The following is a 48,823-nucleotide window of genomic DNA, read 5'->3' as shown; positions in this document are numbered from 1 at the left end:
GCCTACATGGAAGCGGAGAACGTCACAGCCATCGTCAAATACAGTACCTACCACAAGGAGAACACGCGCGCTTGGCGAGCGGACATCAGCAAGCTCGACAACTGGACTTACCTGCCGGAGGAAGACAGTTGGGTCTGCCCGGCAGATCATGCGGCGCAAAAGTCAAATCTAATGAACCTTTTGAGTCAGCCTCTTCTGTTATTGCTGTATGGAACGATTATTTTGCTGCACTCCAGCCGATATGGACGCCTTCGCGGTCCTCGCGGACTGGATAGGTGCGAACCTGGCCGCGGTCCGGCGCTTGAACTTCACCCGTCGGCAGGTGAATCTTCCAGTCGTGCAGCGGCTCATAGAGGTACTCTCCGCTGACAATGCCTTCTGTCAGAGGGCCGCCCTTCTGGTGAGGGCTGGTGTTATCTACAGCGAACAGCCTTCCATCTGCCAGACGGAATACAGCTGCCTCCTTCGATCCCGCCCGTACTGTCTTGCCGACCAGTGAAGGGAATTCATCCGCCCCTCCGATTCGGCTCTCGACGATTACATTGCCAGCCGCCTGGGCACTCAGCTCAGCGCCGTCGACTTCCAGCTCAATGTTCTCATAGAATGTCTTGCGCAGGCTGCCTGTCTCGCGCATGACCTTCCATGGGTCGGCTGCCATTGCCAGCGCTTCTTCCACCCGCACAACAAGCGCCTTCCGGTTCTCCATATTATTCACGATGGCTTCAGCCACAGTCTCCAGGCCGATACGCTCTACCCAATCCGACGTACGCTCCGCATAATTAGCCGTCTCCCGGTAGTATTGGATGAAGGCTGCCGATATCTCCATCAGCTCTTCGTCCGTCTTAACCTTGCACAGCAGGTCGGCTTCGCGCATCTTGATGCCGCCATTGCCGCCGACATAGATTTCCCAGCCGCCGTCGTTACCGACAATTCCAAGATCCTTCACACCCGGCTCCGCACAGTTCCGCGGGCAGCCGTTTACAGCCATCTTGAACTTCGCCGGCATATCCAGACGCTCAAATTTCTTCTCCATCTCAATGCCCATCCCAATTGAATCCTGTGTGCCAAAGCGGCAGAAACGAGAGCCTACGCATGTCTTGACTGTCCGGATTGACTTGGCATAGGCGTAACCTGAAGGCATGCCGAGATCCTCCCAGATCTGCGGCAGGTCTTCCTTCTTGACGCCAAGCAGGTCGATACGCTGGCCGCCTGTCACCTTCACCATGCCGACATGGTATTTATCTGCTGCATCCGCAATGCGCCGCAGTTCATCCGGCGAAGTAACCCCGCCATACATTCTTGGAACAACGGAGAACGTGCCGTCCTTCTGGATATTTCCATGCAGCCGTTCGTTAACAAAGCGCGAATCGCGTGCTTCTTCATATTCAACGGGATAGATCATTCCGAGATAGTAGTTCACCGCCGGGCGGCATTTCGAGCAGCCCCCAGGATTGCTCCAGCCAAGCACATTCATAACCTCACGCACATGCCGGAGTCCCTTGTCGCGAATAGCTGCTACAATATCCTCACGATCCATTGTCGTACAGCCGCAGATCCCGGCTGGCTTAGCAGCAGCTGAATCGAACGAATCTCCGAGCACATGGGACAGAATCTGCTCAACCAGCGGCTTGCATCCGCCGCATGACCGGGTCGCCCCAGTCGCAGCCTTGATTTCATCCACGCTCGTCATGCCCTGGTCCTTGATGCAGCCTACAATCGTTCCCTTAGTCACACCATTACAGCCGCAGACAATTTCATCGTCTTCCATTACAGCCGCCAGGTTGGCAGGCTGGCTTCCGCCGCAGCATCCGCCGCCGCCCATTAATGCAGCATGAATATCGGCCGTGAGCTCAGCCTCTTCTCTGACCCACTTTTGAAGGCGCGAGGATTCAGTTACATCCCCGAATAGGATGCCGCCAACGATCTTGTCGTCCCGAAGCAGCAGCTTCTTGTAGACCCGCTTCCAGTCATCCCGTATGCTGACGACCCGAAGGTCAGGCGCATCCTGGAATTCACCTGCAGAAAATACGTCCACACCGGAAATCTTGAGCTTGGTCGATGTAACCGATCCTTCATAGGGGCCAGTCTCTACCTGCGCCAAACACTTCGCCAGAACCTGACCCTGCTCAAACAGCGGAGCGACCAGTCCATAGCAAACTCCGCGGTGCTCGCAGCATTCGCCTACCGCATAGACATCCGGCGCGCTTGTCAGCATATAATCATCCACGACAATACCGCGGTTGACGCCGATTCCGCTGGCTGCTGCTACTTCTGTATTCGGCTTGATACCGACAGCCATGACAACAAAATCCGTCTCCAGCTCTGTACCATCAGCGAATTGAAGCGATTGGACACGGCCGTTCTCGCCTCGTATACCCGTTGTCTGAGCCCCCATCTTGAATTTAAGCCCCTGACGCTCCAGCTCGTCTTTCAGCATGCCCGAAGCCGCCGGGTCCAGCTGGCGCTCCATCAAGTCATTCATCAGATGGACTACCGTTACATCCATGCCAAGGTTGTTCAGTCCCTTGGCAGCCTCCAGACCGAGCAGCCCTCCGCCGATTACGGCAGCCTTGCCGTATTGTCCGGCCGCTTCCTTCATCATTTCACAATCCTTGATATCCCGGAAGCCGACCACGCCTTCCAGGTCAGCTCCAGGTACAGGCAGGATGAACGGCTTAGAGCCCGTCGCCAGAATCAGTTTGTCATACATTTCCTTCCGGCCATCTGCGGTGTATACCTCTTTAAGCTGTGTATCCACCCTGATCACTGTCGTATCCGTATAGAGCCTAATCCCGTTATCCTTATACCAGTTCCAGTCATTCAGCATAATCTCGTCAATGTTCTTACTGCCCTCGAGTACATAAGAGAGCATAATCCGGTTATAGTTCGGATAAGGCTCACTGCCAAAGACCGTAATGTCATAACGCTCCGGCGCAAGCTTAAGGATATGTTCGACTGTTTGAATGCCCGCCATGCCGTTGCCGACGAGTACCAGCTTCATCTTGTTATTATTCATTCTCATGTCCGGTTCCTCCTTGTTTGCTTAGCATATCCTCAGTATAAAGAAGCGGGGATATACGCGATGTGATAAATCACACACGTCTCCCCGCCTCTAGCTAGCAAACTCTACAGCCGTAACAAACCGGACAATAACTCACCCCTCAGCCCGGCAGCAATCACCCGCTTAGTGATTACCTGCAGGTATGGCAGCAGATACGGGCTCCCCAGTCTCGGCTGCTTGCTCTTGTTTCTTCGCCTTTATATGCCTGGATTTCACTGGAGAAATAAGCCAGTAGATGGTTCCTACAAAAAAAGCTCCGCCGACAATATTACCCAAGGTAACGGGTATCATATTATGGAACCAGCCAGCAATTGTTATCGTATCCGGATGAGGCAGCAATAGCGCCAGGCTCAGGACCGTCATGTTGGCGACGCTGTGCTCATATCCTGATGCAATAAAGGCGAACAGCATCCAGAAGATCAGGATCAGTTTGGCTGTATCCTCCTTCGCCCGCATGGACGTCCACAGCGACAGACAGACTAGCCAATTACATAATACACCCCGGAAGAACGCTTCGTAATAACTGAGGTTCATCTTCATTGCTGCTGCCGCAAACAGCAGGTTATCCTGCCCCACGTGAGCAAACAGTCCGGTGCCTGCTATTAGCAGGCAAAAGAACAGCGCGCCAACCAGGTTTCCCAAATAGCAATATAGCCAGTTGCGCAGCGTATCCTTCCAGGTCGTCTTCCCCGACAACAGAGCAATCGCAAAATACATATTATTGCCGGTGAAGAGCTCCGCACCCGCGAATACGACCAGTGTCAGCGCGATCCCGAAGGACATCCCCATCAGCATTGGCGTTAATGGTGATCCGGCTGCCGCTAGCGGTGCACCGATCGTAAAGATTAATATAATTCCAAACCCCACGTATACTGCTGCCAGACCTGCCGCCAGCAAATACCTCGCCCTGCTGGAGTCCAGCAGCTCCTTCTTGTCAACAGCCTTCTCGATCGCCGCTTGCACGGTTTCCTTAAACATATTGAACACTCTCCCCATATCAGTCACCGACAGCTTGCCTGCCTGCCGCCGTATTGAGTCCGCTTGAACGGTGCCCAAAGCCTGCGGATGCGGGAGTCGCTGGAGATGAGCTGCTAGCATAGGGACAGTATAGAATAACCGGATGAAGAGTTATGTGAACAAAATCACTACATGAACCCTAAAAATTGAATAAACGTTTACTTTAAGGACTAAAGGAGCGGGCAGAAAAAAAGAGCAGTTCGGCGGGTGCTCAGGCCGTAACATGCTCTATTGTTCAGCTTCTTAAATCTAAACGCTCTTCTTCGTCCAGCGGTTGGCATATGCTGAAGCACCATAGGACTCCGGTTTTACCCTTGCCGCATAAAGTCCCATAGCCTCCACCCGTTCGACCATTTCCTTCACATACTGTGACGTCTTGTTAATGGTCGGGTGTGTTCCCGCATCAATATCAATAAACAGCTCCAGCAATGCGCCCTTGTACAGATACGGGAGAAGCATTTCCTCCATCTCCTCCAGTATTCCGCCCATGAAGCATGCGGCAATTTCCTGTGAGAGGGAGGTCTCGACAGCCAGCTTCTCACGAATGGAACGCAGCTCGCGCGGTACTACCACCTGGCGGTAGCAGGCCCATGCTCCCTTGCCCATCCGGCGTATGATGATACCGGTAACGAACTTGGTATGACCGCGAAATACTTGACTATCCGTGCCGATCACAAAGTGGTATTCACCTTGCGGATCCTTGGCCATATAGGCTAAAATCCGCTCCTTAACCTGCTCTAGCGTCATCCCGCTTTCAGAAACATTCTGAAACACAAGCTCGTCAGACCTTACAGCCTTTATTTTCCGCTTCATCATCATCACCTGCACACATTTTCTTGTAAAACGTGCAATAAGGCGGCTGCGATAACTGCTGCATTTACCAGGATTTACATCCCGTCTGTTTTGTCTTATGCTTGATTTACTGGCACCAATAATTTCCAAACCTAATTTTGGCTTACCAACAGTGTGGCCAAAGCCCGGCGCATTATGCGCGCACCAGACAATTAACATATCATTATTGGCTTAACCCCGCTTAACCGGTGCCGGAGGATAACCGATATTTAAGCAGGCAGGTGGAGAGATGGAATGGCTTAATGACTATGAGGAAGAACTGACACGGGTATTTGCCCGCGTGAAGGAAGTGGCGGCCGGCTTTCCCGCACCGCTCGACCGGGAGAGTTTGGCTTATCTGAGCCACTTTGACCCCCGCATGGAGCACAGCAGCAAGAACTACATCTGTTACTTACTACCATTCTGGCTAATGGGACAAGCTGATGTCAAGCCCGCCGTCTGCCGGGACCTCGCCGCCGCCAACGTCATGGCCATGCTTCACTTCTTCATTATAGACGATGCAATGGATACGGATAACAGCCAGCGCTGGCTGTATTTACCGATAGGGCAGCTGTTTTACGAGGCATTCATGGACTGTTACAGACAGCATTTTCCGGCCGCTTCCCCACTCTGGAAGCTTTACAAAAACTATATAAGAGATTGGGCGGAGCATGTCGTTGCGGAACGGATCAGCGGAACCTCAACCGGCGATTTGGCTTCCATTGCCCGGAAGGCCGGGCCGCTCAAGCTGTCCTCCTCGGCGATACTGCTGCTTGGCGGATCAGGTAACCTAATCCCCGACTTCTCCGAAGCGGTTGATCTTGTCCTTACTACTCTTCAGCTGGCAGACGATTGGGCAGACTGGAGGGATGATTTAAATGTGGAGAGTAATAATGCACTGCTTGCGCTGATCCGGGAGAAACTTCAACTAGGGGAGGAAGAACGATTAACCGAAGAAGCTGTCAAGCATGCTGTTTATGTCGATCATGCTCTTAAGCCCTATGTTTCACTGGCATTAACCAACCGGGTACGTCTTGCCCAAATAGACAATGTTCCTGAGCATCTGACCGCTTTTCACGACTATGTTTGCAGCCGGCTTGAAGACGATGTCAAGCAGATAGAGTCCAGCCGCATGATGCTCGAGCAGGGAGGCTTATCCTATTGGTTATCAAAACTAGTAAAATAATGGTAGATAGGTTTAAATATTGATGTTATACTAATATTGTAATTATAACAATTTTGTGGAAGGGGTATGTATATGACAGCTGCAGCTATCCAATCGGAGATTATCCAAAAGGCATGGTCTGACCCAAGCTTTAAACAGAAGCTTCTGACTGACCCGGTCGCGGCAGTAAAAGAAGCCTTCGGCATCCAGCTGCCTGAATCCGTGAAAATCACGGCCGTCGAAGAGTCGGCGGATAACGTGTATCTTGTTATTCCGCCAAGCCCTGCGAAGCTGAATGATGGTAAGTCAGGCGCCAACGCCGTCTGGTAAGGATCCCCTGTCAACAGCCGGAAACTTAACAATTGCTTCCGTTCCGGCCCCTTTCTTACTCTTAAATTCGATTGTTCCATTCATAACCTCAATGATGCGGAAGGTAACCATAAGACCAAGCCCGGTCCCCTTCGTCTTCGTTGAAAAGTAGGGCTCTCCAAGCTTGGAGAGCTCTTGCTCATCCATCCCCTCGCCGTTGTCCCGGATATGGACTACCACCTTTTCCTTGGCTTCATACGCCCATACCTCTACACAACCGTTGCCGTTCAAGGCTTCAACACTGTTCTTCATCATGTTGATGAATGCCTGCTTGAACTTGGAGGAGTTGCCCATAATAAGGAGATCTTCGGGGATATCCACAACGAGCGATCCTCCCATCTGAGTAGCAAGCGGCGATAAGATGCCCTCAATTTGTTTGATTTCCTTGGCAACATTCAGCACATCCAGCTCATCGAGCTCCGGCTTGGCGAAGGTCAGGAAGTCGGTAATGATGCCTGAAGCCCGGTCCAGCTCATCGATAGCCATCTGCATGTAAACACGATTCTGATTATCCGTCCTCTCAGACAACAGCTGAAGGAAGCCCCTTGTAACCTGCAGCGGGTTTCGCACCTCATGGGCGACAGATGCCGCAAGCTCACTAATAATCTGCATCTTCTCGGTACGCTGCAGCTTGTGATTGAACAGCTCCAGCTCCTTGGAATAAGCAAGCAGCTTATCGTGATCGGCAGCGATTCGGCGCGCAAGCAGTACCACCAGCGTACCGATCAGGCAGATGACTCCAATTTTCCATAGAAACAGCTCATAATGGGTGGAACGGGCGTAAAAGATCGCAAGGTCCGCTATACTTGCAACCGCTACCATTGCAATACCCACAGACAAAATAACGGCGTCCTTGTTGCCTTTTGCAGCATTCATCAATGCGAGAGCCGTCAGCAGAACAAACTGGAGTATCATTGCTATTCCCATAATGGTGACCGTAAAGAAATAATAAGTGTGGTAAAAACGGTCCTCCGTCAGCACATTCACCACAAGAAAAATGATGCTGAACAGGGAATAGGCCATTTGGAACATCCAAAATTTACGGATTACCGGATACTTGCCTTCAAACACACGGTCAAAGAAGTATGTCACCGAAGGAAGCAGCACGAACAGTGATACATCAAACAGCAGCAGGATCGAGTGTCCGTACTGTCCGAATAACATGTAGGTGATCGGTGAGTAGACGACGAGCAGGACGCCAGTCGAAAGCGCGACAAGGCACAGGGATATCCAGATATCACGCTGCCGCCGCGTCAAGAACCCGGAGCATACAAGCATGATGCTTGCGATGAAAACAACCGATCCGCCAAGCAGCAGATCAGGCAGATCCCGTTTGACATAGCTCTCGGAGAGAGCTGTCAAATCACCTACGCGAATCTCCGATTGAATACCGATCCGGTCGCTCATCGTGGTCAAATCGATCAGATACTCCCTGTCCTCCGGACCTTTGTCCAGCGGGAGCAGGAGCTTGTTATTATCAAACATGAAGGTCCGATTGCTCTCATAAACAAGCCGGTTATTGTTATAAACCTCAATACTGTGACCATACAGCTTATCAATAAGTAATCCGGGCCGCTCCAGATTAGTCGGGGGCACTTCAAAACGGATCCATGCGCGGTTAACCCCGTCAGGCTTGGTCGTTATCGGATTGTTGGCGGTCACTTGAATCCATTCTCCGCCCTGCATGGAAGCGGGCAGCGCAGGGACAGGTTCATTATCCGTGATCCACTTCAGCTGCCACTTGGCAACAACCGGGCCCGGCGGCTTCTTCTCCGCTAGCAGAAAAGAAGGGACCGACAGAGCGGCTACGATAAGAATAAAGAGTAGAAAAGCCAGACCCGTCAGCTTGGGCACGATGAGATAGAACCCCCTTGTTCATGAGAGCCATCAAGCGGCATCATGTTAGTAGTCTCTGTATGTCTTTCGACGAATGCGTGTTTTCTCCTCCAAGAAAATTACTTGTTTATGGAAAAAATAATCATTATTTCATTTCGTGACGCATTAATCTGAATTCCGCCATCTGCTCATACTTAGTTCCAGGCCTGCCCCAATTGCAGTACGGATCAATCGATATGCCGCCGCGCGGTGTAAAAACACCTTGAACCTCAATATAACGCGGGTTCATAAGCCGGATCAGATCATCCATAATAATATTCATGCAATCCTCGTGAAAATCGCCGTGATTACGGAAGCTGAACAGATAAAGCTTCAATGATTTGCTCTCCACCATCTTCACATCCGGTATATAGCGAATCGTGATGGTCGCAAAATCCGGCTGTCCCGTCTTGGGACACAGGCTCGTAAATTCCGGACAGTTAAAAGTTACCCAATAGTCACGACCCTGATGCTTGTTATCGAAAGCCTCCAGAACCGAAGGCGTATAATCGTACAAATAGCTGGTCCCCTGGTTTCCTAGCAGAGTTACACCGTCCAGCTCATGATCTTCTCTTCCTGCCATTCTGATATCCTCCTGATCTAGTATGCTTATTTGCGAGTATCTTGTGTTCTAGACGCCCCGTTTATTTCCCCAAATCCATGCATGAAGCTGTGGCAGTACGCGGGCCCGGTTCAATTCCGGACGCTCCATGACCTGTCCGACAAGATGCTCATACCTGCCTGCCAGGTGAACAAGGAGCAGGGAGGCATCCGCTTCGTCCAATCGGTCATTGCCAGCCTGTACGAACAGCTGCACATCCGGATAGCGCTGCTGAACCTGCACAGCATAGTCCAAATCGCGCTCATCAAATATAACCACTTTCAAACTGAAGGCCGACCCGGCTGCGGACAAACGGCTGATAATGGAATCCAGCATCTCCCAATCTGTCTTCATTCCGGAGCTCGGCGGCTTCGGTGAAAGCGTCAATTCATCAATCTCGGTAAACCAGTCCTGCCAGCGGCTTCCCTGGGTTTCCAAGGCTACCTGCTTGCCCCTGCTGTGCAGCAGGCTAATTAGCTCACCAAGACCGGCTAGCAGAGCAGGGTTGCCTCCCGACAAGGTTACGTGGCCGAACCGGTCCTCGCCCCCGGCAGTTTCACACAGCTCTTCATAGATAATATCCGCCTCTAGAAGCCGGATATCAGCTTTAGCCGTGCCGTCCCAAGTGAAGGCGGAGTCGCACCAGGAGCAGGCGTAATCGCAGCCTGCTGTCCGGATGAACATGGTCTTCTGCCCGATGACCATCCCCTCTCCCTGTACTGTAGGCCCGAAGATCTCCAGCACGGGCAACCGGACGGAGTCCGTCTTGCGGCTGTGGACTAAGGCCTCTGCCTTCTGCAGCTGTCCGCCAGTCATAGACTGCCTGCTTTCGGCCGGTAAACGACATAGCTGGTCGGTGTTTCACGCAAAAACACCTGCACGCAGCGCGGCCTGTTCGGCTGGGTATCCAGCTGCCGCTGCACAAGCTCAGCCACTGTCTTCGCGACCACCTCAGTTGTCGGGAAGCGTGACGGAACCGTATCGTCAAACTGCTCGCTGTCTTCGTTAAGCAGGGTATGGTCGAAACGGTCGTGAATCAGCTTCTTGAGCAGGGAGAAATTCACCAGAAAACCGGTGTCATCCAGCTCATCGCCAGCTACCGTAATGTTGACAAAATACGTATGGCCATGTACCTGGCGGCATTTGCCCGCCGCTTCCGCCGGAACATAATGCGCAGCTGCAAAATGAAAATCCTTGTTCAGTTCAAACTGGTAGGGGTGATTGACTTGCGGGTACATTTGCTGCATCATGACCGCACACCGCCTTCCCGTTCAAGAAGGTATTCCTCTAAGCCTGCAGCACGAAGCTTGCAAGCCGGGCATTCTCCGCAGCCATTCGCCACAATGCCGTTGTAGCAGGTCAGCGTTCGTGTACGCACAAAATCAAAAGCACCGAGCCGGTCCGCAAGGGCCCAGGTTTCTTTTTTGTCCAGCCACATGAGAGGCGTCTCTATTACAAATGGATAATCCATCGCCAAATTAAGGGTCACAGATAGGGACTTGATAAAGTTATCCCGGCAGTCGGGGTAGCCGCTGAAGTCAGTCTCACATACACCCGTCACGATATGCCGGGCGCCAATCTGCTTGGCCAGTACGGCGGCAAAGGAAAGGAACAGCAGGTTGCGCCCTTCCACAAACGTGGAGGGAAGCCCGTTGTCCATCGTCTCAATGGGGATATCGCGCGTAAGCGCGCTAGGTGCCAGCTGGTTAAGCAGGGACATATCCAGCACATGGTGCGGAATATCCAGCTCTTCAGCAATGGAGGCGGCGCAGTCCAGCTCTGCGGCATGGCGCTGGCCGTATTGGAAGGTAATGGCTTCTACATGGGCATAGCGCTGCTTAGCCCAGAACAGACAGGTCGTGCTGTCTTGACCGCCGCTAAACACGACGACCGCTTTATCCTTATTCATGATGTCATCTCCTAAAGATGGATAAATAAGCATCGCCAATATTGAGGATGCCGTTCATCCGTAGTTTTTTATAGAGGGAGTTCGCGAACCTCTCCTGAGCGCAGGTCCAGGAGACCAGAGCTCAGAATCTCTTTAGTTGCACACCGTACTATAGCACAGAAACCGCCGCCTTGGAACCATCAGTTACGGCTATCTGTACAAAAAAATACTGCAGGGGGCTGTAAGCCGCCTGCAACACCAATTAAGGATCATTACACTCGCTATAATCAGACTATTTTCATAAAACTGCATTTTACAGCAAACACTTTACCAGTAGTTGATCATCGGCGTATGCCGAAGGAGGAACAGACATGAAGGAAATGGGCAAAGAAATCGACAGGCTCTCTAACGAGCTCACCCGGCAGCGCTGGGAATTTTGGCATATGTACACTTTGTTCTCTTGGCAGTGGTGGTCGCTAGTCGCCCTGTGCCTGCTTTGTGTGGTTGCCCTTGTCCTGCTGTTGAAACGGGATAAGCTTGTTCAGGCAGCCGCTTATTACGGTGTGATCTATCTGATCAACAAGAATGTGGATGACTGGGCGACAGCCATGGACTGGTACGACTACCGGATGCAGCTCGAACCGATCATCCCTACCATGCTGCCTGCAAATCTGTTTGCTATTCCCACAATATTAACTTTATTATATTACCGGCTGCCAGGCTGGAAAGGATTTGCGCTTGCGCTCGCAGCAGCCTCAGCCGTCATTTCTTACATTATGCTGCCGTTCATGGAATGGGCTCAGATTTACGTAACCGGGAAATGGAATGCTCACTCATCTTTCATCAGCCTGTTCATCATGGGCTCACTCGCCAAATGGGTCGTGGATATGCTGCAGAAACTGCAAGACCGGCCGCAAGGCCGGGTCAGGCCGTAACCCCTACACATAGGTCAGACTTGCTCAAAATATTTCGCACTTTCAACCATTGGTGTACAGTCGGTATGATCGCCCGAAAGGCCGATCTCAAATATGAAGTCGCTGTCCTGCACGTAAGGCTTCACCATCTGCCAATTGATCCGGCCCTGCCCGAGCGGGAGCGCATCATGCGACTGGCCCATGCTGTCCACCAGATGATAATACTGCGCATACGGCTTCGTCCGCTTCAGAACTTCCTCCAGCTTGCCGTTATCGCCCTTGAAAGCGATGAAGGTATGGCTGACATCAACGTTCACCGGCAGCTTAAGAGGGACAACCACCTCTTCAATCAGATAAGGGTTCGCATAGCTGAACAGCCCTTCTATGGAATCCTCCCAGAGGAAATATCCGGAGGCAAAGGATTCAACAGCCGCAATTCTATCGCGCATGCGCGCTGTCAGCTCCCGGTCCACTCTGGCGCAGCTTTCGGTGCCCGAGTAGTTCCCGTGGATGACACAGCGCACCTCCTCACGCCGGCAGATCTCCGCCAGCTGTTTCGAAGAGTCCATATAGAAGCGCTCCATCACCGGATCGGTGCTCATAATGTCCAGGAACCGGCCCGCGTATTTCGGCGGATGATGTAAATATACACGGCAGCCCTGCTGCTTGACGAGCCGGATCCGTTCATGTATAAGCTCTGGACTCTCCAGGTCGTCAGCGCTCAAGTAAAATTCAATGATGGACGGATTATACTGCAGCCTGTCCTCAATACTCTTCATCTCTAGATTTGCTTTCAAGCGGATCAGGTTCATCTCTATCACCCCACCGCCCAGTATACCACATGCGCGCTGGGGTGCACGCTAAGGTTCCGTGAAGACGGCTGTACAACCCGCAGATTATAGGGCTTGAGAATTTGCTGACTGGTCTTGCCATGCAGCGGCGGATTAAAGTATGCTACTCAAGGTGCGCTGACACAGACAGAAGCGGCACGCTTCGCATGACCGGCGCTACTTTTGGCAATGTTATAGCAGGGGGTGGGTAATTTTGGAGATGGGAAATGAAAAACCCGAGCTTATACCGGTTCCTATTTGGCGCTGCAAGAACAAGGAATGCAAGAGCTGGGTAAGAGCTGAGCTGGCCTCCTCTGCCAATCCGGAGTGTCCAATCTGCAAGGGTCCTATGGGCCGCAGCATGAAGCATCTGCCCAAGCTCGTGAAGAAGCACAAGGCTCCGCGGAAGAAGAAGGAAGAGTCGATGTGGTAATAATAAAGCAGCAGTGGCGCTCACCATAACAGGTGGGCGCCACTGCTGTTTATTCGGACTAGCCGCAAGGCGTTTCCTTAATCAACGGAGCATGATTTGCCGTTAATATAGTATGCGTCGGGCTGATACACTTTAAAGGCTATCTCAAGCTCCGCAACCCCTGCCAGCCTGGCATGTCTGCTGATTGCTTCAGCAAACCGGTCCCTTACATCACGGCCGCGGTCGAACCATGCCACTTCTATAAAAGGAAAGGTATCGACCCTCTTGCCGCCCATAACACTTGCGGTCTCGATGCAATCCACTGTAAAATTATCGGTTCCGCATTCGCATAGGATTGCAAGCTCTTCAACGAGCGGCAGGCTGATCGCAGCCATTAACGACGAAGGGATGCCTCTCACGGTTAACTGCGGCATCTGAACACCTCCCGGCTTTTTTCTACATTATACCACACTTTTCCAGCCCGCCTGATCCTGCCGCTTGTCTCGTATCACAGCATTGGAACAGTCCTGTTATTGCCCGTAGTCCAGCATAGATACGATGAGAGCCACCGCCTCAGCGCGGGTTGTTTGAGCCTTTGGTGCAAACCGGCCGTTCCCGCGTCCGTTCATCAGCCCCGCCTCAGCCGCGGCTGCAACAGCCGGTCCTGCCCATTCTGGTATGTCTGAAGCATCGGCGAATGATGGGGCAGCTTTCTCCGGCAGGCTCAGCTTCAGGGCGCGTGTTACGATGACTGCCATCTCGCTTCGCGTGACTGGACGTCCGGCCCGGAATGTCTGGTCCGCATAACCGGACAAGAGACCTGCTTCAACCGCAGCCTGAACACTTTCTCTCGCCCAAGCCGGGATTGCTGCTGTATCCCGGAACACGTCCGTTGTACCGGAGCCTGCCGGCAGTCCAAGAGCTTTGGCTGCCATGACGGCAAATTCCGCTCTTGTAATTAAGCCTTGCGGACGGAAGCTCTCATCCGGGTAGCCGGTCACCCATCCCTCCATCAGCGCGCGGGTTATGCTCCTCTCAGCCCAATGTCCCGATATATCTTTTGGAACCACCGGCTGCGGCGCCGGACTCGGCTGCGGCTGCGGCTCTGGCTGCGGCTCTGGCTGCGGCTCTGGCTGCGGCTGCGGCTCTGGCTGCGGCTCTGGCTGCGGCTCTGGCTGCGGCTGCGGCTCTGGCTGCGGCTGCGGCTCTGGCTGCGGCTGCGGCTGCGGCTCTGGCTGCGGCTGCGGCTCTGGCTGCGGAGCAGCTTCTTTCTTTTCCAATACAAATTCATCCACCACGCGGCCGGCGACCGTTCTCGTGATGAACTTCAGCGTCCTGCCCTTCACCTCCACAGCTGCGTACATCTGTGTCTGTTCAGTATCGGTTACCTTCTGCCAAGGCTGCACGGTCAACCCGTAATACTTGGGGCCTGTCTGCCCCGGGATAACGTAGGTGGTGCCAGCGCCTTCTTCCGCTGGCTTCCCCCCCTTCATAGCATGCGTCCGCAGATAGATATGATCATGACCGTTCAGGACCAGATCAACACCATACTTATCAAAGACCGGAACCCATTGCTCCCTGATGGAGGCTGTGTCGTACATGCTGCCGTAAGGCCCGCGGTGGAACACCACCACCTTCCACAGCTTGTCCGCAGCGGCCAGGTCCCTGCGCAGCCATTCGGCTTGCTCTTCATAATCGTATTCACTGTTCAATACAGTAACATGTATATTGTTATAATCGTACGAGAAGTTCGTGCCCTTCAGGCTGTCAATCCCTCCGTCCGGATGGTTGAAGTGCGCCAGAAAATCGCCATTCTTCTTCGTGCCAGTGACCTCATGATTGCCGACAACCGATACCAGTGCAGTATTCCTGAGCTCCCCGGCTGCCGATTCAAACCACCAATTCCACTCCTGCTCCTTGAAGCCGTTGTCCACCATGTCGCCAAGATGAATCATAAAGTCAGGATCCGGGTAAGCCTCAAAAGCTTGGGCAGCCGTGTTCCCCCACAACCGGTAACCGGCTTGGTCTGCCGCCTGGGAATCACCGAAGACCAGGAAGGTTGTCTCGTCCGAGTCAGCCGGAGCGGTACGGAAAATTCCCTCTTCGCTCCATACGCTCTCTCCATCACCAGCCCTGTACCGGTAAAGCGTACCGGGTTCAAGCCCTGTGACCGCCGCTTTATGCACGCGGATTACACCGGCATCAAGCGTATTATGTGTATAACTGTTTCCTTCTGTCCGGATCACGGACGGGCCTTCGAAAGGCTCCTCACCGTACACCACCTCGATAACCGTCTTATCCGTATGCGGATGCGTGTTCCAGTTGAATTGTCTTGATGACCTCGGGTCCTGTCCCATTGCTATCGTCACATTATATGGCTTCACCGCTCCGCCAAGCTTCAGGACCTCGAACGCTTGAACCGGGCTGTACTGCATGCCCTTGTTCGCTTGAATCCGATGCTTCTTCACCTCGGCTGTCAGCCTGTCGGTCTTCAGCCTGCCCTCGGCATCCGTCCGCAGCGAGCCGTCGCCAACCTCTATTCCATCTGCCAGCAGTACAGCATCAGCTACAGGCTGGCCCTGCGTATCCGTTACGGTGAAGGTTGTCGGGAAGCCCTGGCCGATCTGGTCATCCCAAGCCAGCTGAAGCTCGTGCCCGATGGCAGACTTCAGCGGCAGGCCTGTAAACCCGGCCGGGCTGCCGGAGCCAGCCAGATGAGTGGAGCCCGACCGGAACGCAATCGTATGGCTGCCGGCTGCATCCGGCCTCACCCGGTACGAGATTTGCGCAAGGCGGTCTTCCTCCGTAAGTGCAGCCGTATCCAGCCCGTCAAAGGTCAGGCGGACAACACCTGTTGCTGGATCAAGCACCGTTTGCAGCTGATGCTCCTCTATCTTGCCGCCCCTAATTACCGAAAGCCCCTCAACGACAGACGGATCAAACCCAAACTCCAGATGGCCGCCCCGCAGCTCATCCGGCTGCCTGGTACCGATATCCACTGTATAGGTCCGACCGACGAACACGTTTTCCGGCGTCGTATAAGTAAGCTTCGCCGAACCGGTATCCACCGCGAACATCCAGGTCTGTATGGTCTGGTTCCCGTCATGGTCCCTGACTGCCAGCTTCACGGTATGGACCCCCTCCTGGAGCGGGTCTGCAGGCACGTAAGTTATTCGTCCCTCAGGCGGATAAAGGCCATGCTGAACCTGCATCCCGTCCACATACATCCGAATTGTGGACGGATCAATCAGCGTAGTGCCCGGATGCTTCACCGGATCATATCCGTCATCCTCGGCATATACCGTAATAGTCGGCTTTGTGTTCGTAATCACCGCGTTGTCGGCAGGGCTGAAGCCTTTCAATACGGGAGGCGTTCTGTCTTCATCCAGCGGGCCGTATACGGCCCTTATCTGATCAATGTAGATTACGCCTGCGGTCTTATTGTTGTTGCTGGTCTCCATATAACGGACAGGCATATCCATCGACAGCGGGGCCGTCTTTCCAGCCGGAACATCCGCTTCAATATAGCGCCAGCCTGTCCAGTCAACACCCGTCGTGGAATCTGTAAAATTGATTGGGAATGCCGCTCCGCTGCCATCGCGCATCTGGGCGCGCAGCCAGTGTTTCTTACCGTCGCCATATACCCACATGCCGATTTTGGCCGGATAACCCGGCACCTGGATGCGGGTATCCGTTCCCCTGGCCTGCAGGTAAGCACCCGAAGTGCCCGTTTTACCCGTAAAATCATAAGAAAGCTTAAGGGCTGCCTTACCATATCGGACAAAGTCCGGATTGGTCTCCGCCTCAATCGTTACGGTGTTCGCCGCTGCACTGCCAGCCACGAAGCGGTCGAGTCCGCTCTCGAAATCCTCCAGCAAGACTGGCGGCAGCCCGACATGGACGGTCATCGACGCCTCGACATCACGGTAGCTGACATGAATGCTTCCGCTTACCCCTGATTCCTCTGTTGCCCGAAAAAACCCCTGCCCGTCAATGGTGCCAATGGGTCCCTCTACCCGCCATTGCAGACTTCCGCCATCCGCCTGAATAATCTGTCCACCGCGCAGAGCCTGGGCAGACAGAGCTGCAGTCTCACCGGATGTGAAGGTGCGCACCTGATCCGGGAGTGCCAGCCCTGTGAGCGTGTCCACAACCTCAATCTCTGCAGCCCCGCTTTCCAGTCCGTAGACCGAAGCTGTTACCGACCCGGCTCCTGCCGAAAGCCCTGCCCTGAACAGGCCGCCTGCATCAATCGTTCCGATGGAAGGCTCTGCATACCATTCCGGCGACCCGTTGAACGCGGCAGGATGTCCGCCTTCATCGACAGCCGCAGCTTTAAGCTGAAGGCTGGAGCCTGCGAGTACGCGCTCCATCCCAGGCTGCACAACCAGCTTGGCGGCGGGACCTTCCGGCACCTTGTTAACGAGCAGAAGTCCATTGCCGGTCGCCCGTTCTCCGCCATCCGAGCCGCGGTTCAGCATATGAAATGCAGGCTCTCCCGGCAGCTTGGCAGCGAAGGTCGAGGAGCCGCCCCCATCAAGGTTCATGGCATTTACAACGCCTATATCCGCCAGAATGCGGGCCAGCTCGGCTGTCTCCACACCTTCGCTGTATCCCGGCGCCCGCCCGTCAATGACGAACAGGACAATAGAGCCGTCCGCCTTGGTACCGATCGCAGTCCGGGGATGAACGCCCGCCGGACCGACCCCCGTTTGCAAGACACCGTCCTTAATTAACGGGCCTTGACCGCCGATCGCCACCTTGACTTCGCTCCACTCTCCTTCGAGGGAAAAGCTGGCCTGTACCTCATCGCCTACCTGAAGACCCTCCAGCAGCATCCGTGCGCTCCCCGAGGCCGACAGCACAGCCCTTCCATCCGCAAGCGGAGTATCGCCTTGTCCCTTACGAAGCTCAGCCACGGTCATCCTCAGGGTCTGGCCGCTCTTCACCTCGCCGTCCATAATATCCAGCACAACCTCGTCACCTGTCTGGCCCGACTTGGTCGATGTGTGATAATCAGATGTATACAGGACGATTTCGTTATCTCCGCGGAAGCGGTTAATATGAGTTAACTCGCTCGTGATGCCGCCGATCGTAATGGTTTTGCTAAGCTTCGGAACGCCGTATATGGAGCTGCCGTCCGCCTTCAAGCCAAAGGCAAAAGACGAGATGCCGCTGTTAAGAATCTTTCCATCCTCCATAAAAAGCCCGTTCGGCACGCCTGTCGCATTTCCGCTAATCTCATAGAAGTCGCCGTTTATACCCGCAACGACGCGGTTTCCAGGGCCATCAGCATAACGGGCCATCTGAGTAACGCCCTGCATCCCGTAAACCTTGCCCGACTTCGTACCCGCCTTGAGCTCCAGGCTCGGATTAAGCGGATCAAAGGTAACGAAGTGCATGTTTTGCAGACCCCGCTCCGTCTCCATGTTGTACCAGGTATAATCCGCCCCCGGGGCAAGCTCGGCTGTACGCATATCCAGCACGCGGCCGGATCCGGTATCCGGCAGCTGTGCCGCATAACCGGCCGGCATAAGGGCAGACATAAGTACTGCCACAGCCAAGAACAGCTGCAGAATGCGATAAATGCGATAGTCCTGTTTAATGTTCATTGCTCTCCAATCCTCCTGTTTCCACTCTCTTGTACAAAACTTCACTCAGTATGCGGGACAAAGATCAGTGTCGTATTTGGCTGATAATAAGAAAGCGTAAAGCCCGGCACAAATTTGACAAGCGGCGACAATTTCAAGATGATGTTAGCTATAGAGAGACTAATAACAGGATAGGAAGGGAAGCGGGAATATGATGAAGCTGCTGATTAGCGACCTGGACGGCACCATTATTCATAATCATTCGACCATTAACCAGGAGGATATCGACGCCCTTCACCAGGCTGCGGAGTCCGGTGTTGAAATTGCGTTCGCATCCGGCCGGATGCAGCCTGAGATCGAGGCGGTCATGCAGCAGCTTAACCTGCGCGTGCATACCATTTCGCAGAATGGGGCATATGTCCATATGTCAGACGGCGAACTGGTCTCCCAGCATGCCTTCGACCGCGATAGACTGGCAGCACTAGCGAAAGCAGGCGAGGGCACGCCGTTTTTGACCATGATGTGCGGGCCGGATCACTATTTTGTTGAGAAATTGACAGCTCACGCTGAGGAGATTGGAAGCCGCCTGATGGCGCCTATGCATGTTATTCCAGACGCCAGAAACAGGCTTGGCCAGGATATTGTCAGCGGGAAAATCTCGTTCTTCGGCGAGGTCGAGAAGCTGCGGGCCTTTATGAAGCAACTGAAAGCTGAACACGGCAGCGCAATCGACGCTTACATTTCAGATATTGACTGCATGGATGTTATGCCTGCCGGTGTATCGAAGGGCACGGGTGTCAAGGTGCTGCAGGAGCGGCTGAAGATCAGTCCGGAAGAGACCGTATGTGTCGGGGATTCCTTCAATGATATATCCATGTTCGCCGGTACTCCGCACAGCTATGCCATGGCAGCCAGCCACGCCGATGTGAAATCGGCAGCGGCACATGAAGCAGAGAGCGTTGCGGCGATCATCCGCCGCCTGCTTAATCCGTAAGCACAAGAAGGCGGAAATACGGGAGACTGACGTCCATTATTGGGTTCTGTCAGCAAGGCAACCATACAATCGAGCTCTGGGATTCCGTCATAGGATGGATTATCCTGAAGAAAGTGAGGTGCCCGCCGATGACAGCTCGCAAGTGTCCGGAAGAAATCGTAAAGCCGCCGGTAGTGCAGTACCGGGATGTCTATCATCCCCAGCCGGTCAACGTAATCCATCCGGTTGAAATCATTACCCGGCATCACATGGTACCCGTGTACCGTCATTATCCTGTTGTGACCGTCCGGGACGTATGGTGCCCGCCAGCCGTAGCAGACGCAGCAGCGCAAGTTACAGGAATGCGAAGCAGGAAGAAGACAAGAAAGCCGGCTCGCCGTTCCGTAAGATAAGGCGCTTGTGCAACAAGAAGAAGGGCCATCCCGGGAAAGCATTCCCTTGGATGGCCCTTCTGTTATGGAGCTTCAGGCGGCTCTGGTTATCACTCTGCGCCAGAGTCATTGCCAGGCAGATGCCCCTTCTGTCTCCCGCCCTCAGGCAGCCGGCTTCCTCCCGCAGCAGAGAGTGTCTCTGCAGCATGCTCCGGCTGCCCCGGCTTCCATTCGAAGCCTTCACGAGATGCCGGCAGACCGGCAATACGTCCCGCCTCCCGCGGTTCTGATGTCATAATGTCAAATAAAATTCCCATTGGTTCACAATCCTTCTTTCTGTCCATTCCTTAAATTAACGCTTGTTAATCCTTATACGGATCAAATTCATTCGCCCCGGCCATACAGACGCCGATCGGCTTCAAAACATGGAGCACCTCGACGGTTTCGCTGTGCGCATCCAGAACCTCCTGCAGCTTCCTGTACACAAACGGACTCTCGTCTGTACCGGCGCCCCGCAGCTCGACACCATAGGCTCTCACTGCCGCAAGCATTCGCTCCTGGCTGATGGCTCCTCCGGAGCGTGTGCGCGTTTTCCAGTTCATTTTACCCGCAGCCTGCGTGCGGCTCATCACCCTGCCAGCCCCGTGTACTGTACTGTACAGCGCATCCCGGTTCTCGTCGGTATCCCTGCCGCGGACAATTACCGATATATCTCCCATGCTGCCGCCAATAAATCCAAGCTGCCCGGGCGCCGAAGGTGTTGCCCCCTTACGGACGACCATGCAGTCGCGGCCCTCATGCTGCTCTCTCCAGGCAAAATTGTGATGATTATGCACCTCGAAATCCACAGCAGCGCCAAGTATATCCAGCACCTGAGCCATGACATAGTCACGCCCGGCATAGGCGTAGCGGCCTGCGAGCGTCATTGCCCGCACGTACATATCACCGAGCTCGGAAGACAGTTCCAGCAGCACCGGCGGCTGGTCCATTGTCTCCCCCGGCGCCTTGGCCGCAAATTCCCGCCCGGCTGCCAGATTAATAAAACCGCTCGCGGTCTTATGCCCAAAGCCCCGGCTTCCGAAGTGGTTCGCCACCCACAGCCTGCCTGTTGCCTGCTCCTCAAACAAATCGACAAAATGGTTGCCGCTGCCAACCGTGCCGAGCTGGCTTCGTGCCAGCATCTTCAGCTTGTCATGCTCTTGTTGTCCAATCCGACGGTACACATCCCAATCCGGGTCATCGAACAGCTCGTGGTCCACACGCTCGTTATTCACCCGACCCACCCCGAAGGATATCCGTGAGCCGATTGCATCCATGAGCTTCGGCAGCTGTGCCCTTATGTCAGCTGCCATCAGATTGGTGCGCACCGCCTTGTTGCCGCAGGCGATATCGTACCCGACACCCGAGGGCGATACCTGCCCTTCATAGGCCACAACACCGCCAATCGGCTGGCTGTAGCCCTTATGATGGTCCGCCATCAGCAGCGTTCTGACGACACTGCCCGTCTGTGCGCAGGTCAAAGCCTGCAATAGAGCTCCCGGGTCTGGCGAACCCCATACCCGGACACCATCTATAACTTGATAAACCATGAGTAGAAAACCCTCCATCGTATGATTAATGCTTGTACCCTGTCACGGTATCTGTCTAAGTTTAGACTGCCGTCCGCCCGGCTAAAAGTTAAGTCAGGCGGTCACAAACCCGACCCGCCCGTCAGCGCCGTCCTTGACCCAGACATTCGTCCTGCCTTTATGCAGATCTTCCTTCATCTGGCGGATCAGCCCCGTCAGGTCCACCCGCCCCTCATAATGCTTCTGCAGTGCAGCCGACACATAGAGCTCGCCAAGCTGAGCGAATGAGAACTGCTCGGTTTGCCGGGCCGCCTCCGCAGCCTGTTCCTCGCCGATCAGTTTATTGAAGCCCTTCAGCTTCATGAATGCAGCCCGCAGTACCGTGTCCGGCAGCTTGACTTCGTAGGCGCGGTCAAACCGTCCAGCCCGGTTCATCAGTGCCGGGTCGATTTTCTCCGGATAATTCGTCGTTCCGATCAGGAAGATCCCTTCCTTTGACGTAGCCCCGTCCAGCGTATTCAGGAAGAAGGATCGAACCTGCTCCGGCATTGAATCAATGTCCTCAATAACGAGCACCATGGGTGCCAGCTTCACCGCCTCCTCGAACACCTCCTGTATGGAGCCGCTGCAGGTATGCTCGGTAATCTGCCAGTATGCCACCGGCGCCTGAACGCTTCCCGCAATGGATTTGACAAGTGTCGTTTTGCCGTTCCCCGGCTTGCCATACAGCAAAATTCCCCGCTTGTAAGGTATACCGTACGTCTGGAAGAATGCGCGGTCCTCCAGAAAGAATTCATCAATGGAGCGGAAGATATCCTGCTTAAGCGGCTCCTGCAGCAGGACCTCCTCCCTGTCAACCGTTCTCGTAATGGGCTCTTGATGCCGGACGACGCCATGCTCTCCGTCAGTAAACACCGTCACCCTGCTGCGGTCCGACTCCCTGCCCCGCTTCTGCATATGCACCAGGAAGGCGTGCAGCGCAGCATCCGATTCCGCAAAGATATAGTCCTCGCAGTAAACGCCATGCTCATTAAAGGCCGGAACCTTCGCCAGCGCCACCTTCCACTTAGGATACGCAAACAGATTGTTGCGCAGCGCCGGGTAAACCCTATACCCGGTATCGTCCGGTTCCGAGCGGTATTCGAATGCCCTCGCTTCAATCCGGTCGAATACCTGGGCCATATACTCTACATCCTGGCTGCCTGTCCGGATATCCTCCTCAAGCAGGTCCCAAAACTCATCTCTTCCGGAGTCCTCGCTGAAGTAGAGATTGAACGGAGAACCGAACCGTTTCTCCAGCAGAGAGCTGATCCGGTCAATCGCCACGGCATAATTGTTGTACTGCGGCAGGTCATGGACCGTGTCATCGCCGAAAGTGAGGAGACTCGCCTGTACCGGCTTCCAGTCTCCGTCCGATACCTGTTTCCCTGTGCATGCAGCCGGCCCGTTCATGGCCTGAACCCCCCTGCCGCCTGTCAGCCTGCTGTTCATGTTATGGTTCATTTCATTAGTCATATAAGTCGTTATCCTCTTTCCTGTTTACATTTCGTTGTATAGTGAACATCAAAAAAAGACCGTCCGCATATCATGCGAGACAGTCTCTGGTGCCCAGGAAGCTGCCGCTGCCTGCCAAGGACAAGCGGCCTCTCTTAAGCCATGCTTTAAGCTGGTCGTACAGCGAACCGTTCAGCAGGCAGGTACAACCTGCCTGCTTGTGTCTTCGCCGAACAATTTGCCCGTAAGCAGGGCTGTCTCGTTATATAGGAATTCATACCTGTTCTCTTCTGCAGTGTCACTGTACCCGCCTCCTTAGTTACTAATAGCAAAGAAGCTGCGTCCCCCCGCCTCTCTTCCAGTATCCAGGCCCTATATTAAGGCATGAATCCATGAAAAAAGGCTGCGGGAGCGCAGCCTGTCTCGTTCTTCTCATGTTTGAAAAACCGTAGCACCGGCTGATGCCGGATCATTGATCAATCATGAAAACAAGCTGCGTCCGTGAAGTAGGGCAGGTATGGTAAATCTGCATGTAAAGCTGATCGCCATGAGCCAGCAGTTCGCAGGTCGATGTTAAGCTCCGCATTTTCCATACCTCCCTTTTCATCCGTCGTAAGATTGAACACATCGTAGCACGCCATTTTTGAGCTTGTCAACCAAAATTTTGAATAATTATCGACTATTTTGCCCGAATCGTCTATACAATGAACCGCTGGCATTTGATTATCTATGTGCATTTACCCTCTGCTGCTGACCAGTCCATGAATCAACCTGGAAGCCCAGGGGTAAGTAGGAGTAAAAAAGGACGGGGGGCTGTATATGCTGCTGCAAAGTCGGTTCTTTCGCTGGTGTCTGAGAATTATCTGTATCCTGCTGATCCTCTATCTCGGCACAAAGGTCAGCTTTATATTCCGACCGCTCGTATCACTTGTTAATCTGCTGCTCATACCGGTTATGCTCGCAGGCTTCTTCTACTATCTGCTGCGCCCGCTCATCAAGTGGCTTGATAAGCTTGGCCTCCACCGCAAGTGGTCCGTTCCCCTTCTCTTCATCCTCACCGGAGTCCTTCTGGTATTGGGGGGAATATGGGTTTGGCCGCCTCTTCGCGAGCAGATCGAGAGCTTCATTGAACAGGCCCCTGAGATTGCCGACGATTTGACCCGGCAGGTGAACAGCCTCATGGAGAATGACATGGTTAACGGTGTTATACCCCAGCAGAGTGAGCTGTGGACAAGAGCCAGCGAATACATGAATAAATTCATTAATGGCGCGTCCGATTATATGTCTCGTGCCGTCTCATTCGTATCCAGCTTCGTCATAGTCATTGCCACCGCTCCCATCCTGCTCTTCTACATGCTTAAGGAAGGCGGCAAGCTGCAGCCCAGGCTGGAAGCTCTCATTCCGAGACGCTACCGCGCCGAAGGCGGAGAAGCGCTCAATGAAATTGACGAGGCACTGAGCAGTTACATCGTTAGCCGGGTTGTTGTCAACGTCGCACTGGGTGTTTGTATGTACATCGGCTTCCTGATCATCGGTCTGCCGTATTCCCTGCTGCTCACCCTGGTGTCGATTATTCTTAACTTCATCCCGTATATCGGCGCCCTGCTGGCCACTGTGCCGGTAGTAATTGTGGCATTAATCGAGTCTCCCATGATGGCGCTTTGGTCTGTTATTATAATCTTCATCGCTCAGCAAATACAGGATAATGTCGTCTCGCCGCTCATCTATGGCAAAAGCCTGGCCATGCACCCGGTAACGGTCGTTGCCCTGCTCCTCGTCGGCGGCGACATGGCAGGTATTGTAGGCATGCTGCTCATTATTCCGCTGTACATGGTCATCCGGATCATCGCCAAGCACGCATACAGGATCTGGAAACGTCGCGAAGAGAACGGCACCATCGAAATCGCGGGCAGCAAGCATGATGTGGATGTGTAGCCAAGAGTATATGGACACTGACAATGCCACATCGGCTTTCCGGTTATACAGGGGCTGCCCGGGCAATGCTATAGAAGATAAATCCGCCGCAGGTACGAGCACCCAGTGACGATAGCGCGTACATGTTCCCTGCGGATTGGGGGGTGAGCAAAGCCATGGCAGACAAGGACAAGGAACCGAAAACAGAATTTAGCAGCGTATCCGACAAGACCGAAACAGAACAAGTCAATATCGAGATGGATAAGGTGTTCTATGGAGAGAAAGAGGAAGAAGAGCAGGTCGCTGAGAGAGCAGCCGCTTACTTTTTCAGGGATTAATCCCAGTTAGAATTGCTTACATAAAAGTCCATTCCTTCAACATGAAGGAGTGGACTTTTTTAATCACCCAGACGATACGTAATGTAACCTCACATACTACAGCCGCTTATGTCGAAAAACTAATAAGCAGCAATAACCTTGTGTAGACTGGTGTTTTATTTTGTCAAACTAAAAAATGACAAAAAAAACTAGTTACAAGATGTATCGAAAGGTGTATAATACTGGAAAACAGTTGTATGTTGTGTTAGATTACATGACACACTCAACTGAATGACGTACCCATTGGGTAGGTTAGCTTACATAACGATATTGTTCGCGAGAGAGGTGGGACAAACACAAGCTTTATCTATCACGCTGAGTCAAGTACAGCCCAAAGAGCAGTGAATACAGTACACAGTATGAGGAGTGAACGTATTTGAAAAAAGCAAAGATAGCCGGACTATTAACCGCAGCAATGCTCGTATCGTTAACCGCTCAAGGCGCCGGCGTTGTGGCCGCCGTAAAGCCCGAAGGGAAACAGCTCGTTTCACAAATTTCCGGACAAGAGCTGCAGCTTTCCAGCAAGTTCTCACTCAAGCAGACAGACGAGAAGATTCGGCTCGCTGGCGAGAACAGCTCCATAGAGCAAGCTTCCTATACGCTTGAGAAGATAAGCGAGGATCGGGCTGCAGCCATCCAGAATAAGCCGGCAGCGCTTAATTTTGTCCCCGCATCGGAGAGCAGCAAATCGGTTACCGTTATTGTCGAGCTGCAGTCCGAACCGCTTGCGGTTCATGAAGCCCAGCTGAAGCAAGGGAAAATGAAAGCAGCCAGCAATCATAAGACCATTATTGCTAAAGAACAGGCTTCCTTCTCAGCAGCAGCAGCCCGCGTGCCTGGCGCCAAGCTCAAGCGTAAGTATACCAAGGTATTTAACGGTTATTCCATTACGCTTCCGGCTAACCAGGTGGACCGTCTGACCGCGCTCCCCGGGGTTAAGGCCGTCTATCCTTCCCGCACCTACACAGTTGATCCTATGTCAGTGGAACCGCTGATGAATGACAGCGCCCCGCATATCGGAGCCGGCCTCTACTGGGACAGCGGCTACGACGGCGAGGGTATCAAGGTTGGCGTTATCGACACCGGTGTCGACTATAACCACCCAAGCTTAAAGGACGCCTACAAAGGCGGCTACGACTTTGTGGATGACGATTCGGATCCGATGGAGACACTGCCGGATCCGAATGATCCTGAAGCAGCTACCGATCACGGTACACATGTATCCGGTACGGTGCTCGGCAGAGGAAATCCTGAGAATCCGGACGGCTCTACAGGCTGGGTACGCGGTGTCGCCCCTGGCGCCGACCTGTACGCTTACCGTGTACTGGGCCCTGGCGGCAGCGGTACGACGGAAGATGTTATAGCCGCCATTGAACGTTCTGTTGAAGACGGCATGGATGTCATTAACCTGTCGCTTGGCGACGAAATCAACGATCAGTTCTCTGCTGATTCCATTGCTCTGAACAACGCTGTACTCGCCGGAGTCGTTACGGTTACCTCCAACGGCAACGCGGGCCCCGGCGACGCCACAGCGGGTACGCCGGCCACTTCCGAGCTGGCCATTTCTGTCGGAGCATCAACGCCTCCCGGAACGGTTCCACTGGCAGAGGGTACATCCTCGCTGACCGATTCAATATCTTACGATCTGCGCGTAATGGCCTACAAGGCCGGCAGCAATTACCAAGAGCTGAAGGGCCGGGATCTGCCTCTGGTTTACGCCGGACTTGGAATGGCGGAAGACTTTGAAGGCAAGGACCTGACCGGCAAGATCGCTTTTATTAAGCGCGGCGAAATTGCTTTCACAGAAAAGATCGCCAACGCCAAAGCAGCCGGCGCAGTAGCGGCTATCATCTTCAACCGTGATGATCTGGACGGTCATGCGGGCAATCTGCTTGAGGATTCGCCGAAGTATATCCCGACCTTTGACATGAAGGGAAGCGATGGCAGAAAGCTGCTTGCCGCTCTGGAAGAAGCAGGTGAGGGAACCTTCACCTTGACCGGGTTCGGCAGCTATGAAGACCCGGGCGATGAGATGGCTGACTTCTCTTCCCGCGGCCCTTCCCTGCCGGAGTACGAGATCAAGCCGGATATTTCCGCTCCCGGGGTATCCATTCGCTCTTCCGTCCCAGCCTTCGACGGCAATTATGAGTATGCGTATGACTATTTCCAAGGAACAAGCATGGCCGCTCCGCATGTGGCCGGTGCAGCCGCATTGCTGCTGGATCATGACGGAGATTTGACTCCTAACCAAATCAAATCGCTCATGATGAACACCGCTGTTAAACTGCAGGACAGCAGCAAGGAGCGTTATTCCCACATGGTGCAGGGCGCCGGGCGTCTTGACCTTGGCTCCGTCCTGGAAGCAAACGCAATTGCCATGGTCCGGGAAACAACCGCAGCTGTTGCATCCGAGGAGCTGACCGAATATCATACAGGCAGCATATCCTACGGCGTCCTGAAGAAGGGCAGTGAAGCATCCCGTACAGTTGATGTCATGGACATCAGCGGCAAAGGCGTCTCCTATGACATTACAACGGTATGGTACGGTACTGCACCAGGCAGTCTGGCAGCCAGCAGCGGACAGGTTACAGTGGCCGCCGGAGCAAGCGCCTCCTTTGATGTTAATTTGGCAATTGAAGCTGATATGCCTGACGGCCGGTACGAGGGAGAAGTCATCCTGACCGAGACCGCAGGAGAGCGTGTGCTTCGCATTCCGGTAGCCGTGTATGTGAAGGAAACCATCGAAACGCCAAGCGTGGTGTCAGACATCGTATTGACCCCGGACGCTTTCTCTCCTAATGAGGACGGATCGGTTGATACGACGGATATCACCTTTAAGGTGAACTCGAAGAATGATTATGTTTCACTTGATGCCTATGATGATGCTACCAGCACCTGGCTTGGCACCGTCTTTGAAACAGACGACGGTCTTGCTCCGGGCAGCTACAAGCTGAGCGACTGGAATGGCGAAGTTGTCAAGAATGGCAAAATTTCGGCACTGCCGGATGACCTGTATGTTCTAGTACCATTTGTCAACACTGACGGCGGAGACGTTGATCCTGTCACAGATGAACTCGTACCTTTTGTTGTCGATACAGGCGCCCCTGCGGCAACTGTACAGGATGAACTTAGTGAGATTACCGAGGATTCCGCGGTTATTACCGGACAGGTTCACTCCGACCTGCTGGTCGATATCTTTGGCGATTACTCCGGCATCGGAGCAGGAGTCATGTACGAGCATAACGGGGAATGGCTGCAGGCTGACGGTACCATTACCGCAAACGGGGCTGTCACTATCCCTGTCCCTGTATATGAGGGCGATAATATTTACGAAGTGTACGTGTATGATCTGGCTGGCAATGGCATGAAGGTTCCTGCCAAGGTCATTACGTATACGGCCGCAGCCAATCCGAACCCGTCCGGCGCAGCGGTAACCGTGAAGACTCCGGAATCCGATGTTACGGCCGGTGATCCGTTCACGGTAGAGGTTGAATTCGCCAAGCTGACGGATCTGTACTCCGCCCAGTTCAGCTTGACTTATGACACAGCACTCACGAAAGGAACGGTCAAGCCAAGTGTAACAATGGCCACTTATCTGGAACAGGCTAATCCCGGCGCATCCCTCATCTTCGACGAGAAGCTGGTCGATCTGGGGAACGGCAAGCACCGTGCAGATTATATTCTGTCCATGGTAGGAGACGTTAGCGGTTTTACCGGCAGCGGCACTCTGGCAGAATTCAACTTCTCTGCAGCTGCTGAAGGCAGCTATGACTTCAAGCTGTCAGACGTTCGCTTCCTCGGAAGCGAAGGCCAGGATATTCAGCCGGGAACTATTACCGGAGGAAGTGTAACGGTCATTGAGAAGCCTGCCGGCCCAGGTCCGGGCGAACATATCATCAGCGGCAGCATCCGCGCCGAGGCATTCGGTGATGAGGTCAGCTATGATGACGTATGGTACAAAGGCGAAGACGGCAAGCTCCAGGTCGTTGTTGAAGCCCTTGATGCTTCCGGCAAAGTTGTGAAGATGGGTACCGTGAAAGCGGACGGCACGTATGCTATCAGCGTACCGGCTGGAGCGTACACGATCCGCGTTGTCGTACCGGGTCATATCAGCAAGTCCGAGACTGTGAAGGTTGACGGAGCGAAGAGCGTAAGCTTCGGACCGCTGACTGCAGGCGACGTAAACAACGATGCTGTTATCGACCTGGCTGACCTCAACCAAGCGGCCAGAGCCTTCGGCAAATCCGCACCTTGGTCCTCCAAGTCTGTTGGCCAGACGGATATTAACCGTGACGGAGCAGTTAATATTCTGGATATCTCTTATATACTGAAAAATTACGGCGGGAACGAGTAACCGGTTCCCGAAGCACTTTCAGACCTAACAGCCGGTGGGGCTTGTGCCCCGCCGGTCCTTTTCATTCCATACATCCTGCTGCTTACTGAAAGGGGTTCTACTCTTGAACAAATCGTTGAAATGGATGATGCTGCTCGTACTAATCCTATGCTCCCTTCCACTCCCGGCCGCCGCTGCAGCCGGACAGGCCTATCCGGTTAAGACGCCGCAGCTCAAAGTGGTACTGTCCAATACCACCCCGAAGGTAAACGACACCTTCCAGGCGGATTTCTGGATGCAGGGCTTTGTCGGCGACTACAAACGTGTAGAGGGAATCGAATTTCACCTGGCCTTTGATCCCGCTCTGGTCGAGCCGGTAGTGGACGGAAGCACAGGCAAGCTGGAGGCTAAGCTGTTTCCCGAGGCCAGCAAGCCGATTACCTGGAGCAACACCGTGGACAAGAAGGGGAAAATCGCCTTTGCCCAAACTCTTCCTCCCAAGAGCAAAAGCGGTTATTTCACAGGCAGCGGCAAGATCGGGTCGGTAACCTTCCGAGCGTTGAAGGAAGGGTCTTCCACCTTCCAGATAACGGACTCGCTGGTGATTCTCCCCGGACTGGCTGGTCTTAACGTCAAGCATGCCCATAACAGCCTGACCATTCACATTGGTTCGGACAAGCCTCCAATTGAGAAGCTTGAGGAGGTCGGGACTGCCGCTCCGGAAGGCAAGAGCCAGACAGCATCCGAGGTTATCACCGCCTATTCGGATGCAAAGGAGATCGAGTCCCTCCCATGGGCCAAGGAAGCGATCGCCAGCTTGACCGATTTCGGCGCACTAAAGGGCAATCAGCACAATACCTTCCGTCCGAAGCAGGCAATGACCCGGGCAGAGTTTGTCCAGCTGCTGGTTGTAGCCCTGGGTATGGAAATTAAGCCCGCAGGCGGGACAGTCCTTACCGACATCAAGCCGGACGACTGGTATTACGATGCCGTGACGGCTGCAGCTGCAGCAGGCGCTGTTGGAGGCTACAAGGACAAAGCTACAGGCGCTATGAGCTTTAAGCCGAATAACAAGATTACCCGCGCGGAAATCTCGACGATTCTGGCAAGGCTTCTCGATAACCCGTCAACAGCTGCAGAGGCCGCGTCCTTCCGTGATGTGAAGGCGGGGCACTGGGCCCATGCTTCCATTACGAAGCTGGCCGCTGCGGGAATCGTAACGGGTGGCAGCAATGGCAGGTTCTCACCTGAAGATCCGGCCACAAGAGCAGAGGTTTGTGTCATGGTTCACCGGCTTATGCTTAAGCAGTAGTGTAAGGCGAGGACGGCGAAATTCGGGCAAAATAAAAGCAGAGAGCCGGATAACGGCACTCTGCTTTATTTTTATGGAGATAATCATTCCTGCCCGTTATCCAGCCACCTGCCAATCAGCTCTAGACAAACGATCACATTAATGGACCACTGGGACACCGTATTCGTCGAGATGCCGGGCACTTCAACCATCCGCTTCATGTACTCCCGCCCCGGCACTTCCAGCGGCTCGGGCGGACCCGCTATGAACCAGTGGTCGCCGCCCTGCAGCAACAGGTCCCAAGCCTCCCTGGCAAGCTGCTGATCATCCCGGCGGACTGCCGCATAAGCCATCATCGATGTCGCCAGCATCGGAATGTTCCAGTCCACGCCCTGAATGCGGCCGTCCGTCAGCTCCGCCTTCCGCTCCGGCGGCAGCGTATAGAATGCTCCGTATTCTGCTGTCATGTCGCACCACTCCGGGTCATTCAGCAGCTCCGCCATCTCGATCCATACCTGGGCCCCGCCCATACAGATCATCAGATGATGGCCCCAATTCTCATCTCCCATATGATGCAGCTCGCCTGTTTTCGGATCATAGCCGAACACGGGACCTGTCAGCAGCCGGTCCGGCATCCGCTTCAGGCAGTCTATCCCGCGCAGCATTTTGTCACGATAAGCGTTATCTTCATACCTCTCCCACTGCACCAGCCAGTTCGAGCAGAATGCCGACCAGTCGGGGCCGCTGCGCGTATGAGTCGGATAATGATCCTTAGGATAATAGGCGCGCATGGGATCAAGCGTCACTGTGGCATAGTCCGCATCCCGGACGGCATCCATCCTGTCTGAGATCCGCTCATCGGCAGTGAGGTAGAAGTAATAACGGTGGAGACCCGCCATCGCGATCCGCGCCTCCTTGCAGCCGCAGCCCCAGTGCAGCACATTATGCCTGCTGCCGAGTCCGGCGTATTCACCGATATGATAGACGTCAACCTCACTCGTATGCCGGGTCATGGCTTCCGCGAACCGGAAGATATCCTTCCGCCCCGTGCGGAGAAACATATACCAAAGCCACATATTGGGCGCAAGCTCGGTATTCTGCCAGGCACAGCCGCCGATATCATACCGCCATGTATGCCGGATGGGATCATAGCTGTGCATGACATCGCCATAATCCCAGAAGCCGTACCAGCCGCGCCTCTCCACCTCATCCTTATAGAAGCTGTACAATCCTGTCAGCGTATCCTCCAGATGCGCCTTGACCCGAGTGCTCCGGTCGGGCAGGCTCCAGACGCCCAGGCTGCCTGAAGCATGGTAATGCTCCGGCTTGCATACCAGCAGCGGCGGAGATTCCAGTAAGTCTGCCATGTGGTCCAGCTCCTGCGCTGCAGGGGTCTCGCCCAAGCACCATAATGTGCATTCATTGGTATTCGCAATGCCATAGGGCGTGCTCCGCATTTCTTCTGCCCCTTCATAAGCCGACGCTACATGCGTCTCTGTGTCGTAGTGGCGCAGGTCCATGGGCTCCGCATCCCTGCTCCACAGCCAGACTGTTATGCTAGCTGTGCTGCCTGCAGCGCCCGCAACCTCCAGTGCTGACGGAGCCTTCTGCCAAAAATACCGCAGGCCCGCCGCGATTCCTCCACCCTCCCCGCCCGCATATACCAGCCCCCTCGCCCTGCTGCCGGAAGAGGCTTTAATCCAGCTGCAGCCTTCGCCTGTCCGCTTCTTCATCGTATAGGAATCGGGTGTAAGCTGGCTGAGCTTGTAATCATTCCACACTGCCGCGTTGTCCATCATTAATAGAAAATCAGCATCCCTGTCAGGGAGAAGCTCAATAGACCGGCCTGCCGTCTGTTCCCGGTACAGCTCGTCGTACGGCGGATTCAGCCGGAACATCATTAACCCCTTGGGCGACTCCGCGAACCAGCCCGTCTCGCCGGCGAAACGCACATGACGGTTATAGCAAGGCCCGCGCATCGGAACAGCGAACTCCAGTCCCAGCCCCCGGATAAAATCCTGATGCGGATTGCCGTCATACACGAAGGTATGTACGATCCGGATCTGCTCCAAGCCTGCGTAAAAATACAGCCGAAGCTGAAACGGCAGCCATCTCCTTCCGCCGGCTGTCACATGCCGCCCACTCACGCGGATTACTGCCCGGAGCGGGCCCGGCTGTTCGAGTTGGAGCAGTTCAACCTCGCTTGTCATCTGCTCTTCCCTTACCGTCCTGCCATCCGGCTCCCGCTTTTGCACCTCGCGGATACCTGTCAGCTTGCCTCCGGCACACACCTGCGTGCCTTCCATAGAGCGGATAATCTCCCGTATGATATACGGACCCCGGCGGGGCAGACAACAGCGGATGGCCCCCGTGTCCACCACAACCTCTGTGGTGCTCTCGGTAACGGTCACCTTGGAGGCACATGCTGCCGGCTGTTCATGTTCATCAGTCCTGACTATCCGGTAGTCATGCGCTGCCTGCTCCGGAGCAAAGACAGCCGCATGAGCCGTCCATTTGACACTGCCGTCAGGCCAGTAAGCCAGCGGCCAGCTCTGTACCGGCACATTGCCGCAACCGCTGGCGGGCTCTTCCTCACTCGCGGATCCCCGCAATCCAAGCTGATCACTGCGCTGCAGCTCTCCGCGCTTCCACGGAACTCCCCAGGTGACACCTGCGGCTGCAGGCGGCCTGTGTCCGCCAAGCCAGCTCAAGGCTGCCCCTGTACCCGGACCTGTAACCGGGTCTGTATTCGTGCCCGCCGTTCTGATGGTCATCCAAGCTCCCCCTCTCCGCTTTCCGGCAGCTCATACACACGCAGATTCGCGTATTCGGCAATAAGCGGCGCCATCTGCCGGAAGCCGATTTTACCTTCGCCCAGTACTGGCCCATAGCCGCTCCCAGTGTCCATACAGCTGAATAATTGGATATCATCCATACTGAAGCTAAGCGCTCCGCCGCTCTTCACAATCTGCATCCGGTAGGGGCCCCACAGGCCGCTTCCCGGTGGTACAGCCGGCAGCGGGTCTGCGCCCTGGGCGAGCAGGTGGAAGCCTCTGCTCTTGCGCAGATTACAGGTCTGCAGCCTCCTCTCTTCGGGTCTGCTCTTGCGGAAATAGGAGATATGGTAAGCATTCATGCTGCCATAGCGGTACTCGTCATATGGACCATTGCGCGCAGGGAGCCGGGGGTCGAACAGATCCTCCCCGCCGCTGCCAGCTGCAGCAAAGAACATCATCGCGAGCCCCTCGGCATGAACCGGATAGAAATCCCACCGGATCACGATTCGCCCGGGGAACGTCACCGGACACCAATACACAATATTAGCCGCCTGGCCGTCTTCCGGGCTCCGAATGCTTTCCAGACGCATGCGGCCGCGCGGAAACGTCGCCACCCCGTCGCCTTCCATTACAAAGCCCTCCGCATCCTCAGGCCGCGCCAGTGAATTCTCGTACAGCAGCCTTCCAGGGACCGGTCCGCTACGTGTCAGGTCCAATTCCCTCTCCTGCCGAGACGCCCCTTTACTCATGAATAGCCCCCTCCCGTTCTCTTAAGCTGAACCAGCGGTTGAACCGGGCGGTCTCCACACCTGCCAGCATGAGAATCCCGATCCCGTGGGTGTCGTTAAGCAGCCAGGGCAAATCCTCCTTGTAATATAGGGGGGAGAAGGAATAGCCCGACCCTCTGCAAACACCATAGACATTCCCCTTATCATCAACTGCCCTGGCGCTGATTCCGTGCCAGCCGCGCCGTACAGCCAGCCTGTAGCGCTCTTCCGCCGTAAGCCAGCCCAGCCTCATCCCCTTGGCAATCCCGTAAACGAACATAGAGGTACATGAAGTCTCCGCATAAGAAGAAGGATCATCCAGCACTTGATGCCACATGCCATCCTCGTCCTGCAGCGGCAGATAACCCTCACACAGCTCCCGAAAGAAGTCCGCCAGCCAGCTTCGGTCCTGATGCTCTGCCGGCATTGCGGCAAGCAGCTCCGCCAGCGAGAAGAGCACCCAGCCGTTCCCTCTGCCCCAAGGCACACCGGTCGCCTTGCCAAACTTAAAATCATATACATGCGACATAATCCGCTTATCCGGCATGAACAGGTAGCGCCGGTACAGCCTGAACTGCTTCGCTGCATCGTCCAGCAAGGATGAATCTCCGGTAAGCCCGGCATAGCGGGTGAGGAAGGGCACACTCATGTACAGGTCATCGCACCACAGCGTATGCTGCATAAAGTCCGTGCTTCCCCGCACGCGGTACAGTGCTCCGTCAGGGAGCCGGTCCTGCCTCCTGCTTATGTAGCCGGCAATCCGGTCAGCAGCGGCTCGTGCTCCCGTTAGCTCTCCGCGCTCCATTGCCGCCAGCATGGCAGCACCGAAGGAGCCGCAGTCATCCAGGCTGTCAATCGCAACCAGCTGGTGATTGATCCCCGGCGCACCATAGACCTCCCGGTCCCGGCAGGCATAACGGTCCATTCTTGTGCATGCACCGATGTGACGCAGCACGTAAGCAGAGAAATCCGGACGCCCGAGCTCTTCGCCCGCCGCCAGCAGACCGTACAGCGTTACGCCTAGCGGATAGTTCCAGCGCCCGTAATGAGTGGCCTCCGCATAAGGACGGATGACGGTATCCGGCTGGTCCACCTGCCAATACACCCAGCAGCCGCCTCTCCCTTCGTAAGGGATATCCAGTCTGCACAGCGCTTCGGGCTCCGGCTCCTCTCCCGCCGTGAAAGGGCCGAGGAACAGCCATGGGCCCAAATCCGAGCCGCAGACTTCAACGGGCCTGACAAGGCGGCATTCCCCTGCGGCCTGTGGAGCCGCAAGCTCTGCTTCCCACTTGCCCTCTGCACAAACGGCTCGAATCAGCAGATCATGGGTGCCGCCGCGGACGGCCAGCTCCAGCACCAGGCTGCGCGGCTCTGATCCTGCCGATTGATGAACCGGCAAGCCTCCCATGAATATACTGACTTGACCCGCTATGCGCCCATGAAGCAGAACCATCCGTTCCTCTGAAGCATCCCAATCGGCTGCAAGCCGGGTCCATCCGTAAGCTGCCCTTCCATCCTGCCTGCCAAACAGCCTGACAAGCGAGCCGCCTGCCAGCTCCTCTTCCGTCCAATCCGCACGGGGCAGCCACTTAAGGGAAGCAGGCTGGGAGCCGAACGGGTTCAACAGCAGGGCATCCGGCTGGCTTCCGATGCCCGCATAATCAACCGGTTCTGTAAACAGCCAGCCCTCCTGGCCCTCACGTCCTTCTGCGGGAATAACCGTATGGAAGGGCATACCTTTGACCGAGCCCGTTCCGAAATGTCCTCCGCAGCCGGTTCCGGTCTTAATAAACCGCAGCACAAGCTGGTTCCAGCCCTCCCTGAGCCCGTGCCGGAACCAATAGCGGCGCTCCGGGAACACCTCCTGCTCAATATTCGACTTGAACGCTTCCTCTCCGTTAATATAGAGCACGGCGGGTCCGAAGCAGCTGATGCTGAACGGCCGCATGCCGGCTTCTGCGTTCCAAAGCTTCGCCCACACATACACGGCCTGGCCTTCCCGCATCTGCGGAAACCTGGACTCTATGTCAAAAAGGTAACGGAAATCACTGCCCCGCCGGAAGCCATCCTTCCAATAACCCCTATATACGAAAGGAACTTCAGGCTGGTCCGCGATATACCGCTCCGCCACCAGCTGCACGATCTGGCGGGGATCATTGCCGTCATCCGCCATACTCCCCCCAAAGCTGCCGCGCGTCCCGGCATCCCAATCACTCATTCTGCGGGTTCCCCCTTCCACAGATACTCACCGCCCGGGTACAGCGTGGAGCTGTACAGCCGTTTCGGCTGCGGCAGCGGAACTCCCGGGTTAGCGGCCGTGAGGTCAGACGCAGTATGCCCGTAGACCGATACCGTATCATCCGTATAGATCAGCACCTGTTCCCGTCCGCTTCCCGTCAGGTCCGCGTGCGCCGCATAGCCGTCAACCGGGAACACCGTTACCTCCCGCATATAACCATCGTACAGGGTCGGCATTACACCGCCCCCCCGCCGGTAAGCGAGGATGTAGTCGAGCGGTCCGTCGTCCCAATTGCGCAGCGTCTCAATAATAGTCAGCCAGCCGCTTGTCACCCGGTCTTCCTTCCAAATCTCGCGGCCTGCCGCATCAAGCAGGAAGAGCGCATCCTTGCCGGACTCCGTCAAAATGCCGGTTGTGTCCCCGCGCTCCATCCGGTCGAGACCGGCCACCTGCAGGCCCGGCAGGTCAGCGCGAAATTTGCCTAGCGCCACATGCTGAGACTCAATCGATCCTTCATACCGCCAGAGCTCCCGGCCCTCTCTGTCATACATAACGGTCACGCTGCCGCCGACAACGATCTCTTCCCTGCCGTCCAGACCGTCCACATCACCGATCCAGATACAGTCCGCATGATCCTCCAGCTCCCGGCAGGACCACAGCTTTGTGCCGTCATGATCCAGCAGATCATAACCGGCCATTACTTCGTCGCGTCCGTCTCCGTCGAGGTCAAATACCCAGGGATAATGACCGGGATTGCCATCATGCGTCCACAGCAGGCGAAATTCCCGGTCCATTGCCCACAGCTTCCGGTAGCGGTCCTTCAGAATGATATCCCCTGCATGAGAGCCGCCTGTTAAATTGGCAATGACGATGCAGTCATGGGCTTCTTCGCCCGGAAGCTCCCATGAGCGCTTCTCTTCTCCTGTTTCGCCATCCAGCACCCGGAACCGCTTGTTCATTACACATAGGATTTCACAGCGGCCGTCGCCGTCGATATCACATATTTGCGCCGGATAGTCCGATCCCGACCGGCCGGCGGCCGGGTCGGGAACCCCCACCTGCCAGAGAAGCCTGCCATCGAGATCGTAGGCGGTCATACACTGGACCTGATGCGGTACATACCGGTCATCGATGCCACCGTCCGCCTGAACCATCACTATCTCCATTCGCCCGTCGCCATTGATATCGCCGAGCAGCATCTTGCATCGCACACCGGCCTGCCCGATATCCAGCTTGCGCAGCAGTACCGCATCCCTGCTCACCGTATTCCTGCTATTCATCGCCCTTCCCCCTTCAATGTTCCTGCCTTGATAGCAGCATTGCCTGCGGGTGTGTGCTGCCCGGCAGCTTACCCCGCAGGCAATGCTCCCTGCTACCTATTGCTTGTGACCCTTTAGACCGCTACTAATGCTGCATTTCAGGAATTGGCTTCCTCATACAGCTTGTTAATTTCAGCGATGTATTCATCTCCTCCGCTGCTTCTCCAAAGGGCAATCGCTTCATCCAGGCCCTTCTCGTCCAGCTGGCCGACAATATACTTTATTCTTGCGTCAGCGATAATATTGTCCAGCTGCTGTCCTTTTTGCGCATAGACCTGAGACACAAGCGGCTCGGCAGGATTGGCCACGATGATCGCTTCGTTCGCCTTGTAAACCTCTTCAATCTGCTTGTTCACATCCGTCTGCTCCAGCGGCGGCAGAACCTGCGGGATAAACATCAGCATCTGGTTCATCGCCTCATATTCCTTCACCAAAGCCACATCCGCTTCCGTGACGGTCGAGATCAGGAATCCGTCTTTCATTTCGTAGTGGCGTCCTTCCATACCGTATGACAGCAGCAGCTGCATCTTCGGATCATTGATCTGATCAAGGAATTTCAGCACCCGCTTCAGCTCCTCCTCGGTCTTGATCGCAGACTTGGAGATGGCAAGCATGGATGAATAGCCCTGTGTCGGCATATCCCGATGGCCCTTCGGACCAACGGGTGCCTGATGCACCGACATATAGGAGGTCTCACGCTCTGCCTTATCCTGCATCCGGCCGTCGATCCGGCGTGCCATGTCGGCTACGTCCACAACTGCGCCAGCCTGGCCGTTAACCAGCGGGTCCATCCAGACGGCAGGGTCCATAACCGCAAAGTCTTCATTAACCAGCCCTTCTTCATACAGCTTGCGGAAGAAAGCGAGCGCCTCCTTGTACTCCGGTGTCATATGAGTCGGCACCAGCTTGCCGTCCTCCCCTACGCCCCATTTGTTCGGCGCGCCGAACCAGACCTGCATAATATCCCACGGACCGGCGTATTTCGTTACGACAAGACCATAGGTATCGTCCTTGCCGTTGCCGTCCGGGTCCTGTTCCTTGAATGCCTTCAGCATGCTGTAAAATTCATCAATCGTCTTCGGCGGCTCCATGCCAACCTTCTCAAGCCAATCCTTATTAATGGTTACCCCCATCCGCCCAAGCGTCCGGGCACGATAGATTCCGTACAGCTTGCCATCAATAGAAGAATTGTTCAGCACCACGTCATTCGCCTGGCTGAGGTTTGGATAGTCCTTTAAATAAGGGGACAGCTCCCAGAACGCTCCCGCCCGCGCGGCATTAATAAAGCTTGGCGTACGGTCAACCACCATGATAGACGGCAGCTGCCCGGAGGCAAGCGTGATATTCATCTTGTCGGGATAAGAGCTGTTTGGTACAAACTGCATCGTGATGTCGGTGTTCGTGTAAGATTCCAGCTCCTTCAGAACCGGGCTGTTCTTATCCGGCAGGTCGGTCTTGAATGACGGTACCATAATGCTCAGCTTCAGCGGTGAATTCTCTGAGCCAGCGCCTTCCCCAGCCGTCTCGGCCTTCGTATCCGCTGGCTGGGACCCGCCGCTGTTCCCGCCGCCCCCAGAACAAGCTCCAAGCAGCGACAGCAGCATAGCTAAGGAAAGCAGCACAGCAAAGCCCTTGGCCTTACGGCCCTTCTTGTTCGCATACAGGTTCATGAATCTTCCTCCTCGGATGTTTTACGGCCCAAGGCCGGTGACCAGCTAGCTTTATACGGAATGAACAGCTGTTACCCCTTAATGGAGCCCAGCAGCATACCTTTGGCAAAATGCTTCTGCAGGAACGGATAAACCAGCAGAATCGGTATGGTACCTACTACAATTACGGCCATTTTGACCGACTGCTCAGGCGGCTTCACATAGTTCGGGTCCATGCTGCCTACATCGCCTATAGCCATCTGCGAGAGCATGACGATTTCCCTGAGCAGCACCTGCAGCGGCCACATCGTATGATCATTGAGGTAGAGCAGAGCAGAGAAGAAGTTATTCCAGTGACCGACCGCGTAGAACAGCCCGAAGGTGGCGATAATCGGTTTGGAGAGCGGCAGCACGATGCGCCACAGCACGCCGAGATCGGTGCAGCCATCGATCCGGGCCGACTCCTCCAGTCCAGCGGGAAGCTCCTGGAAGAAGTTGCGGATAATAATCAGGTTGAAAGCGCTGATCGCGCCCGGCAGTATAACAGCGGCATAGCTGTCGAGCAGACCAAGCTCCTTCACAACAAGATAGGTCGGAATCATCCCTCCGCTGAACAGCATGGAGAAGATGACCAGGTTCATAATCAGCCGCCTGCCAAGCAGCTCCCGCCGCGACAGGGAGTAAGCCATCGTCAGCGTGAATGCGAGATTGACCAGCGTGCCGACTGCTGTAATGAAGATTGATACCCCCATCCCCCGGAAGATCGTCTCGGATGAGAATATATAATGATACGCACTGAGCGAATAGTCACGGGGGATGAGGAAGAAGGACCGCTCGGACAGCTCCGCTTCCGTGGCGAACGAGCCGGCGATAATGTAGATGAACGGCAGTACGGTAATCAGTGCCAAGGCCGCCAGGAACAGATAATTCATACCGTCGAATAATTTTTCCCCGAGTGAATCATGCTTGCTTCCCATGAGCAGACGCCCCCTTTCCCATTAATAGAGCCCTTCCTTGCCGAAGCGCTTGGCCAGCCAGTTGCTGCCGAAGATTAATATGATGCCGACCACTGACTTGAACAGCCCGATCGCCGTACTGTAGCTGAAAGCCCCCTGGGTGATGCCGACAAAATAGACATACGTATCGAACACATCCGCAACGGTGCGGTTAAGCGAGTTGGTCATCAGGAAGATCTGCTCAAAGCCGTTATCGAGGAAGTTCCCGAGCCGCAGAATTAACAAAATCACGATCACCCCGCTGATTGCCGGAAGGGTGATATGCCAGAGCCGCTGAAAGCGGTTCGCGCCATCCACAACCGCCGCTTCATACTGCTCCATATCAACCGAGGCCAGTGCCGCAAGGAATATAATGGTGCCCCAGCCCGTCTCCTTCCACATGATTTGCAGGATAATCAGCGGCCGGAACCAGTCCGGATCGGACAGAAAATTAATTTTGGCTCCCGTCAATTGAACAACCAGCTCGTAGATCACGCCTCCTTGTGTAGTCAGAAACACATAAGTCATGCTGGCCACAATCACCATGGAGATAAAATGGGGCACATAGACCATCGTCTGAACAACACGCTTGAAAATCCCCACCCGGATCTCATTAAGCAGCAGGGCGATGATGATAGGAGCCGGGAAGAAGAAGACCAGGTCATAGACCGCCAGAATAAAGGTATTGCGCAGCAGTCTCCCAAAATCCGGATTGGAGAAGAAGGTACGGAAGTGCTCGAAGCCGACCCACTCGCTGTTCCAAAACCCCGTGAACGGCTGATAATTCTGGAAGGAAATCAGCACCCCCCACATGGGTAAATATTTGAATACAAGAAAGTAAAGCAGCCCGGGCAGCAAAAGCACATACAGCCATCTGTCCTTCTTAAGCCTGCCGGCTAAACCCCTTTTCTTCTTCCCAGGCACCGGGTCCGAACGGCCAGCGGCAATAACGGGTTCGGCAGGCAGCGTCGTTGTTTTCATCGGCTCATCCTTTCGGTTTGGAATGTAGTTGGAAGCCCGGAATTTCCCGGCACCTTCCATCCAGCTGTTCCTTGACCCGATTATGCAAGGAAAATGTAAAGGCTTACAATTCAACATTTTTGCAAGCGGAAATCCTTATGAAGTAACGGTTTTTCCGCTCGCAGTGGTACTCTTTTGCAGCCATGTACTTTGTTGCCTGTCAAGCCTTCTCCCGGTACTGGGTGGGCGTAACACCCGAGTGCTTCTTGAAGATCCGGTTAAAATATCGCTGCTGATAGCCGACCGCCTCCGCCACCTCTGCCACCCTCATGTCTGTGGTTCGCAGAAGCTCCTTAGCCCGGTTAATGCGAAGCTCGGTGACGTAATCAATAAAATTGGTACCGGTAACCTGCTTGAACAGCTTGCTCAGCGTGTAAGAGCTGGTTCCGGCCAGATCGGCGCAGCCTTCAAGCGAGATATCCTCGCCATAGTGCTTTTGAATGTAATCAATGGTCTGCTCCACCAGCCGTCTGAGCTCAACACCCGCCAGGGCCTCGCGCTCGGACAAAAACGGCAGAATCGCCTTTTCCTTCAGCAGCTTCAGCATCCGCTGCGGATCACGCAGCTGGGACAGCCTGCCGAACAGATTAGCTCCCCCTGACAGGCGCAGGGGGTTAACGCCCGTTTCCAGCATCATGTGGCGAATGCTGCCCAGCAGCTGCAGCATGGTCTGCTGCAGCTCCGTCTCCGTCCGGCACGCCTTAACGGCTTCTTCAAGAAAACGTCCGGCAGCCGCCTCCGCTTCCTCACGCTTGCCCCGGCGCATGGCCTGTACCAGCTCCAGCTCGGTGCCGAACGGATACTCTGCACCGCCATCGGGCAAATCATAGACGCCGGGGTCCTGCATATTAAGCAGCTGGTTGCGTCCGATAAGACGGCGGAAGCCCGCAGCACGCTCAATCTCCATGTAGGCTTCCGTTACGCGGCTTACATCGTTTACCGGCCGGCTGAGGGCGGCTGCCACCTGGACGCGCAGCAGCCGGTTCACAGCAGAGGTTACCTCTCCGGCAAGCTCACTGAGCAGCTCGGAGCCCTCTTGATTCGCAGGTAATATGACGAACAAAGCGACTGACAGGTCATGGAAATTGAGCACATTATACTGATCAAGCCGGGCCGCTGCCAGCTCTTCCATAATGTTGGCCGCCGCAAACGTCAGCAGGCTTTCATCCCCATAGGTGAACCGTCCTTCCTGCTCCCAGCCCGTCAGCTGAAAATGAAGGATATAGAACCTGCTGCCTCCCGTTTCCCAGCCGTACCGCTTCATTCGCTCCCGCAGATGTTCTTCGGAATGCGTGTACAGGTGACCCTGCATGAGCTGGAAGAGAAAGCCGGTCCGCAGGCTTGGCAGCTGGTCGGTCAGACGGTTCTCCAGATCCCGCCTGACCGAGGCGGCTTGGCTCCATTGACTCTCAATATATTGAAATTCGTTTATTCCTCTCGGCGGCCGTCCCGATTCACCGTCAAACCGCCTGATAAGCCTCTCAACAGGCGAGTATATCCGCCGCGAGGCAAGCCAGGAGAGCAGAAGCGCAAGCAGCAGGCCGGTTGTACTTATAAGAAGGATAATATTGGATAGGGTTACGACAGGCGACGTTATCGCTGTCACGGGCGCAGCTGAAATGTAAGTCCACTCCGCTTCCACCCGCCTGATGGGCCCGTAGGAGACCGAATAGGTTACCGCGCTTTCCTCCCATAAGAATGTACCTGCCTTCTCCTTACGCTTCAGTACCTCTTCACGCAGGCGAGCCTGAAGCTCCCTTCCCTCCGACTTGTCCGAAATAATATATTGTCCGCTGCCATCGAGCAGGAAGGTTGCTCCTTCGTTGTAGGGGGTCATCGTCTTCAGCAGATTAGCCAGCCTGTCCTGCTTCACCGTCACCACTAGCACACCGAACGGAGACGGGCTTTCACCCGGAATACGGTGGACCAGCCTTATAGAATCATCCTCTGCTCCATCTCGGACAGCTGCCGTCTCACGTGACAGTTCATCCATTCCGAGTGCGTCGGCGTCCTCGGGGTGCATAGCTTCCACATTGCTCTTACCCCCATTACTAGTCCAGCTGCGAGCTGATCCCTCCTCTACCGCGCGGCCCGTCCAGTAGATGCTTCTTCGGTCCGCCAGCAAATTCCGGTACATCTGAATAGCTTCCGGATCCGCCATCTTATAATAGCCAGGCTTGAACAGCACCGGCTCTTCACGGTCAATGAACAGCTCGACATTATCGATCAGCGGATGGGAGCCATTGACGACAACCAGCGTCTTTGTAATGTCATAGGTTTCCAGAAAATTGTATACATAATCCAGTTCCTTTAGCTCCGAGCCGAAGCGCGGGTTGAAGGCCCAATGAGACAAATCCATTTCAAGATAAGCAAGCTGATCATCAATATTGCGTACCCTCTCCGCCACCTGGCTGCGGTGCATATCGCTAAGATCCCGCTCCATTCCGCCTACTGCGAAAAAATAGATACAGACACCGGTTATGAAGCCTGGAATACTAGCGATTAGCAGAAACAGAATGAGACTTTGGCGGTAAAAGCTTCCCCTGTCCCCTAGCCTGCGCCATGCTTTCTCAGGAAGCTTGACAAGCAGCCTGTTAAACCTCACGACATCACCCCGCTAATATGAGTTAAGCGCTTTCATTTTATCTCATTATAAAGACCTCTTTCAATTATATGGGGCAGCCCGCGGGAACGATCTGTTAAATTTCCGATACAAGTGTTCAATTATCAGACCTATCCCATCTTGGCCGACACACATAGAGCGGCTGTTCCAGCCTGCAGAGGAAGCCAGGGGTCTTCCTCTGCGGACGATTCACAGCCGCTCGTGCGCCCTAATTCCGGATAATAATATAGACAAGATACACCAAGTAGGAGACAGCCAGAATGATCCCCTCCGACCGTGCTATCGTGTAGCGTGTTCTGGAGAAGATGAACAGCACGACCATCAAGCCAATCATGATCAGCATATCTGAAGCAATCTTCGGGTCGACACCAAGCGGAGCAACAACCGATGCCGTTCCCAGCACGAACAGCAGGTTAAAAATGTTGCTCCCTACAATATTGCCAAGAGCGATATCTCCCCTCTTCTTAAGCGCAGCTGTAACAGAGGTCACGATCTCCGGCAGCGAGGTGCCGATTGCCACGATCGTCAGCCCCACCAGCGTCTCGCTCATGCCAAGCGCGAGCGCAATCTGTGTGCTGCTGCGAACGACCAGCTCACCGCCGATAATTATGCCGGCAAGTCCAAGCAGCGTGAACAATATGTTCCTTCCCCATCCTTTGGCTCCGGCTGCTGCATAATCTTCACTAGGCTGCTCTCTGTTATTGAGCGCGGCTTCAATTATGTAATAGAGGAAGATCGCGAAGAACAGCAGCAGGATGATGCCATCCCCTCTGGTTATCCAGCTGTTTCCTGCTTCGGCACCTTGCAGTGCAGCATCACTGATAAGCACGAGCAGCGCTACGCTTGCAAGGACCGTAAACGGTATTTCCTTGCGTATTGTCGTACTTTCCACCTTCATTGGCATCAGAAATGCGGTGAGTCCGATAGCCAGCGTCGTGTTCAGTATATTACTGCCTACGATATTGCCAAGCGCAACATCTGCATTTCCTTTCATGGCAGCCAGTATACTGACGGTCGCTTCCGGCGAGCTTGTTCCGAATGCCACGATGGTCAGGCCGATCAGCATCGGGGATATACGCAGCAGCGCCGCGATGCTGGATGCCCCCTCAACAAACCAGTCCGCCCCTTTAATCAACAGGGCAAATCCGACGACCAGCAGAATATAAGACATACAGCTTCACCTCATTCTTTAATCATGAACTATGGCATGGGCTTATTATGGTCCCGGAAGGTTAGCTCTAACCCCTTTGCCGAGTAAATCGGTGTCTTATGTTTCCGCTCATTCCCTTTCGTATTTCACCACGCTCCACTAGGAAACTTTCAAAAATACCGTATACTATATAGAGTACAATAACACCACTAATCGTAAGTCCCGCATCCTAAGGAGGGTTTTTGTGAGGGATCAAACGAGGGATCGCTTATCCATCTATGAATATATGTATCGTCACGCGCCCGGTGGTATTATCGTCATGACACCGGAAGACGGCCGCTGGCGGATGATCAATCCCGCCTTCTGCCGGATGCTTGGCTATTCGGAGTCTGAGCTTCTAGAGCTTTCGTATATAGATATTACTTACCCTGAGGACCGCGGCGTAACCAACCATCATGAAGCCATGGCCTACCTTCTGAACAACCCGGACGGCGTCATGCAAACCGAAAAACGCTATGTCCGCAAGGATGGCAAAATCATCTCTGCAGAGCTGTATACTTCGCTTATCCGCGAAGAGGATACCGGAATACCAATATACCTGGTCACCCATTTCATTGAAACAACCGCGCGGAAGGCAGACGACCAAAAGCTGCTGGAAACCCGTGATTTATATGACCTAATCACGAAGAATGCACAGGATCTGATTTCTTTCAGCAGCCCGGATGGCACGATATTGTATATCTCACCATCCACAGAAGAAACACTTGGTTATGCTCCCCGGGAGATTATCGGCCGGAACCGGCTGGAATTCTACCATCCCGAGGATGCAAAAGAAATGCGGGAAACCTCGCTGTTCTCCGACACGGACGTATACACACGCAGGCTGCGCCACAAAGACGGGCACTATCTGTGGTTTGAGACATCCTGCAAAGTCATGCGCAGCCCGGCAGGCGAGGTCATTCGGATCCTCGCGATCGGCCGCAACGTTACCGCACGGATCAAGAATGAACAGACACTTGCCAAGGCTCAGCAAATTGCTCTTATTGGCTCATGGGAATGGGATCTGCTGTCAGGCAAGCTGTACTTCTCGGCAGAAATGCGCCGGATCTTCGGCAACACGATTCAGCCGGTCGAAGCAGATTATGCTTCTTTTATGGCCGCTATTCATCCGGATGATGCCCCGCAGGTCGGGCATGTTATCGGACGGACACTGGAAGGCGAGCAAACCTCCCAGATGCGATACCGGATTGTACTGCCGGACAAGTCAGTCAAGACTATCCATTCGCAATGGGAGGTTACGTACGGCGATAACAGCGAGCCGGTTCAGATTATTGGAATGGTCCAGGATATAACGGCCCAAATAGCCATGGAAGAGCAGCTCAAGAACAGTGAGCGCAACTACCGCCTGATTCAGGACCATTCGAGGGACATGATCTCCAGGCATGCCGTCAATCATGAGGTCACCTTTCTCTACGCTTCACCGGCATGCTTGCCTCTGCTCGGGTATACGCCTGAGGAACTCGTCGGCACGAGCGGGTATGCGTATATCCACCCGGATGACCGGAATTCGGTCGAGGAATTCCTGGCAGACAACCAGCCGGAGAATGCACCAGGCGGTACTATTATATTCCGCTTCAAGAAGAAGGATGGCAGTTATCTGTGGTTCGAGACGACAAGCAGGTATACCAGGGATGAGAACGGACAGCTCCAGGATATTATCGCCGTTTCCCGTGATATTACCGAGCGCCGCCAGGCGGAGCTGCGCCTGCAGGAGAGCGAGCAGCGGTTCAAATCACTGTTTGAATACAATCCCTCCAGCGTATTCTCCCTCGATCTCGACGGGTGTTTCCGTTCCGGCAATGTAAATATGGAGCTGCTGACAGGATACACCAGGCAGCAGTTAACAGGTATGCATTTTCAGCAGCTGGTTGACCCGGCCGACTTGCATCGGACCATTCAGCACTTCGAGGAAGTGAAGAATGGGAAGCCCCAGACCTACGAAATACGCATTACCAACAAGGATGGAATGCAGTTTGAAGCGAGTATTACCAACGTGCCCATCATTGTGGACGACCATATTGTCGGCGTCTACGGAATCGCTGTCGATATTACAGAACGCAAGCGTTACCTGGAGCAAGTAGAGAAGCTGAGCTATGAACGCGAGCTCATCTTCAATTCCGTATCAGAGGGAATTGTGGGCGTAGATACAAGCGGCAGGGTAATGTTCTATAATCCCGCTGCCTCCTCGCTTCTCGGTCTGGAAGCACAGGATTGGAATAACAGACAAATCTTGTACACTTTGCAGCACACACATGCAGACGGAAGTCACTATACTCCCGGGGAATCGCCGCTGGTAAAGGCTGTGGAGACTGGAACCTCATTAGAGAGCAGCGACGCGATCTTCTGGCGGAAGGACGGGTCCAGCTTTTTCGTAGAGTATGAGGTGACGCCGCTGGCTGACCGCGGAGAACGCAAGGGAGCCGTGATTGTCTTCCGGGATAAGACCGGCGAGAAGGAGATCATTCAGGCCAAGGAGCATGCCGAACAGGCTGACCGTGCAAAATCTGAATTCCTGGCCGTTATGAGCCACGAGCTGCGTACGCCGCTGAACGGTATCATCGGCATGACCGACCTGTTGGCCGATACCTCCTTGAGCGGGGAGCAGCTCGAATATATCCATATTATCCGGAACAGCAACGATGCTCTGCTGCGGCTGCTGAATGAGATTCTGGACTTCAGTAAGATGGAAGCGGGTAAAGCAGAGCTAATGCCCGAGCCGTTCAGCATTCGGCAAACGCTGGATGGGGTTGTGGAACTGTTCACAGCCAGGTCGGTTGAGAAAGGCCTTGTGCTGTCCATCTCAATCGCCCCCGAAATACCGGAGCTGTTAATCGGAGATGAATTAAAACTCCGCCAGATTCTCGTCAATTTGATTGGCAATGCAATCAAGTTCACGGAGGAAGGCACCGTTTCCGTGGATGTCTCACTAAAAGCGTTAAATGGCAGCCGTACCTGCCTGCTGGAGTTCCGCGTAACCGATACCGGCATAGGGATTTCGGAGGCTAAACAGGATCTGCTGTTTCAATCCTTCACCCAGCTGCATCCTTCGCTTAACCGCAAGTATGGCGGAACCGGGCTTGGACTCGCAATCTGCAAGAAGCTGGTTGAATTGATGGAAGGGCATATAACCGCAGATAGTGAGGAAGGGGTCGGCTCGACCTTCATCTTCATCGTCCCCTTCACATTAGCTTAAGCCGCCGGAAAGGTTAAGATCTAAGGAGCAGCGTTGAAAGCTCACCCGCAATGGCAAAATCAGGCAGGCCGCTGTCTTTCCAAGACAGCGGTCAGCCTGTTGAGAAACCTCAACAGGCTATATTTATCTTCAACA

General features: G+C 54.5%; 34 protein-coding genes and 1 riboswitch. Of the genes, 11 read left to right on the top strand and 23 right to left on the bottom strand.

Features of this window, described 5'->3' with window-relative positions:
* Positions 1-217 precede the first annotated feature (217 nt).
* The 3 genes from nirB to L1N82_RS21920 form a co-directional block, all read right to left on the bottom strand.
* On the bottom strand, positions 218-3,022 hold the full coding sequence (gene nirB, locus L1N82_RS21930) for a nitrite reductase large subunit NirB (protein WP_407946802.1): 2,805 nt from the start codon (positions 3,020-3,022) through the stop codon (positions 218-220).
* Positions 3,023-3,184: 162 nt separating this feature from the next.
* Positions 3,185-4,039, bottom strand: a complete 855-nt coding sequence (locus L1N82_RS21925) for a formate/nitrite transporter family protein (protein WP_235289583.1) — start codon at positions 4,037-4,039, stop codon at positions 3,185-3,187.
* 288 nt (positions 4,040-4,327) lie between these two features.
* Positions 4,328-4,891, bottom strand: a complete 564-nt coding sequence (locus L1N82_RS21920; RefSeq protein WP_328284512.1) for a ribonuclease H-like YkuK family protein — start codon at positions 4,889-4,891, stop codon at positions 4,328-4,330.
* Between the two features lie 268 nt (positions 4,892-5,159).
* On the opposite strand from L1N82_RS21920, the gene L1N82_RS21915 reads away from it, so the two are divergent.
* Together L1N82_RS21915 and L1N82_RS21910 are read left to right on the top strand one after the other, a co-directional pair.
* On the top strand, positions 5,160-6,095 hold the full coding sequence (locus L1N82_RS21915) for a hypothetical protein (protein ID WP_235289582.1): 936 nt from the start codon (positions 5,160-5,162) through the stop codon (positions 6,093-6,095).
* 72 nt (positions 6,096-6,167) lie between these two features.
* Positions 6,168-6,404, top strand: a complete 237-nt coding sequence (locus L1N82_RS21910; protein ID WP_235289581.1) for an NHLP leader peptide family RiPP precursor — start codon at positions 6,168-6,170, stop codon at positions 6,402-6,404.
* On the opposite strand, the gene L1N82_RS21905 is transcribed toward L1N82_RS21910, so the two are convergent.
* The 5 genes from L1N82_RS21905 to queC form a co-directional block, all read right to left on the bottom strand.
* A complete protein-coding gene (locus L1N82_RS21905) occupies positions 6,381-8,297 on the bottom strand; it encodes an ATP-binding protein (protein WP_235289580.1) in 1,917 nt (638 codons plus the stop codon). The genes L1N82_RS21910 and L1N82_RS21905 overlap by 24 nt on opposite strands.
* Positions 8,298-8,424: 127 nt before the next feature.
* A complete protein-coding gene (queF, locus tag L1N82_RS21900; RefSeq protein ID WP_235289579.1) occupies positions 8,425-8,901 on the bottom strand; it encodes a preQ(1) synthase in 477 nt (158 codons plus the stop codon).
* 48 nt (positions 8,902-8,949) lie between these two features.
* Positions 8,950-9,735, bottom strand: a complete 786-nt coding sequence (gene queE / locus L1N82_RS21895; protein ID WP_268822096.1) for a 7-carboxy-7-deazaguanine synthase QueE — start codon at positions 9,733-9,735, stop codon at positions 8,950-8,952.
* Positions 9,732-10,169 (bottom strand): 6-carboxytetrahydropterin synthase QueD, encoded by a 438-nt coding sequence (queD, locus tag L1N82_RS21890; protein WP_235289578.1) that lies wholly within the window; start codon positions 10,167-10,169, stop codon positions 9,732-9,734. Before queD ends, queE begins: the two co-directional genes overlap by 4 nt.
* On the bottom strand, positions 10,166-10,828 hold the full coding sequence (queC, locus tag L1N82_RS21885; RefSeq protein WP_235289577.1) for a 7-cyano-7-deazaguanine synthase QueC: 663 nt from the start codon (positions 10,826-10,828) through the stop codon (positions 10,166-10,168). Before queC ends, queD begins: the two co-directional genes overlap by 4 nt.
* Positions 10,829-10,882: 54 nt before the next feature.
* A riboswitch (PreQ1 riboswitch) is annotated at positions 10,883-10,926 on the bottom strand.
* A gap of 252 nt (positions 10,927-11,178) precedes the next feature.
* Here queC and L1N82_RS21880 point away from each other — a divergent pair.
* Complete coding sequence (locus tag L1N82_RS21880) at positions 11,179-11,742, top strand: hypothetical protein (protein WP_235289576.1); 564 nt, start codon at positions 11,179-11,181, stop codon at positions 11,740-11,742.
* A gap of 14 nt (positions 11,743-11,756) precedes the next feature.
* Here the strand turns inward: L1N82_RS21880 and L1N82_RS21875 are convergent, their stop codons facing one another.
* A complete protein-coding gene (locus tag L1N82_RS21875; RefSeq protein WP_235289575.1) occupies positions 11,757-12,500 on the bottom strand; it encodes an apurinic/apyrimidinic endonuclease family protein in 744 nt (247 codons plus the stop codon).
* Positions 12,501-12,771: 271 nt separating this feature from the next.
* Here L1N82_RS21875 and L1N82_RS21870 point away from each other — a divergent pair, with 271 nt between their 5' ends.
* Entirely contained in the window at positions 12,772-12,984 is a 213-nt protein-coding gene (locus tag L1N82_RS21870) for a cold-inducible protein YdjO-related protein (RefSeq protein ID WP_235289584.1), read from the top strand.
* A 77-nt stretch (positions 12,985-13,061) separates the two neighbouring features.
* Here the strand turns inward: L1N82_RS21870 and L1N82_RS21865 are convergent, their stop codons facing one another.
* Entirely contained in the window at positions 13,062-13,397 is a 336-nt protein-coding gene (locus tag L1N82_RS21865) for a DUF1904 family protein (RefSeq protein WP_235289574.1), read from the bottom strand.
* 96 nt (positions 13,398-13,493) lie between these two features.
* The gene (locus tag L1N82_RS21860; protein WP_235289573.1) at positions 13,494-18,575 is read right to left on the bottom strand and encodes an S-layer homology domain-containing protein; all 5,082 of its coding nucleotides are present in this window, start codon (positions 18,573-18,575) and stop codon (positions 13,494-13,496) included.
* A gap of 190 nt (positions 18,576-18,765) precedes the next feature.
* Here L1N82_RS21860 and L1N82_RS21855 point away from each other — a divergent pair, with 190 nt between their 5' ends.
* Together L1N82_RS21855 and L1N82_RS21850 are read left to right on the top strand one after the other, a co-directional pair.
* Positions 18,766-19,548: an HAD family hydrolase gene (locus L1N82_RS21855; protein ID WP_235289572.1), complete on the top strand. Its 783-nt coding sequence runs from the start codon at positions 18,766-18,768 to the stop codon at positions 19,546-19,548.
* A 128-nt stretch (positions 19,549-19,676) separates the two neighbouring features.
* The gene (locus tag L1N82_RS21850; protein ID WP_235289571.1) at positions 19,677-19,940 is read left to right on the top strand and encodes a hypothetical protein; all 264 of its coding nucleotides are present in this window, start codon (positions 19,677-19,679) and stop codon (positions 19,938-19,940) included.
* 89 nt (positions 19,941-20,029) lie between these two features.
* On the opposite strand, the gene L1N82_RS21845 is transcribed toward L1N82_RS21850, so the two are convergent.
* From L1N82_RS21845 to L1N82_RS21835, 3 genes are all read right to left on the bottom strand, one after another.
* Positions 20,030-20,215 (bottom strand): hypothetical protein, encoded by a 186-nt coding sequence (locus tag L1N82_RS21845; RefSeq protein ID WP_235289570.1) that lies wholly within the window; start codon positions 20,213-20,215, stop codon positions 20,030-20,032.
* A gap of 66 nt (positions 20,216-20,281) precedes the next feature.
* The gene (locus L1N82_RS21840) at positions 20,282-21,508 is read right to left on the bottom strand and encodes an RtcB family protein (protein WP_235289569.1); all 1,227 of its coding nucleotides are present in this window, start codon (positions 21,506-21,508) and stop codon (positions 20,282-20,284) included.
* A 93-nt stretch (positions 21,509-21,601) separates the two neighbouring features.
* Positions 21,602-22,990 carry an ATP-binding protein gene (locus L1N82_RS21835; protein WP_235289568.1) on the bottom strand — a complete coding sequence of 463 codons (1,389 nt, stop codon included), beginning with the start codon at positions 22,988-22,990 and terminating at the stop codon, positions 21,602-21,604.
* An 810-nt stretch (positions 22,991-23,800) separates the two neighbouring features.
* On the opposite strand from L1N82_RS21835, the gene L1N82_RS21830 reads away from it, so the two are divergent.
* The 4 genes from L1N82_RS21830 to L1N82_RS21815 all read left to right on the top strand — a co-directional run bounded on the left by L1N82_RS21830 (position 23,801) and on the right by L1N82_RS21815 (position 30,917).
* A complete protein-coding gene (locus L1N82_RS21830) occupies positions 23,801-24,916 on the top strand; it encodes an AI-2E family transporter (RefSeq protein ID WP_235289567.1) in 1,116 nt (371 codons plus the stop codon).
* Positions 24,917-25,071: 155 nt separating this feature from the next.
* On the top strand, positions 25,072-25,233 hold the full coding sequence (locus tag L1N82_RS21825) for a hypothetical protein (RefSeq protein WP_235289566.1): 162 nt from the start codon (positions 25,072-25,074) through the stop codon (positions 25,231-25,233).
* A gap of 415 nt (positions 25,234-25,648) precedes the next feature.
* On the top strand, positions 25,649-29,626 hold the full coding sequence (locus tag L1N82_RS21820; protein WP_235289565.1) for a S8 family serine peptidase: 3,978 nt from the start codon (positions 25,649-25,651) through the stop codon (positions 29,624-29,626).
* A 103-nt stretch (positions 29,627-29,729) separates the two neighbouring features.
* Positions 29,730-30,917, top strand: coding sequence for an S-layer homology domain-containing protein (locus tag L1N82_RS21815; RefSeq protein ID WP_235289564.1), 1,188 nt, complete (start codon positions 29,730-29,732; stop codon positions 30,915-30,917).
* 83 nt (positions 30,918-31,000) lie between these two features.
* Here L1N82_RS21815 and L1N82_RS21810 read toward each other — a convergent pair whose 3' ends face one another.
* The 9 genes from L1N82_RS21810 to L1N82_RS21770 form a co-directional block, all read right to left on the bottom strand.
* A complete protein-coding gene (locus tag L1N82_RS21810) occupies positions 31,001-33,670 on the bottom strand; it encodes an exo-rhamnogalacturonan lyase family protein (RefSeq protein WP_235289563.1) in 2,670 nt (889 codons plus the stop codon).
* Positions 33,667-34,422, bottom strand: coding sequence for a DUF1961 family protein (locus L1N82_RS21805; protein ID WP_235289562.1), 756 nt, complete (start codon positions 34,420-34,422; stop codon positions 33,667-33,669). Before L1N82_RS21805 ends, L1N82_RS21810 begins: the two co-directional genes overlap by 4 nt.
* The gene (locus L1N82_RS21800) at positions 34,415-36,658 is read right to left on the bottom strand and encodes a glycoside hydrolase family 88/105 protein (RefSeq protein ID WP_235289561.1); all 2,244 of its coding nucleotides are present in this window, start codon (positions 36,656-36,658) and stop codon (positions 34,415-34,417) included. Before L1N82_RS21800 ends, L1N82_RS21805 begins: the two co-directional genes overlap by 8 nt.
* Entirely contained in the window at positions 36,655-37,959 is a 1,305-nt protein-coding gene (locus tag L1N82_RS21795) for a hypothetical protein (protein ID WP_235289560.1), read from the bottom strand. Before L1N82_RS21795 ends, L1N82_RS21800 begins: the two co-directional genes overlap by 4 nt.
* A gap of 137 nt (positions 37,960-38,096) precedes the next feature.
* On the bottom strand, positions 38,097-39,668 hold the full coding sequence (locus tag L1N82_RS21790; RefSeq protein WP_235289559.1) for an extracellular solute-binding protein: 1,572 nt from the start codon (positions 39,666-39,668) through the stop codon (positions 38,097-38,099).
* 71 nt (positions 39,669-39,739) lie between these two features.
* Positions 39,740-40,624 (bottom strand): carbohydrate ABC transporter permease, encoded by an 885-nt coding sequence (locus L1N82_RS21785; protein ID WP_235289558.1) that lies wholly within the window; start codon positions 40,622-40,624, stop codon positions 39,740-39,742.
* Between the two features lie 21 nt (positions 40,625-40,645).
* Positions 40,646-41,623: an ABC transporter permease gene (locus L1N82_RS21780; protein ID WP_235289557.1), complete on the bottom strand. Its 978-nt coding sequence runs from the start codon at positions 41,621-41,623 to the stop codon at positions 40,646-40,648.
* A 199-nt stretch (positions 41,624-41,822) separates the two neighbouring features.
* Positions 41,823-44,267, bottom strand: coding sequence for a helix-turn-helix domain-containing protein (locus L1N82_RS23520; protein ID WP_235289556.1), 2,445 nt, complete (start codon positions 44,265-44,267; stop codon positions 41,823-41,825).
* A 226-nt stretch (positions 44,268-44,493) separates the two neighbouring features.
* Positions 44,494-45,456, bottom strand: a complete 963-nt coding sequence (locus tag L1N82_RS21770) for a calcium/sodium antiporter (RefSeq protein ID WP_235289555.1) — start codon at positions 45,454-45,456, stop codon at positions 44,494-44,496.
* A 223-nt stretch (positions 45,457-45,679) separates the two neighbouring features.
* Here L1N82_RS21770 and L1N82_RS23515 point away from each other — a divergent pair, with 223 nt between their 5' ends.
* Positions 45,680-48,688 carry a PAS domain-containing protein gene (locus L1N82_RS23515; RefSeq protein WP_235289554.1) on the top strand — a complete coding sequence of 1,003 codons (3,009 nt, stop codon included), beginning with the start codon at positions 45,680-45,682 and terminating at the stop codon, positions 48,686-48,688.
* The last annotated feature ends 135 nt before the right edge of the window (positions 48,689-48,823 follow it).

This window comes from Paenibacillus tarimensis (assembly GCF_021532315.1).
In the GTDB taxonomy this organism is placed as follows: Bacteria; Bacillota; Bacilli; order Paenibacillales; family Paenibacillaceae; genus Paenibacillus_I; species Paenibacillus_I tarimensis.
Note: the sequence above shows the minus strand (reverse complement) of the source record. Positions and strands in the feature narration are given on the sequence as shown.

What these genes read in the sequence shown, in the direction of transcription:
- nirB (WP_407946802.1), bottom strand. Translation starts at nt 3,022, where the DNA reads ATGAGAATGAATAATAACAAGATGAAGCTGGTACTCGTCGGCAACGGC.
- L1N82_RS21825 (WP_235289566.1), top strand. Translation starts at nt 25,072, where the DNA reads ATGGCAGACAAGGACAAGGAACCGAAAACAGAATTTAGCAGCGTATCC.
- queE (WP_268822096.1), bottom strand. Translation starts at nt 9,735, where the DNA reads ATGACTGGCGGACAGCTGCAGAAGGCAGAGGCCTTAGTCCACAGCCGC.
- L1N82_RS21910 (WP_235289581.1), top strand. Translation starts at nt 6,168, where the DNA reads ATGACAGCTGCAGCTATCCAATCGGAGATTATCCAAAAGGCATGGTCT.
- L1N82_RS21830 (WP_235289567.1), top strand. Translation starts at nt 23,801, where the DNA reads ATGCTGCTGCAAAGTCGGTTCTTTCGCTGGTGTCTGAGAATTATCTGT.
- L1N82_RS21835 (WP_235289568.1), bottom strand. Translation starts at nt 22,990, where the DNA reads ATGAACCATAACATGAACAGCAGGCTGACAGGCGGCAGGGGGGTTCAG.
- L1N82_RS21915 (WP_235289582.1), top strand. Translation starts at nt 5,160, where the DNA reads ATGGAATGGCTTAATGACTATGAGGAAGAACTGACACGGGTATTTGCC.
- L1N82_RS21800 (WP_235289561.1), bottom strand. Translation starts at nt 36,658, where the DNA reads ATGAGTGATTGGGATGCCGGGACGCGCGGCAGCTTTGGGGGGAGTATG.
- queD (WP_235289578.1), bottom strand. Translation starts at nt 10,169, where the DNA reads ATGATGCAGCAAATGTACCCGCAAGTCAATCACCCCTACCAGTTTGAA.
- L1N82_RS21850 (WP_235289571.1), top strand. Translation starts at nt 19,677, where the DNA reads ATGACAGCTCGCAAGTGTCCGGAAGAAATCGTAAAGCCGCCGGTAGTG.
- L1N82_RS21875 (WP_235289575.1), bottom strand. Translation starts at nt 12,500, where the DNA reads ATGAAGAGTATTGAGGACAGGCTGCAGTATAATCCGTCCATCATTGAA.
- L1N82_RS21920 (WP_328284512.1), bottom strand. Translation starts at nt 4,891, where the DNA reads ATGAAGCGGAAAATAAAGGCTGTAAGGTCTGACGAGCTTGTGTTTCAG.
- L1N82_RS21770 (WP_235289555.1), bottom strand. Translation starts at nt 45,456, where the DNA reads ATGTCTTATATTCTGCTGGTCGTCGGATTTGCCCTGTTGATTAAAGGG.
- L1N82_RS21925 (WP_235289583.1), bottom strand. Translation starts at nt 4,039, where the DNA reads ATGTTTAAGGAAACCGTGCAAGCGGCGATCGAGAAGGCTGTTGACAAG.
- L1N82_RS21790 (WP_235289559.1), bottom strand. Translation starts at nt 39,668, where the DNA reads ATGAACCTGTATGCGAACAAGAAGGGCCGTAAGGCCAAGGGCTTTGCT.
- L1N82_RS21860 (WP_235289573.1), bottom strand. Translation starts at nt 18,575, where the DNA reads ATGAACATTAAACAGGACTATCGCATTTATCGCATTCTGCAGCTGTTC.
- queC (WP_235289577.1), bottom strand. Translation starts at nt 10,828, where the DNA reads ATGAATAAGGATAAAGCGGTCGTCGTGTTTAGCGGCGGTCAAGACAGC.
- queF (WP_235289579.1), bottom strand. Translation starts at nt 8,901, where the DNA reads ATGGCAGGAAGAGAAGATCATGAGCTGGACGGTGTAACTCTGCTAGGA.
- L1N82_RS21795 (WP_235289560.1), bottom strand. Translation starts at nt 37,959, where the DNA reads ATGAATAGCAGGAATACGGTGAGCAGGGATGCGGTACTGCTGCGCAAG.
- L1N82_RS21785 (WP_235289558.1), bottom strand. Translation starts at nt 40,624, where the DNA reads ATGGGAAGCAAGCATGATTCACTCGGGGAAAAATTATTCGACGGTATG.
- L1N82_RS21870 (WP_235289584.1), top strand. Translation starts at nt 12,772, where the DNA reads ATGGGAAATGAAAAACCCGAGCTTATACCGGTTCCTATTTGGCGCTGC.
- L1N82_RS21805 (WP_235289562.1), bottom strand. Translation starts at nt 34,422, where the DNA reads ATGAGTAAAGGGGCGTCTCGGCAGGAGAGGGAATTGGACCTGACACGT.
- L1N82_RS21840 (WP_235289569.1), bottom strand. Translation starts at nt 21,508, where the DNA reads ATGGTTTATCAAGTTATAGATGGTGTCCGGGTATGGGGTTCGCCAGAC.
- L1N82_RS21810 (WP_235289563.1), bottom strand. Translation starts at nt 33,670, where the DNA reads ATGACCATCAGAACGGCGGGCACGAATACAGACCCGGTTACAGGTCCG.
- L1N82_RS21880 (WP_235289576.1), top strand. Translation starts at nt 11,179, where the DNA reads ATGAAGGAAATGGGCAAAGAAATCGACAGGCTCTCTAACGAGCTCACC.
- L1N82_RS21855 (WP_235289572.1), top strand. Translation starts at nt 18,766, where the DNA reads ATGATGAAGCTGCTGATTAGCGACCTGGACGGCACCATTATTCATAAT.
- L1N82_RS21780 (WP_235289557.1), bottom strand. Translation starts at nt 41,623, where the DNA reads ATGAAAACAACGACGCTGCCTGCCGAACCCGTTATTGCCGCTGGCCGT.
- L1N82_RS21865 (WP_235289574.1), bottom strand. Translation starts at nt 13,397, where the DNA reads ATGCCGCAGTTAACCGTGAGAGGCATCCCTTCGTCGTTAATGGCTGCG.
- L1N82_RS21845 (WP_235289570.1), bottom strand. Translation starts at nt 20,215, where the DNA reads ATGACATCAGAACCGCGGGAGGCGGGACGTATTGCCGGTCTGCCGGCA.